At 54.9% G+C, this 57,671-nt stretch carries 53 protein-coding genes, 3 tRNA genes and 1 pseudogene (2 of these 57 cut by a window edge); 19 read left to right on the top strand and 38 right to left on the bottom strand.

The features are described from left to right. The 6 genes from pyrE to GFER_RS16535 form a co-directional block, all read right to left on the bottom strand. Positions 1-238 carry the 5' end (the start) of an orotate phosphoribosyltransferase gene (pyrE, locus tag GFER_RS16560; RefSeq protein WP_040101135.1) on the bottom strand. The gene continues 320 nt to the left of window position 1, outside the view, so only the first 238 of its 558 coding nucleotides appear in the window; its start codon is at positions 236-238; the stop codon falls past the left edge of the window. Between the two features lie 138 nt (positions 239-376). After that, positions 377-1,786 (bottom strand): amidophosphoribosyltransferase, encoded by a 1,410-nt coding sequence (gene purF / locus GFER_RS16555; RefSeq protein WP_040101134.1) that lies wholly within the window; start codon positions 1,784-1,786, stop codon positions 377-379. A 107-nt stretch (positions 1,787-1,893) separates the two neighbouring features. Continuing rightward, complete coding sequence (locus GFER_RS16550; protein ID WP_040101133.1) at positions 1,894-2,724, bottom strand: phosphoribosylformylglycinamidine synthase subunit PurQ; 831 nt, start codon at positions 2,722-2,724, stop codon at positions 1,894-1,896. 3 nt (positions 2,725-2,727) lie between these two features. Next, positions 2,728-5,718 carry a phosphoribosylformylglycinamidine synthase subunit PurS gene (locus tag GFER_RS16545; protein ID WP_040101132.1) on the bottom strand — a complete coding sequence of 997 codons (2,991 nt, stop codon included), beginning with the start codon at positions 5,716-5,718 and terminating at the stop codon, positions 2,728-2,730. A 72-nt stretch (positions 5,719-5,790) separates the two neighbouring features. Beyond that, on the bottom strand, positions 5,791-7,089 hold the full coding sequence (gene purB, locus GFER_RS16540; RefSeq protein WP_040101131.1) for an adenylosuccinate lyase: 1,299 nt from the start codon (positions 7,087-7,089) through the stop codon (positions 5,791-5,793). A 139-nt stretch (positions 7,090-7,228) separates the two neighbouring features. Then, a complete protein-coding gene (locus GFER_RS16535) occupies positions 7,229-8,002 on the bottom strand; it encodes an MBL fold metallo-hydrolase (RefSeq protein WP_040101130.1) in 774 nt (257 codons plus the stop codon). A gap of 291 nt (positions 8,003-8,293) precedes the next feature. Between GFER_RS16535 and gap the strand changes: the two genes are divergently transcribed. From gap to GFER_RS16490, 9 genes are all read left to right on the top strand, one after another. Next, positions 8,294-9,295 carry a type I glyceraldehyde-3-phosphate dehydrogenase gene (gap, locus tag GFER_RS16530; protein ID WP_040101129.1) on the top strand — a complete coding sequence of 334 codons (1,002 nt, stop codon included), beginning with the start codon at positions 8,294-8,296 and terminating at the stop codon, positions 9,293-9,295. Positions 9,296-9,382: 87 nt separating this feature from the next. Beyond that, a complete protein-coding gene (locus GFER_RS16525) occupies positions 9,383-10,573 on the top strand; it encodes a phosphoglycerate kinase (protein ID WP_040101128.1) in 1,191 nt (396 codons plus the stop codon). A gap of 209 nt (positions 10,574-10,782) precedes the next feature. Further along, complete coding sequence (gene tpiA, locus GFER_RS16520; protein ID WP_040101126.1) at positions 10,783-11,541, top strand: triose-phosphate isomerase; 759 nt, start codon at positions 10,783-10,785, stop codon at positions 11,539-11,541. 80 nt (positions 11,542-11,621) lie between these two features. Next, positions 11,622-11,990 (top strand): preprotein translocase subunit SecG, encoded by a 369-nt coding sequence (gene secG, locus GFER_RS16515; protein ID WP_040101125.1) that lies wholly within the window; start codon positions 11,622-11,624, stop codon positions 11,988-11,990. Between the two features lie 56 nt (positions 11,991-12,046). Then, a tRNA-Leu gene (locus GFER_RS16510) sits at positions 12,047-12,133 on the top strand. 272 nt (positions 12,134-12,405) lie between these two features. Then, a complete protein-coding gene (locus GFER_RS18950; RefSeq protein ID WP_153304561.1) occupies positions 12,406-12,897 on the top strand; it encodes a hypothetical protein in 492 nt (163 codons plus the stop codon). A gap of 254 nt (positions 12,898-13,151) precedes the next feature. After that, complete coding sequence (locus tag GFER_RS16500) at positions 13,152-13,613, top strand: DUF3015 family protein (protein WP_040101123.1); 462 nt, start codon at positions 13,152-13,154, stop codon at positions 13,611-13,613. Then, positions 13,613-15,559: an Lnb N-terminal periplasmic domain-containing protein gene (locus tag GFER_RS16495; protein WP_052446528.1), complete on the top strand. Its 1,947-nt coding sequence runs from the start codon at positions 13,613-13,615 to the stop codon at positions 15,557-15,559. Before GFER_RS16500 ends, GFER_RS16495 begins: the two co-directional genes overlap by 1 nt. Positions 15,560-15,594: 35 nt before the next feature. Beyond that, positions 15,595-15,984 carry a glutaredoxin family protein gene (locus GFER_RS16490; protein ID WP_040101122.1) on the top strand — a complete coding sequence of 130 codons (390 nt, stop codon included), beginning with the start codon at positions 15,595-15,597 and terminating at the stop codon, positions 15,982-15,984. On the opposite strand, the gene map is transcribed toward GFER_RS16490, so the two are convergent. The 4 genes from map to GFER_RS16465 all read right to left on the bottom strand — a co-directional run bounded on the left by map (position 15,966) and on the right by GFER_RS16465 (position 21,974). Further along, the gene (gene map / locus GFER_RS16485) at positions 15,966-16,763 is read right to left on the bottom strand and encodes a type I methionyl aminopeptidase (RefSeq protein WP_082048144.1); all 798 of its coding nucleotides are present in this window, start codon (positions 16,761-16,763) and stop codon (positions 15,966-15,968) included. The genes GFER_RS16490 and map overlap by 19 nt on opposite strands. Positions 16,764-16,897: 134 nt before the next feature. Then, positions 16,898-20,530 (bottom strand): EAL domain-containing protein, encoded by a 3,633-nt coding sequence (locus GFER_RS17995; protein ID WP_052446527.1) that lies wholly within the window; start codon positions 20,528-20,530, stop codon positions 16,898-16,900. After that, positions 20,530-21,537, bottom strand: a complete 1,008-nt coding sequence (locus GFER_RS16470; protein WP_161807426.1) for a sensor histidine kinase — start codon at positions 21,535-21,537, stop codon at positions 20,530-20,532. Before GFER_RS16470 ends, GFER_RS17995 begins: the two co-directional genes overlap by 1 nt. Positions 21,538-21,716: 179 nt before the next feature. Next, positions 21,717-21,974, bottom strand: coding sequence for a bacteriohemerythrin (locus GFER_RS16465; RefSeq protein WP_268746218.1), 258 nt, complete (start codon positions 21,972-21,974; stop codon positions 21,717-21,719). A 323-nt stretch (positions 21,975-22,297) separates the two neighbouring features. Between GFER_RS16465 and GFER_RS16460 the strand changes: the two genes are divergently transcribed. The 4 genes from GFER_RS16460 to GFER_RS18805 all read left to right on the top strand — a co-directional run bounded on the left by GFER_RS16460 (position 22,298) and on the right by GFER_RS18805 (position 24,144). Beyond that, on the top strand, positions 22,298-22,645 hold the full coding sequence (locus GFER_RS16460) for an ArsR/SmtB family transcription factor (RefSeq protein ID WP_040101116.1): 348 nt from the start codon (positions 22,298-22,300) through the stop codon (positions 22,643-22,645). Positions 22,646-22,650: 5 nt separating this feature from the next. Further along, complete coding sequence (gene mobA, locus GFER_RS16455) at positions 22,651-23,256, top strand: molybdenum cofactor guanylyltransferase (protein WP_040101114.1); 606 nt, start codon at positions 22,651-22,653, stop codon at positions 23,254-23,256. After that, entirely contained in the window at positions 23,253-23,762 is a 510-nt protein-coding gene (gene mobB / locus GFER_RS16450) for a molybdopterin-guanine dinucleotide biosynthesis protein B (protein ID WP_040101113.1), read from the top strand. Before mobA ends, mobB begins: the two co-directional genes overlap by 4 nt. 160 nt (positions 23,763-23,922) lie before the next feature. Continuing rightward, positions 23,923-24,144: a hypothetical protein gene (locus tag GFER_RS18805; RefSeq protein ID WP_139172200.1), complete on the top strand. Its 222-nt coding sequence runs from the start codon at positions 23,923-23,925 to the stop codon at positions 24,142-24,144. A gap of 178 nt (positions 24,145-24,322) precedes the next feature. Here GFER_RS18805 and GFER_RS16440 read toward each other — a convergent pair whose 3' ends face one another. After that, complete coding sequence (locus GFER_RS16440) at positions 24,323-25,741, bottom strand: heterodisulfide reductase-related iron-sulfur binding cluster (RefSeq protein WP_040101110.1); 1,419 nt, start codon at positions 25,739-25,741, stop codon at positions 24,323-24,325. 32 nt (positions 25,742-25,773) lie between these two features. Between GFER_RS16440 and GFER_RS18800 the strand changes: the two genes are divergently transcribed. The 3 genes from GFER_RS18800 to GFER_RS16430 all read left to right on the top strand — a co-directional run bounded on the left by GFER_RS18800 (position 25,774) and on the right by GFER_RS16430 (position 28,188). Beyond that, on the top strand, positions 25,774-26,073 hold the full coding sequence (locus GFER_RS18800; protein WP_139172199.1) for a hypothetical protein: 300 nt from the start codon (positions 25,774-25,776) through the stop codon (positions 26,071-26,073). Positions 26,074-26,215: 142 nt separating this feature from the next. Next, positions 26,216-27,271 (top strand): ACR3 family arsenite efflux transporter, encoded by a 1,056-nt coding sequence (arsB, locus tag GFER_RS16435; protein ID WP_040101109.1) that lies wholly within the window; start codon positions 26,216-26,218, stop codon positions 27,269-27,271. 41 nt (positions 27,272-27,312) lie between these two features. Beyond that, a complete protein-coding gene (locus tag GFER_RS16430; RefSeq protein WP_040101107.1) occupies positions 27,313-28,188 on the top strand; it encodes a universal stress protein in 876 nt (291 codons plus the stop codon). 58 nt (positions 28,189-28,246) lie between these two features. Here GFER_RS16430 and GFER_RS16425 read toward each other — a convergent pair whose 3' ends face one another. The 25 genes and pseudogenes from GFER_RS16425 to GFER_RS16305 form a co-directional block, all read right to left on the bottom strand. Further along, on the bottom strand, positions 28,247-29,146 hold the full coding sequence (locus GFER_RS16425) for a hypothetical protein (RefSeq protein ID WP_040101105.1): 900 nt from the start codon (positions 29,144-29,146) through the stop codon (positions 28,247-28,249). 162 nt (positions 29,147-29,308) lie between these two features. Further along, positions 29,309-30,010 (bottom strand): cytochrome c biogenesis CcdA family protein, encoded by a 702-nt coding sequence (locus GFER_RS16420; protein WP_040101103.1) that lies wholly within the window; start codon positions 30,008-30,010, stop codon positions 29,309-29,311. A gap of 10 nt (positions 30,011-30,020) precedes the next feature. After that, the gene (locus GFER_RS16415) at positions 30,021-30,440 is read right to left on the bottom strand and encodes a thioredoxin family protein (protein WP_074669614.1); all 420 of its coding nucleotides are present in this window, start codon (positions 30,438-30,440) and stop codon (positions 30,021-30,023) included. Between the two features lie 26 nt (positions 30,441-30,466). Then, entirely contained in the window at positions 30,467-30,700 is a 234-nt protein-coding gene (locus GFER_RS16410; protein ID WP_040101101.1) for a thioredoxin family protein, read from the bottom strand. Positions 30,701-30,831: 131 nt separating this feature from the next. Continuing rightward, positions 30,832-32,151 (bottom strand): permease, encoded by a 1,320-nt coding sequence (locus tag GFER_RS16405; protein ID WP_040101099.1) that lies wholly within the window; start codon positions 32,149-32,151, stop codon positions 30,832-30,834. Between the two features lie 69 nt (positions 32,152-32,220). Further along, positions 32,221-32,553, bottom strand: a complete 333-nt coding sequence (locus tag GFER_RS16400; protein WP_040101097.1) for an ArsR/SmtB family transcription factor — start codon at positions 32,551-32,553, stop codon at positions 32,221-32,223. 90 nt (positions 32,554-32,643) lie between these two features. Beyond that, positions 32,644-33,483, bottom strand: coding sequence for a C-GCAxxG-C-C family protein (locus GFER_RS16395; RefSeq protein ID WP_052446525.1), 840 nt, complete (start codon positions 33,481-33,483; stop codon positions 32,644-32,646). A 201-nt stretch (positions 33,484-33,684) separates the two neighbouring features. Next, positions 33,685-35,028, bottom strand: coding sequence for a sigma-54-dependent transcriptional regulator (locus GFER_RS16390; protein WP_040101095.1), 1,344 nt, complete (start codon positions 35,026-35,028; stop codon positions 33,685-33,687). A gap of 11 nt (positions 35,029-35,039) precedes the next feature. Beyond that, entirely contained in the window at positions 35,040-36,404 is a 1,365-nt protein-coding gene (locus GFER_RS16385; protein WP_052446524.1) for a two-component system sensor histidine kinase NtrB, read from the bottom strand. Beyond that, positions 36,391-36,657, bottom strand: coding sequence for a sulfurtransferase TusA family protein (locus GFER_RS16380; protein ID WP_052446523.1), 267 nt, complete (start codon positions 36,655-36,657; stop codon positions 36,391-36,393). Before GFER_RS16380 ends, GFER_RS16385 begins: the two co-directional genes overlap by 14 nt. A 6-nt stretch (positions 36,658-36,663) precedes the next feature. Then, positions 36,664-37,731 carry a YeeE/YedE family protein gene (locus GFER_RS16375; protein ID WP_052446522.1) on the bottom strand — a complete coding sequence of 356 codons (1,068 nt, stop codon included), beginning with the start codon at positions 37,729-37,731 and terminating at the stop codon, positions 36,664-36,666. Between the two features lie 320 nt (positions 37,732-38,051). Then, a pseudogene (locus tag GFER_RS18410) lies at positions 38,052-38,305 on the bottom strand (integrase core domain-containing protein); the annotation flags it as partial. Positions 38,306-38,517: 212 nt separating this feature from the next. After that, the gene (locus GFER_RS17990; protein ID WP_052446521.1) at positions 38,518-42,246 is read right to left on the bottom strand and encodes a CHASE domain-containing protein; all 3,729 of its coding nucleotides are present in this window, start codon (positions 42,244-42,246) and stop codon (positions 38,518-38,520) included. 126 nt (positions 42,247-42,372) lie between these two features. After that, the gene (locus GFER_RS17985) at positions 42,373-44,043 is read right to left on the bottom strand and encodes a PAS domain-containing sensor histidine kinase (RefSeq protein ID WP_052446520.1); all 1,671 of its coding nucleotides are present in this window, start codon (positions 44,041-44,043) and stop codon (positions 42,373-42,375) included. Positions 44,044-44,121: 78 nt separating this feature from the next. Continuing rightward, positions 44,122-44,565 carry a response regulator gene (locus GFER_RS16360; RefSeq protein WP_040101093.1) on the bottom strand — a complete coding sequence of 148 codons (444 nt, stop codon included), beginning with the start codon at positions 44,563-44,565 and terminating at the stop codon, positions 44,122-44,124. Continuing rightward, positions 44,562-46,826: a PAS domain S-box protein gene (locus tag GFER_RS17980; RefSeq protein WP_052446519.1), complete on the bottom strand. Its 2,265-nt coding sequence runs from the start codon at positions 46,824-46,826 to the stop codon at positions 44,562-44,564. The genes GFER_RS16360 and GFER_RS17980 overlap by 4 nt, the downstream gene beginning before the upstream one ends. Before the next feature lie 17 nt (positions 46,827-46,843). Beyond that, positions 46,844-48,454, bottom strand: a complete 1,611-nt coding sequence (locus tag GFER_RS16345) for a response regulator (protein ID WP_082048142.1) — start codon at positions 48,452-48,454, stop codon at positions 46,844-46,846. 219 nt (positions 48,455-48,673) lie between these two features. Further along, a tRNA-Val gene (locus GFER_RS16340) sits at positions 48,674-48,748 on the bottom strand. 80 nt (positions 48,749-48,828) lie between these two features. Further along, positions 48,829-49,770, bottom strand: a complete 942-nt coding sequence (gene meaB, locus GFER_RS16335) for a methylmalonyl Co-A mutase-associated GTPase MeaB (protein ID WP_040101089.1) — start codon at positions 49,768-49,770, stop codon at positions 48,829-48,831. Positions 49,771-49,781: 11 nt separating this feature from the next. Then, the gene (locus GFER_RS16330; protein ID WP_040101087.1) at positions 49,782-50,186 is read right to left on the bottom strand and encodes a cobalamin B12-binding domain-containing protein; all 405 of its coding nucleotides are present in this window, start codon (positions 50,184-50,186) and stop codon (positions 49,782-49,784) included. A 129-nt stretch (positions 50,187-50,315) separates the two neighbouring features. Further along, positions 50,316-50,861, bottom strand: coding sequence for a cob(I)yrinic acid a,c-diamide adenosyltransferase (gene cobO / locus GFER_RS16325; protein ID WP_040101086.1), 546 nt, complete (start codon positions 50,859-50,861; stop codon positions 50,316-50,318). A gap of 103 nt (positions 50,862-50,964) precedes the next feature. Further along, positions 50,965-51,342 (bottom strand): acyl-CoA thioesterase, encoded by a 378-nt coding sequence (locus GFER_RS16320; RefSeq protein WP_235264116.1) that lies wholly within the window; start codon positions 51,340-51,342, stop codon positions 50,965-50,967. A 559-nt stretch (positions 51,343-51,901) separates the two neighbouring features. Continuing rightward, the gene (locus GFER_RS16315; RefSeq protein WP_040101084.1) at positions 51,902-52,642 is read right to left on the bottom strand and encodes a 4Fe-4S binding protein; all 741 of its coding nucleotides are present in this window, start codon (positions 52,640-52,642) and stop codon (positions 51,902-51,904) included. Positions 52,643-52,892: 250 nt separating this feature from the next. Next, complete coding sequence (locus GFER_RS16310; protein ID WP_235264119.1) at positions 52,893-53,375, bottom strand: nitrous oxide-stimulated promoter family protein; 483 nt, start codon at positions 53,373-53,375, stop codon at positions 52,893-52,895. A gap of 79 nt (positions 53,376-53,454) precedes the next feature. Continuing rightward, entirely contained in the window at positions 53,455-54,135 is a 681-nt protein-coding gene (locus GFER_RS16305) for a Crp/Fnr family transcriptional regulator (RefSeq protein WP_040101082.1), read from the bottom strand. Between the two features lie 129 nt (positions 54,136-54,264). Between GFER_RS16305 and GFER_RS16300 the strand changes: the two genes are divergently transcribed. Further along, positions 54,265-54,849 (top strand): hypothetical protein, encoded by a 585-nt coding sequence (locus tag GFER_RS16300; protein WP_040101080.1) that lies wholly within the window; start codon positions 54,265-54,267, stop codon positions 54,847-54,849. A gap of 58 nt (positions 54,850-54,907) precedes the next feature. Here GFER_RS16300 and GFER_RS16295 read toward each other — a convergent pair. Next, positions 54,908-54,994: transfer RNA gene (locus GFER_RS16295), tRNA-Leu, on the bottom strand. 108 nt (positions 54,995-55,102) lie between these two features. Between GFER_RS16295 and GFER_RS16290 the strand changes: the two genes are divergently transcribed. Further along, the gene (locus GFER_RS16290) at positions 55,103-55,579 is read left to right on the top strand and encodes a tRNA (cytidine(34)-2'-O)-methyltransferase (RefSeq protein WP_040101079.1); all 477 of its coding nucleotides are present in this window, start codon (positions 55,103-55,105) and stop codon (positions 55,577-55,579) included. A gap of 148 nt (positions 55,580-55,727) precedes the next feature. On the opposite strand, the gene GFER_RS18795 is transcribed toward GFER_RS16290, so the two are convergent. After that, positions 55,728-57,203, bottom strand: coding sequence for a hypothetical protein (locus GFER_RS18795; RefSeq protein WP_139172198.1), 1,476 nt, complete (start codon positions 57,201-57,203; stop codon positions 55,728-55,730). 392 nt (positions 57,204-57,595) lie between these two features. Between GFER_RS18795 and GFER_RS19250 the strand changes: the two genes are divergently transcribed. Beyond that, positions 57,596-57,671, top strand: the start of a protein-coding gene (locus GFER_RS19250) for a hypothetical protein (protein ID WP_200889359.1). It continues 569 nt past the right edge of the window; only the first 76 of its 645 coding nucleotides appear in the window; the start codon lies at positions 57,596-57,598; its stop codon lies beyond the right edge, outside the window.

Raw genomic sequence — 57,671 nt, 5'->3', positions numbered from 1 at the left:
TTGCGATGGGGTCGGCACCGAGAGTCAGGCCGCCGACGCCGTGAATCGGCCCCTCGAACTGCTTGACTTCCTGCCAGAAGGCTTTGCCTACCAGGAGCCCGCCCCGCGCATGCAAGGTGGTCTGCTTGCCGTCGAAATAGAAATTGCTCTTGCGGCCCGAAGCCAGGGTGACTTCGCGTTCTTCATAAGACAACTCGCGAATGATCTGCACCAACTCGTTGCGCTCTTCCTGCGTCATGAGAATCCTCCTGAAAATAATTCTTTCACCGCTGAGGACGCAAAGCTCGCAGAGAGAATCCAGGAAAAGCTTGCCCTGCCAGGATCCCCTCCTGATCTTCCTCAGCGTTCTCAGTGCTCTCGGCGGTGAAAAGTCTCTCTAAAACAATCCCAACTGACTGTCAGCCTTCAAACGCGGAAATTTCACCGGGTAGAAGCCGCTGAAACAAGCATCGCAGAAATGCCCGCCCTTGGTGCCTCCAGGCTGGCCCACAGCGGCGCGCATGCCCTCACGGGACAGATAACCCAGGGTATCTGAGGTGATGTAGCGATTGATTTCTTCAACGGTGTGGGATGAGGAAATCAACTCTTTGCGCGTCGGCGTATCTATACCGTAATAACAGGGGAAGCTGGTCGGGGGGCTGGAGATACGCATGTGAATTTCTTTGGCTCCGGCAGCGCGAATCATCTTGATGATCTTGCGCGCGGTGGTACCGCGTACGATAGAGTCGTCAATGACCACCACCCGTTTGCCTTCGATGACTTCACGCACCGGATTGAGCTTGATTTTAACGCCGAAATGCCGGATCGACTGCTGAGGTTCGATAAAAGTTCGCCCCACGTAGTGATTGCGAATCAGGCCCAGCTGAAAAGGAATGCCGGACTCCTCGGCATACCCAATTGCAGAAGGCACGCCCGAGTCGGGAATCGGGATGACCACATCAGCGTCCACGGCATATTCCCGCGCCAGCATACGGCCAAACTCCTTGCGTACACCGTAAACCTGGCGACCGAACACAATACTGTCTGGGCGGGCAAAATAGATGTGCTCAAATATGCACGGTGTGGGATTGACTTTGCCGAAGATGTGATAGCTCTTCATGCCTTCTTTATCGACGACGATCATCTCCCCAGGCTCGATCTCGCGGATGAATTCAGCCTCGATAAGATCAAAGGCACAGGATTCGGAAGCGACCACGTAGGCGCCGTCAAGTCGTCCCAGCACCAGAGGCCTAAAGCCGTTGGGATCGCGCACTGCCACCAGGCGCGTCTCGGTGAGAAAAACCAGGCTATAGGCTCCGCGTACCACCTGCAGCACTTCGCTCACGCGGTCAGGCAGGGAGTCGGACTGCGCCTTGGCCAGAAGGTGAACAATAACCTCGGTGTCCGAGGTCGTGGAAAAAATCGAACCGGCAAGCTCCAGTTCGTTGCGGATTTCCTGAGCATTGACCAGGTTGCCGTTGTGCGCAACGGCGATGCTGCCGCGCAGGTAATCCACCATAATCGGCTGCACGTTTTTGACATCTTTGCCGCCGGCGGTGGAATAGCGCACATGGCCGATGGCAGAGGGTCCGGACAATCGGTTGAAGATCTCCTCATCCCTGAAAACATCGGCAACCAGGCCCATGCCACGATGGGCATGCAACCGCGTACCGTCCGAGGAGACAATTCCGCAACCTTCCTGGCCGCGGTGTTGCAAGGCATAGAGTCCAAGATAACTGAGGTTGGATGCTTCCGGATGGCCGAAGATGCCGAAGACACCGCATTCTTCATGCAACTTGTCAAACATAATTCGCCAAGCCTTTGCTTTTATGTAGGTTTTATGGGAACTTGACTGTTTTTGTCAAGTGAGATCAACTTTAACACAAACACCCTGGGAAAAGATACCCGCAGAGGTCATAAAACAGTCTCGCGAAGAAAGCGCACCGCATTCTGATAAAACCACAATCCCATTCCTTCCTCGGACAAGCCGGAGTCCCGGGTCCAACGAGGATGGTGAGTGCGGTGCACATAGGCTTCGGGGTGAGGCATCAGGCCGAACAGGCGCCCGCTTTCGTCGCAAACACCGGCAATACCCGCGACAGAGCCGTTGGGATTGGCCGGGTAATCAAGGGCGGTTGTCTGGAAGGACGGGTCCGAATATTTAAGTACGCACAGGTGGCGCTTTTCCATGGCCGCGAGGACCTCATCGGAGGCCGGAACGAATTTGCCTTCGCCGTGGCGCACGGGCAGATAAACGCCGTCCATACCGCGGGTAAAAACACAGGGGGAAGCAGAATCGACCTTGAGGTGCGTCCAGCGATCCTCAAAGCGGCCGCCGTCATTAAAAGTAAGCGTTGCGCTCTGAGACTGGTGATCGCCGCCGACGGCGGGCAGCAGACCCATCTTAACCATGAGCTGAAATCCGTTACAGACCCCCATGATCAGCTTGCCGTCGGCAATGAAGCGCCGCAGTTGATCACTCAGGTGCTCTTCGCTGCCCTGAATGCGGGCATGCAGCAGACGGTTTGCGCCGGCCTTGGCGCTGCCGAGATCGTCACCGTCAAGAAATCCGCCGGCCAGATTGAGAAAGTGGTAATCGTCGAGTCGCGCCCGTCCGGCGAGAAATTCGGCAATATGCACGATATCGGCAACATCGCACCCGGCCAACCGACAGGCTGCGGCCACCTCACGCTCGCAGTTGGTGCCGTTACCGGAGATAACCACTGCTCGAACAGTTTTTGCCATGATTTACATCTCCTTCAGAGGCGCCTGCCAAGCCGCCTTGAGTTCGTCAAGATCGCAGCGCATCAGGTTTTCCCCTTGCAGTCCGGTCAGACGCAGTTCGCGTTCGGCCAACACGGTGCCGAGAAGCGACACATCCAGACCCGCGAAGATTTCTTCAAATAAGGCTCGATTGTCCGGCGACATCGTCACCAGGAAGCGACTTGGTGTTTCACTGAACAGAACCTGATCGGCGCGCATGGCCGCCGTGGTTTTGACCTGACGCAAATCTGCATGAACACCAAACCCGCCGGCAAAGGCGGTTTCCGCCAGGGCCACACCAAAGCCGCCATCGGAGAGATCATGGCAGGAGGCAAGCACGCCTTGTTGCTGCGCGCGGTTGATGGCCTGGAACAACCTGAGAGCATAAGCGGCATCAACCGTCGGCACGTTGCGGCCAACCTGCCCGTGCATGGCGTAGTATTCGGAGCCTCCCAGTTCGTTGCGCGTTACACCAAGCAGGCAAACCAGATCGCCGGGGCGTTTGACATCCATGGTCACCGCACGGCGCACATCGTCCATGCGCCCCATGACCGAGAACAGCACGGTCGGCGGAATCGAGATCTTCCGGTCACCGATCATATAGTCGTTTTTCATGGAGTCTTTACCGGAAATCAGCGGCACGCCAAAAGCCACGCAATAGTCACGCAATGCCTTGTTGGCCCGCACCAGTTGCGCCGCCTTATAAGCCCCGTCGGGGGTTTTCTCGCTCTCCACCGGATCGCACCAGCAGAAGTTATCCAGGCCTGCGACATGGCCGATGTCGCCGCCAACGGCCACATAGTTGCGCAGGGCCTCGTCAATGGCACAGGCCATCATATGATAAGTGTCGATATCACTGTAGCGCGGGCAGATCCCGTGAGAGACGACGATGCCCTCGAAGCTCTCGGTCAACGGCCGGATCACAGCGGCATCCGAAGGTCCGTCATCGACTGCGCCGGTGAGAGGCTTGACCACGGTGCCCGCCTGCACCTCGTGGTCGTAGCGGCGAACCACGCTTTCCTTGGAACAGATGTTGAGCCGTCCGAGCATCGCCTTGAGTGTTTCACCCAAATCAGGCGGCTGCGCCGTATCCGGCTCCTTGAGCCCACGCGCGTCGGGGGAAAGCCATTGCGCGGGAAGCACCAATTGGGGCACGCCTTGATGTACAAATTCCATGGTTAGATAAGTGACGGTGCGCCCCTGATAGAGACAGTGAAAAAATCCCGAGGAGGTGAATTCGCCAAGATCGCTGGCCTCGACATCCATTTCAGCGGCCAGTCGGAGGAACTCATCGATCTTCTCCGGCGGCACAGCCAGGGTCATCCGCTCCTGGGCTTCGGAAATGAGAATTTCCCAGGGTTGGAGCCCGGCGTATTTCAGGGGGGCGCGATCCAGGTGCAATTCGAATCCGCCGGTATCCTCGGACATCTCACCGACGGAAGACGACAGACCGCCCGCCCCGTTATCGGTGATGGAGCTATAGAGACCGCGGTCGCGTGCCACCAGCAGAAAATCGAACATGCGGCGCTGAGTGATGGGATCGCCGATCTGCACCGCGGTGGCCGGCGAGCCCTCATGCAATTCCTCCGAAGAGAATGTCGCGCCGTGGATGCCATCCTTGCCGATGCGACCGCCGACCATGACGATGCGATCACCGACTTCGGCTTTCTTTTCATGGCAGGGTTTGCCGTGCAAGGTTGCCGGCATGATCGAACCGGTGCCGCAGTAAACCAAGGGCTTTCCGGCAAAGCGCTCGTCAAACACGATGGAGCCGTTGACGGTGGGGACGCCGCTTTTGTTGCCACCGTGCTCAACCCCTTCGACCACCCCTTCGAAAATGCGTCGCGGGTGCAGTAGGCGCGGCGGCAGGGGTTTGTCGTAAAAAGGTGAGGCAAAGCAGAACACGTCGGTATTGAACAGCAGGCGCGCCCCCATGCCGGTGCCGAAGGCATCGCGGTTGACGCCGACGATACCGGTCAGCGCGCCGCCGTAAGGGTCCAGGGCGCTGGGCGAGTTGTGGGTTTCGACCTTGAAGGCAATGCTCCAGTTCTCGTTGAAACGAATGACCCCGGCGTTGTCCTTGAACACCGACAGGCAGAAGTCGTCATCACCGAGATTTTCCCGAACCCGGCGGGTGGTTTCGGCGATGAAGTTGCGAAACAATGAATCAATGGTTTCGCGCCCGCCCTCACCGTCCTCGTATTCCATGCGTGCGGCAAAAATCTTATGCTTGCAGTGCTCGCTCCAGGTCTGCGCAAGCGCTTCGAGTTCGGCATCGGTGAGCTTGTCGCCAAGCCCCGCTTGCGCACGTTGGGCGACCACCGCCGGATCGGCGACATAAGCCTGGATGGCTTTCATTTCTTCGAGGTTCAGCGCCAGCATGCCTTCTTTGCTGATTTTGAGCAGCTCGTCGTCACTGACATTGAGGTCGATTTCGCGAATCTCGGGGGGCGCGGTGCTGATCACTTTGGGCACCGTGATCGGGACACCGCGTTGGGGATCGAATTCAGCACGCGACAAAATGGTCCAACGTTGAATCAGGGCATTGCCAAGAAAATCATGGGCGATGTGCTCAGCCGCCGCCTTATCGATGCGCCCCTTGAGAAGATATTGCACGGAGGTATAAACCCCCTCCCCCGCGGCGAATTTGCGTCCAGTGAGGTACTGAATCGCTTCGCGGGCGGTACGGCCCACATTGTCGGTCACGCCAGGGCGAAATCCCACCTCGATGAGCATGTCAAAGTCGTGGGCCAGGGGCCGATTGACGGCAACATCCTGAATAACCGCGTCGCAAAAGGGGCCTTGCGCGGCGGCCTCCACTTCGGCATCGCTCAATTGCGCATCGACGGTGTAAACATCGATGGTACGCACGCTTTCCAGCTCAATCTGCAAATGATGGCTGATTTCGCGCCGCACCCGCTCGCCACGCGCGTCTCGTACGCCGTCTTTCAACCCGACGATGATTCTCCAGGGCATGGAATCTCCTGTTTCACTCTGTTTGGTTTGCAGGGGCGGATTGCCTCCACCCAGAACGCATGCGATGCGCCCTTACGAATCGCCGAACACCCGCTTGAAAATGGTGTCGACGTGCTTGAGATGATAGCTGAGGTCGAAGGATTCCCGGATTTTTTCTTCGCCGAGCGCACTGACCACTTCCGGATCGGCAAGCAACTCCTCTTGAAAATCCTTGCCCTGCTCCCACACCTTCATGGCGTTGTGCTGCACCAGGCGGTAAGCATCCTCACGCGACACACCGGCCTGGGTGAGGTCGAGAAGGATTTTCTGCGAAAACACCAGCCCCTTCATCTGATGAAGGTTTTTCAGCATGTTCTGCGGATAGACCACCAGATTTTTAATCAGCCCGTTAAGGCGACGCAGGGCAAAATCCAAGGTTACCGTGGCATCGGGTGCGATATTGCGCTCAACGGAAGAATGGGAAATGTCGCGTTCATGCCACAAGGCGACGTTTTCCAAAGCCGGCATGCAATAACCACGCACCAGGCGGGCCAGGCCGGTGAGGTTTTCGCTGAGGATGGGGTTGCGCTTGTGCGGCATGGCCGAAGAACCCTTCTGACCCTTGCTGAAGAACTCTTCGGCTTCAAGCACCTCGGTGCGCTGCAAGTGGCGAACCTCGACGGAAATACGTTCAAGAGACGATGCGACTACCGCCAGGGTGCAGAAATATTCGGCGTGACGGTCGCGCGGAATGACCTGCGTAGAGACGGGTTCAGGCTTGAGTCCCATCTGGCGGCACACATATTCCTCCACCTTTGGATCGATATTGGCAAAAGTGCCTACCGCTCCGGAAATGGCACCGGTGGCGATGTTTTCGCGGGCCGCTTCAAGACGCGTGCGGTTGCGTTGCATCTCGGCATACCAAGTGGCCAGCTTGAGGCCAAAAGTGACCGGCTCGGCGTGAATGCCGTGGGAGCGGCCCATGCACACCGTGTCTTTGTGTTCATAAGCGCGCACGCGAATGGAGTCGAGCACCATGTCGAGATCGGCGAGGAGTTCATCCGCAGCTTGTACCAGTTGCACCGACAAACAGGTATCCAGCACATCAGAACTGGTCATGCCCTGATGGATGAAGCGCGCTTCGGGGCCGACATATTCGGCTACGGAGGTGAGAAAGGCAATGACGTCGTGCTTGACTTCCATTTCGATCTCGTCGATGCGGTCGATATCAAAGTCACCCTTTTCACGAATCACCTTGACCGCATCACGGGGAATGACCCCCAGCTCGGCCTGGGCCTCGCAGGCCAGGGTTTCGATTTCCAACCAGATGCGAAAGCGGTTTTCCGGCTCCCAGATACGGGCCATTTCCGGACGGGTATAACGTGGAATCATCGGCAAATTGCTCCTTATTCGGCAAACTAAGATCCAGAACAGAAAAAAGTACGCAGATAATGGCGAAAAAAGGCAGGATCAGGGCGGATTAGGATCTAAGATAATCTGCGTTCATCCTGAAAGTCTGCGTGCTGTAAAATCAGCTAAAATCCAAGCAAACGCTTGCTGCATCCTGGCGACCAACGATGAGTTGTGGCCCGCAGAGATTTTGACCATCAAGTACCTGCCGGATCTCATGCACGGCCAATTCGGCCCGATTGTTGGTCTCGCTCAAATGAGCAAGAAAAACCATCTCCAGGCCCTCCCACAACAGATCCTTGAGCAGTTCACCACAGGCGCTATTGGAAAGATGGCCATGATTCCCGCGGATCCTCTGTTTCAGGTGCCAGGGATAGGGACCGTCGCGCAGTAAAGCTTCATCATGATTCGCTTCAAGAATCAAAACCCGGCAACCGCGTAAACGCTCACGCACCAAGCGGGTGCCGATTCCCAGATCTGTCGCGATACCCACTTTCCCGTCCCTGGTTTCGACCACAAAGCCGACGGGCTGGACGGCGTCATGGGTCAGGGGAAAAGTTTCAACCCGCAGGTCGCGGCAGCAAAAGGCGGTACCTGCATCAAATTCTTCGAGGATGGGGATGGCGCCAAGGGCGGAGATGGCCTCATGTGTTTCGGGATTGACATGAACCGGCACGCCGTAGCGACGAGATAAAGGTCCGACGCCCCGCACGTGGTCGCCGTGTTCATGAGAGACAAAAATCGCATTCAGGGAAGCACTGTCCACTCCGACCAGCGCCAGACGACGCGTCAGTTCCCGGGCGGAGAGTCCGGCATCGATCAGAATCCGGCTGTCCCGGCTTTCAAGATAGATGGCATTTCCCTTGCTGCCGCTGGCGATCAGACAGACCCGCAAAGAGTTTCTCCCCTTAAATGCAACGTGCTGTGCAAACCCACTTGCACAGCACACGAAGCGGTGCCCTATATACCTGAAATTAACCGATTCGGCAAGAATAAAATCCTCTCACTCACGGCCAACTCCAGCCAACTTTTGCCCGTCTTTGCAAATTCGGGATTTGCCTTTTGCTCAAACTGTTGTAGATTTTCATGGTTAATTTTGTGGGCAGGTTGCCGGCATTTTCACGGCCAAGCCCATTTACTTCTCATGTCGCCAGCACTTTTCATCATTCTCAAGGAGGTCGCTTACATGGCAGTCAAGGTAGCAATCAACGGATTTGGCCGCATCGGACGCAATGTCTTTCGTGCAGCACAGGGCAGCCGGGAAATCGAAATCGTCGCGGTCAACGACCTGACTGATCCGGAAACTCTGGCTCATCTGCTCAAGTACGACTCCGTCCACGGCACGTTTGACGCCCAGGTCGAAGCAACCGAAAAGGGCCTGCGGGTCAACGGAAAAACCCTTAACGTCTACGCGGAAAAAGATCCAGCCAAGCTGCCCTGGAAGGAACTCGGCGTCAAGATCGTCATCGAAGCGACCGGCATTTTTGCCGACCACGCGGGCGCCCATAAACATATCGACGCCGGTGCCTCCAAGGTCATTATCACCGCCCCCGCCAAGGGTCCCGATGTGACGCTGTGCATGGGCATCAATGAAGACAGTTATGATCCGGCCAAACATCACATCATCTCCAATGCCTCTTGCACCACCAATTGTCTGGCCCCGGTGGCCAAAGTCATGGACGAGGCTTTCGGCATTGAAAAAGGCATGATGACCACCATTCACGCCTACACCAACGACCAGCGTATTCTCGACCTGCCGCATAAGGATCTGCGGCGCGCCCGGGCCGCCGCCATGTCCATGATCCCCACCACAACCGGCGCGGCCAAGGCCGTAAGCGAAGTACTCCCCCAGCTCAAGGGCAAGCTCGACGGCTTGGCCATCCGTGTTCCGGTGCCCAACGTTTCTCTTGTCGATCTGGTCTTTACCAGCAAAAAGAACACGAGTATCGAAGAAGTCAACGCCGCCCTCAAAAAAGCCGCCGAGGGACCGCTCAAGGGTATCCTGGTTTACTGCGAGGAACCCCTGGTATCGCGCGATTTCAATGGTAGCTCTGCGTCATCGAGCGTCGATGCTCTTTCCACCAACGTCATCGCCGGCAACCTGGTCAAGGTCATGTCCTGGTATGACAATGAGTGGGGCTATTCTTGTCGCGTTCTCGATCTGACCAAATTGATCGCGACAAAATAATCTTTCTATCGTTGCTCCCGTGTCGAAGGGGCGGGTCGAAAACCAGGACCCTCCCCTTCTTTCGTTATGTTATGGAGGTAGCTTGGCATGTCACGCAAAATGACTCTTGAAGATGTTGATTTCAGCGGCAAACGGGTGTTCTGCCGTGTCGATTTCAATGTGCCCCTCAACGACCGCCAGGAGATCGAGGACGATACGCGCATCACGGCGGCCCTGCCGACGCTGCGCTATATTGTCGATCATGGCGGCCGGCTGATTCTCGCCTCTCACCTCGGCCGCCCCAAGGGCAAGCCAGAAGACAAATACAGCCTGGCCCCTGTCGCCCCCTATCTTGCCAAACTCCTTGGTCGCCCGGTCGCCATGGCCAAGGACTGCGTCGGCCCCACAGTCATCGCCCTCACGAATGAAATGAACGACGGTGACGTGCTGCTCCTTGAAAACATGCGCTTTCATCCTGGCGAAGAAAAAAACGACTCCGCATTTTCTCGTGAACTTGCGCAACTGGCCGATATTTACGTCAACGATGCGTTTGGCACAGCTCATCGCGCTCACGCTTCCACCGAAGGCGTCGCACGCCTGCTGCAACCCGCCGTCGCCGGGTACCTCATGGGCAAGGAACTTGAGTACCTGAGCGGAGCCCTGGCCGACCCCAAACGGCCTTTTGTCGCCGTTATCGGCGGAGCCAAGGTCAGCGACAAAATTTCGGTCATCGAAAACCTGCTCAACAAGGTCGATACCCTGATCATCGGCGGCGGCATGGCCTACACTTTTCTCAGATCTCAGGGCGTCGATGTCGGCAAATCTCTTGTCGAAGAAGACCGCATTGAACTCGCCGGTCGTCTCGTGGAACAAGCCAAGCAAAAGGGCGTCAACCTGCTTCTGCCGCAGGATCACGTCATTGCCCGTGAATTCAAAGCCGACGCCGATCATAAAATCTGCGATAACACCGACTTTGAGCCGGACTGGATGGCTCTCGACATCGGCCCGCTGACCATCTCCGGGTACGAGAAAGCCTTGCGCGAAGCCGCGACCGTCGTCTGGAACGGTCCCATGGGAGTCTTCGAGTTCGACGCCTTTGCCAAAGGCACTTTTGCCGTGGCCCGCACCCTGGCTGAAGCCAAAGCCACCACGATCATCGGCGGCGGCGACTCGGTTTCGGCCGTCAAAAAAGCAGGTCTTGAAGATAAAATGAGCCATATCTCCACAGGCGGAGGCGCCTCGCTGGAGTTGCTGGAGGGCAAGGACCTGCCCGGCGTGGCGGCCTTAACGAATAAATGACGCAATCTCTGAACTTCTGTAGTATCTAATCCGCTGCGATGCCCGACAGTGCCGCAGGTTGCGGCGGTTGAGTGCTGCGGCAAATGTTTGAGCCCCAGGCAAGTTTTTGCTGCAGCCTGCGGTGCCTGCTGCACGGTTACTTTCTGTATTCCATTTTGGAGGTGGTCCGCGTGGACCACCCCGCCGTCTTTCCCTGAGGGAGAAAACTCATGCGCAAACCCTTGATCGCAGGAAACTGGAAACTTCATAAAACCATTCCTGAGGCGCTCGACCTGATCGAAGCACTGAAAAAGGATCTGGCAGACAAAACGGACATCGAGATCGTGGTGGCGCCGGTCTTCACCGCCTTGGTGCCGGTTGCCCAGGCTGTGAAGTCTTCCAACATCGCCCTGGCGGCACAGAACTGTTACTGTGAGAACAGCGGCGCGTTCACCGGCGAAGTTTCCCCTGCCCTGCTAAAAGATGCCGGCTGCTCCCATGTCATCGTCGGCCACTCGGAACGCCGTCAGCTTTTCGGCGAAAACGATGAATTGATCAACCGCAAGCTCAAAGCGGTTCTTGCTGAAGACCTGATTCCCATTTTCTGTATCGGCGAGACCCTGGAGGAGCGGGAAAAGGATGAAATGATGGACGTACTCAAGCGTCAGGTGACGGTCGGACTTAACGGCCTGAGTGAAACCGAGATGTTCAAGGTCGTCGTCGCCTACGAACCCGTCTGGGCCATCGGCACCGGCAAGGTTGCAAGCACGGACCAGGCGCAGGAAGCGCATGCGTTTGTGCGCGGTCTGCTCGCCGGCCTGTTCAGCACACCTGTCGCCGAACAGGTCCGCATCCTCTATGGTGGCAGCGTCAAACCCGACAATGTCGATGGCCTGATGGCACAAACAGACATCGACGGCACCCTGGTCGGTGGAGCCAGCCTTAAGGCCGCGGACTTCATTCGCATCGCCCGTTTTGAAAAAATGTGATTTTCTCCTTTTCTCCCCTTGCGTTCTGTGATAGTTTTGCCCGGTTCAACGCCAAACTTCGATGGGAGTAAGTTTTACCAATGACCACGTTTCTGATTTTTCTGCACATTCTCGTCAGCTTCGCCATAATTATCATCGTCCTGCTGCAACCCGGAAAGGGCGCCAGTATCGGTGCATCCTTCGGCGCAGGATCAAGCGGCACAGTTTTCGGCGCCGCCGGAGCAGGCAGTTTTCTCGGCAAGCTGACCGGTGCCGCGGCAGTGATTTTCATGCTGACCAGCCTGACTCTCTCTTACTTTTCCGGTCGCCCGGATGCCGGGAGCATTATGCCCGAGATCGTGACGCCGACGCAGCAAGTCATGCCGATTCCCGAGCAGCCTTTGCCTCCGGGCACGGTTCCGACCCAGGAAGCAGCTCCCATCGAAACGCCTCCAGCGGCTGATAATTAAACCTCTGATTTTTTATTGACAACAGGAAACTGAATCAGTATAAAGACAATCCGTTCGCCGAAGTGGTGGAACTGGTAGACACGCCATCTTGAGGGGGTGGTGACCAATTGGTCGTGCGAGTTCGAGTCTCGCCTTCGGCACCAACAGACAATCCAAAGCAGTCTAAAGATAACCAGGAAACCCGCTAGAAATAGCGGGTTTTTCTGTATCTGCTGCCCTATCCCGTCCATCTCAATCCGTTGACAGCCAGAGTTTTTTTGGGGGGTATTTTTTGGGTTATACACCATACCCTCATAACAGGATCCGCCAGCACCCCAGATCTCGTCGAAATACTCACGGGCTTCGCGATAAGCATCGGCCAGCTTAGTCTCCCTTGCGGTCACCGCCGATGGTCTGGTCGAGGCTCGTGCCAAAGGTGATAAATCTTCTCGTTGGTGCGGATCAGGCCGTCGAACGGCTCGTCGGTCAGGCGGCGGATGCCTTCAGTGATGTTGGCTTAGGTGAAAAGGTGGCTTTCTCCCTTAACTTCGATGCGGTTGTATTCCTCCAGCCAGGGTTTGAGGATACCGGTCAGAACAACCTGGTCGAGGCGCCCGTTGCGGAGAGCCAGATCTTCTTCGCGGCTGAGGTAGGACCAGCCGAATGTGCCCAGCAACTGGATGGCCCGGATTTACGAATCGAAGTCTTCAAGGTAGGAGAGTTTCATCGTCCCTTATTCCTCCAGACTTTCCAGCAAACGCAGGTAATCGCGCTGCCCTTCCCACACCATGCTCGACAGCAGGTTGATGAAAGGCTGATCATCCCCCTGGAGTTCATTCTAGAACCTCCCTCAGCACATCAATGCTGTACTTGTAACCCAGTGGCTTACCTGCTGACGGTCAGGGTTTTCTCTGACCCGCTTGGCTAATGTGAATTGGTCTTTTAATTCACATTCGACTCGGGGTGCCTCGCCAGGCGATTATCAAGATGTGGCTTGCCGAGAAGCTCGAAAGGACTCCGATCCTTAGCCAGTCGTCGACACATCCAATGTTGACAAATCAAAAATACCAAGTAGATTTCCACCATACGTTTTTTTTATGGCAGTTCTAGACAAACGATGTTCAAGCTGGGGAAACGCTATGGTGGCGTTTCCTCATGCAATAACCCCATAGGAGGTCATATATGAAAAAACTGATCGTATCGGTATGCGCAGCAGCAACCATGGTTGCCGTTTCGTCCTTTGCTTTCGCGGATCCTTACGGCACCGCAGGTTGCGGGCTCGGTTCCGTGCTCTTCAAAGATCAGCCGGGCGGCGTGCAGATTTTTGCCGCCACCACCAACGGAACTTTCGGTAACCAGACCTTTGGCATCACCACCGGCACCCTCAATTGCGGCGATCCCATCTGGGTCACCGGCAGCGCCGAAATGAAGCAGTTCGTCGCACACAACATGGATGCCCTGGCCATGGACATCGCCGCCGGCAGCGGCGAGACCCTGGACGCATTCGCCGAGCTCATGCAGGTACCTGCGGATCAGCGCGCCGAGTTCGCCGCCTCCCTTCAGCAAAATTTCGCTCAGGTTTTCACCTCCGAAAACGTCGTCATGGCTGAAGTGATCGACAATGCTGCTCTGCTGACCCATTAATGTCATTTTTTGCCCGTGGAAAAACTAAAAAAGTATGCGAAGCCTCAAGCTTCGCATACTTTTTTTGCGTCTCGATCTGCGCCATCCTGCTCTTCGCCGCACCTGTCCCGGCAGAGCAAACCGGCATTCAGCGCGCGGCCCTCATTGAGGATGCCGAAATTCGCGGTCTTGCCGAAGCGCGTCCCTGGCAAATTTTCCTGCGCTATCGGGCCCAGGGCCGGGGCTACAAAAGCCTGGTCGACGATCCCGACTACTTTCTCTCTCCCTCCGGAAAAAGAGATCCGCAGAAAGAATTGGCCGCATCGATAACAGCACTGTTCGAGCCCGCCGAAAAGGGCGATGATCACTTTGCCTGCCGTTTTCCGGCACGCACCGAATGGCTCGTGGAAGCTCTTGAAATCGATCGAGCGGCCCTGCCCCAGCCTGTCTGTCGCAAGCTTGATGAAGCCATTGCCACAGTCGATCCACGGACCGCCGTTCTGGTGTTTCCCGCAGCCCATAACAACGGACCAGCCTCGATGTTCGGGCACACCCTGTTGCGGATCGGCAGCTCCTACCAGAGCGAATTACTGTCCTACGCCATCAACTACGCTGCCTTTTCCACCGACACCAACGGCCTGATATATGCCTTTAAAGGGCTATTCGGGTTTTACGACGGCTATTTCACGGTCTTGCCCTACTACGAAAAACTTAACGATTATAGCGACCTGGAACATCGGGACGTGTGGGAATACCGTCTCAATCTGACGCCTGAAGAAGTCCGCAGATTGGTTCTGCATAGTTGGGAACTCCAGGGGATCGCCTCCGACTATTACTTTTTCGACGAAAACTGCTCCTTCATGCTGCTTTTCCTGCTGGAAGCTGCGCGTCCGGAAATAGAGCTGGCCCAGGAATACTGGGACCGTCTTTCCTTCTGGGTCATACCGGCCGATACCATTGCTACCGTACGCCGGGCAGGGCTTATCGAAGAAGTCAAATACCGCCCATCCCTGGCGTCTCGCATTCAACATCGGGCATCACTGCTCAGCCCGGAAGCCGCTCACCTCGCCTATTCCGTCGCCACGCAGAAAATACCAGCCGATAGCCTCACGGAAGGGCAAAATTTCGAAGAGCAACGCCAGATTCTCGACCTCTCCGCAGAATATATGCGCTATCGCTTCTCAAGAAAAGAGATCGACGAGAATCATTTCAAAAAACACTTCTTGCCGATTCTCATGGCGAGAAGCACCCTTGGGCCTGGCGAAACCAAAGCCGGCGAGATTCCCCAACCCCCTCAGCCAGAACAAGGCCACGATGCCGGCCGCTGGGGTACCGGAATCGGAGTGCGCGATGATCGCTTTTTTCTGGAATTGTCCTGGCGCCCCGCCTACCACGACCTTCTTGATCCCGACGAGGGATTTACCCAAGGCGCCCAGATCAATTTCTTTTCCCTGAACAGTCGTTACTTTCCCGAGACGCGCAATTTGCGCCTGGAAAGTTTTCACCTGGTCGACATTTTCTCCCTGGCGCCTCGGGATCTGTTTTTCAAACCGGTCTCATGGAAGGTCAAAGGCGGTCTTGATCGCAAACCTTTCAGCGACGGACGCGACCTGCTTTATCTTGGAGTCAACACCGGCGGCGGCATGGCCTGGCCGTTTTTTTCCGCAGGTATCTTTTACCTGATGGCTGAAGCCGATATCAATCTCAGCGACCGATTTCGTGACAAAACAGCCCTTGGCGCCGGCAGCAGCCTCGGCATCCTCACGCAACTATCCCCTGACTGGAAGGCTCATCTCCACGGCGGAGCGTTGTTCTACGGATTAGAGCAGCATGAACATTACCGTATTGCCCTTGATCAGAACTATCGCCTTTCACGGCGCAACGGCATTATGCTCAAAGGACTTTGGGAGCGATCCTTCAATCAGTCCCGCGCTGAAGCGACAATTGCCCTGACCCGGTATTTTTGAACCTCCGGATCGCAATCCGCCCCCCAGGACTTACCATGAAAAGTTTTTTAGCACTCTTCATCTGTCTGTTGCTTGTCGCGGGTTGCGCCAGACCGCCCGCAGCCGATTTAAGCGTCAAGGTACCGCAAATCGCCTCGGATGAAGTGGTCGTCTATGTGAGAACGGGGTGCCCGTATTGCGAACTCACCCTTGACGTCATTTTTGAGCAGGGGTATGTACCGGAAAGCAGGAATGTGACGGAAGATCGACAGGCCTATCAGGAATTACGGGCCATTTATCGTGAATATTTTTCTCAAGAAGAAATCATCGTACCGGTCATCGGTAAAAATCAACGTTTTGTGCGAGGGTTCAACCGGCAGTCCATTGTGGAGTTGCTGCGCGATGCAGCCGTGACCGATCCCGATGATTACCTGTTCTGCGATTGACCCATCCCCCACCCCTCACCATTGGGGCCGCAGGTCAAAACAACAGGGCCATCCTCCGTCAGCGCCACGGTATGCTCGAAATGGGCGCTGGGTTTGCCGTCGCGCGAGGCGATCGTCCAATGGTCGGGGCGCAGCACAACCTCCTTGCGCCCCAGGTTTATCATCGGTTCGATGGCCAGAACCAAACCGGTACGCAGTTTGAAGTCAGGCATCTGGCGGGTAAAGAAATTCGGCACCTGCGGCGGTTCCCACATCTCGCGGCCGATGGCATGGCCGACCAGTTCCTCCACCACCGAAAACCCTTCCCGTTCGGCAAACTTCTGTAATTTCAAGGCAATTTTGCTCCAGCGCACGCCGGGACGCAGCGCACCGATGGCCCGCGCCAGGCACTCTTCGGTCACGCGCAGCAAACGTGCTTTTTCTTCGTCGATCTCACCGACGGCATAGGTGACCGCGGCATCGGCGCACCAGCCATTGAGTTTGACGCCGATATCAAGGCTGACCAGGTCTCCCTCGTTTAAAACCCGACTGGAAGGAATGCCGTGAACGACCTCTTCGTTGAGAGAAATGCAGGTCGCGGCAGGAAAAGGCACCTTGCCCGGAACCCCTTTGAACAGAGGGATGCCGCCTCCGGCAACCAGTGTTTCTTCAACGGCCCGGTCGATATCGCGGGTGAGGGTGCCCGCTGTGATCATTTTGGCCGCGACCTGATGGGCCTGCCACAACAACAGGCCGGCGTGCCGCATTTGCGTGATTTCCTCGGGGGTTTTGATCTGCAAGAGAATCTCCTTGGGCAAAAAATATGCGCGAATCCTAGCAAACCCCTTGATTGCCGTCAAAACAAATTAAAAGCCGTTGCGGGGTATCACAGGCAACGGCTTTTAATTTCCATACGTTCACACAGGTTGAATCTTTACCGCTGAGTTGCCTCGGCAGCCACACGCCGGGGGCGAATGATCGCTTCGTAATAGCGGAAAGCATCGCGGATATGCTCTCGAAGTTGATCGTCATCCCAGGGTTTTCCGAGAAATTTGTACAACGCCCCTTCGTTGACCGACCGCACCACCGTATCCAGATCAGCGTAACCCGAAAGGATGATCCGCACTGTATCGGGGTGCAGAGATTTTACGCGACCGAGAAATTCGGTGCCGCTCATTCCCGGCATGCGTTGATCGGTGAGAATTACCTGAACGCTGTTCTTTGCCAGTATCTCCAACCCCTGCTGCGCACTGCCTGCAGAATGAATGCGGTACCCCTCTTCAGCCAGGGCACGTTGCAAGGCGCTCAGGGTGTTCGGTTCGTCATCGACGATAAGCAAGGCCGGTGCTTCAGAGAAACTGAATACGTTGAGTGCTGGAAGACTTATATTCTCGCGCAAGAAATCTGGAAAATCTGTCGCAGGCAGGGGGCGACTGAGCAGATAGCCTTGAATCTCGTCACAACCGTTTTTATGCAGGTACCCAAGCTGTTCTTCGTTTTCGACTCCTTCGGCGACGACCCTGAGGTGCATGCGGTGAGCAAGGCCGATGATCGCAGTAGCGATGGTCGCTGATTTTGGATCACTCACGATGCCGCTGACAAAGGACCGGTCGATCTTGACCTGGTCGAAGGGAAAGCGGCTCAGATAAGCGAGACTCGAATAACCGGTGCCGAAATCATCCAGAGAAAGGCGGACCCCGAGCGCTTTGAGCTTGTCCATGACGGACACCGCCGAAGTCGGATTGGACATCAGGATGCTCTCGGTCAATTCGAGAATTAACAATCGCGGTTTGAATCCTGTTTCCTGGATGGTCTCCTGAACAAGTTGCGGCAAATCGCTTTTGCTGAATTGGCGCGCGGAAATATTAACCGCGATGCTCAATGGTGGCAGTCCCTGGTTCTGCCAGACTCTTGCCTGCCGGCAGGCCTCTTTGAGAACCCAGGCACCGAGGGGCACGATCAGGCCTGTCTCTTCGGCCAGCGGAATGAATTCGGTCGGGGCGACCAGACCGCGGTGCGGATGCCGCCAGCGCAGCAGGGCTTCACAGCCGACAATGCGCCCGCTCGCCAAGTCGATTTTTGGCTGATAATACAGACTGAACTCTTCTCGCTCGAGAGCCAGGCGCAGCGCGCCTTCGAGCTCCAATGTCTCAATGACCTGGGCATTCATGTCCGACGTATAGAAAGTGATGTTGCTGCCGCCCTCTCTTTTAGCTCGATACATGGCAATATCGGCATTGCGGATGAGAGTCGCGGCATCAGTGCTGTCGCGGGGGTAGAGACTGACGCCGAAACTTGCGCTCAGGTGGATTTCGTGGCCGGCCAACTGATGTGGCAGAGCCAAACGGTTCAGAATTTTTCCCGCCACCCGTCCCACAACCTCGGAATCGGCAACCTCGGTCAGCAGGACGACAAATTCGTCGCCACCCAGTCTGGCCACGGTATCCGTTTCACGCACGGCTTCCTGCAGACGCTGCGCCACCGCACGTAACAACTCGTCGCCGACCCCATGCCCAAGGCTGTCGTTGATAACCTTGAACCGATCGATATCGAGGAGCAGAATCGCCACCAGGCGCTGTGAACGATGGGCAAAACGAATCGCTTGCGACAGGCGGTCATGCAGCAAAGCCCGGTTGGCCAGCCCGGTCAGTTCGTCGTGAGTGGCCAGATATTCCAATTGTTCCTGATAGCGCTTGCGGTCGCTGATATCCCGGGCAAAAGAACAGACGAATTCCTGATCGGACATGCGCAGATATACGGACTTGATCTCCTTGGGCACCCGCCGACCGTCTTTGGCGACATGGTCCGTTTCGAAGTAAGGCAGTCCGCGTATTTTAAGTTCTTCGAAGTGTGAACTGAAGACGGGGCCAAACGCCGGATCGATGCCCGGAATGCCAATGGACAGAAGTTCTTCAACGGTATAGCCAAGACTTGCGGCTGCCGTTTTATTCACATAGAACAAACTGCCGTCCGGCCGGATCAGATAAACTTCCTGACCGGCATTTTCAACGATGAATTTAAAGCGTTTCAGATCCTCCTCGGAACGCTTGCGCTCGGTAATGTCCTTGGCAAAGGAGTAGGAAAAGGATTTGCCTGCATAGTCGAGGTAATTGACCGTGACTTCAACGGGGAAAATCGACCCGTCCCGGCGGCGATGACGGGTCTCAATAGTTCCCGACCCTTTGTCCCGCACGCTCTTGCGATGCGCCCGCCATTCTTCGAGGCTGAAATCCGGGTTGATGGCGAAGACTTTCATACTGCACAGCTCTTCGCGACTATATCCCAAACTGCGTGCAGCCTCATGATTGGCTTCAAGGATCCGACCGTCTTCCTCGATGCGATAAATGGCAACGGCTGCATGGTCAATACAGAAGCGTGCCAAATGCAGACTCTTTTCAGCCAGCAAGCGCTCTGTAATATCGTTGACGATGGAATAGAGCAACGTTTGTCCTGAAAATTCCATGGGGCCGATGATGACCTCAACCTCCCGCAGGCGGCCGTCGGCCAAACGGTGCTGGAAACGAAAGAGGTTGCATTCCATGGCTTGGGCCTGACGCATATCCCGCTGTATTTCCTCAAAACTGCGGGCGTTAATCGCCGTAATAGACATTCCTCGGAGAACATCCAGGGCATAACCGTAATAGGCGCATGCGGCAGGATTGGCGTCGGTTATGCAGCCACTCTCGGGATCGATAAGCAGCATCACTACATGATTGTTATCAAACAAGCTGTGGTAGCGCGCTTCACTGCGGCGAAGTTCGGCTTGCTTCTGGGCCTTTTCTAGAATCGCCGGCAATTGAAAAAGGTAGCCTTCGCGCTTAATCAGATACTCATCCACACCCAGATGAAGGGCACGTATAGCCACCTCTTCGCTGCCATGACCGGTCACCAGAACAATCGGAATATCCAAATGCCGCTTCTGTCTGAGCACTTTGACCACTTCGAGGGCATCGAGACCGGGAAGGCGGTAATCGAGTAACACCACATCATAGGGTAAATCTAGATCCTGAACCGAATATGAGAGGCGCTCCAAAACCTGGGCGCCTTTGCCGACGGTATCCAGTCGGATATGGGGTGCGTTCCGAGAAAAAAACCTCAGTGTCAGATCGCGGTCAAAAGCACTGGGCTCGGCGTAAAGAACCCGCAAGGGTTTATCAAGATAAGCACGCCGACGTCGGAACCGGTTGAGGGCGGCCGTAAGTACGCCAGGCAGCTGGGCGAGATAGTCATCTTTTTTAGACAGATAATCATCGGCTCCGGCTTTGAGGGCGACGAACGGCGCCTTTTGTTCTCCCGAACCGGTAAGGATCACGACAGCCAAGGGCAGATCACGACGACGGACCTCGGTGAGCAATTCAAGGCCGCTGCCATCGGGAAGACTGAGGTCGGAAAGCAGAAGATCATAGGGAGGCGTTGAGTCTGCAAGCCTGCGCCTTGCAGCCTCCAAGGTGGGCACTGTTTCCATTTGGAAACGAGTCGCTGCCCGTGCCAGTGCGTTACGCGCCAAATCAGCGTCGGCAGGATTGTCCTCAAGGTAGAGAACCCGTAATGCAGTATCTGAAGGCATCAGTATTCATCCTTTAAAACCGCCGGCAGCTCAAGATAAAAGACCGCCCCGGCGCCGGAAGCGCCTTCCGCCCAGACGCGTCCGCCCATACGCTGCATGGCCCTTCGCACTAAAGCCAAGCCGATACCGGTGCCCGAATAGTCCTCGGTGAGATGCAGGCGCTGAAAAATATCAAAAATACGTTCGCGAAACTTCTCCTCAAAACCGATTCCGTTGTCGCGCACCCAGAGAATGGCCTTATCTCCTTCCAGTCGCCCACCGATTTCGATGCAGGGAGCCTGGATGCCGTGACTGAACTTCAAAGAATTCTCCAGCAGATTGCGCAGTACGATGTGCAGCCCTTCGTGATCGGCGCGCACCCGCAAAGCGGGAACTTCGATGCGCAGTTCACCACCACGTCGCTTAAGCTCCGCTTCACAGTCAGCCGACACCTCGCGCAAAAATAAATTCAAATCCACCGAAGTCCTCTGCAAGGTGCGTTGCTCCATGTGTGCGTAGGAGAGCAAATCCTCGATGAGTTGCTGCATCCGAGAGGCACCTTGGCGAATATTGCGCAAAAAACCACGTCCCTCAGCGTTCAGCCGCTCATGAAACTCCTCCTCCAAAAGGCGGCTGTAACCGTCGATTCCACGCAACGGAGCTTTTAGGTCATGGGATACCGAATAAGAGAAAGCCTTGAGTTCCCGATTGGCGGCTTGCAGTTGGGCGGTGCGCTCGGCGATTCGCAGCTCAAGCTCCTGATTGAGCTGCCGGATCTGTACCTGGGCGGCATGGGCTTGATACAAAGCACGGCGCACGAGAAAGTAGATCAGCAATCCACTGACCGAGACAAACAGCCAACCTTTGGCGGTCTGCAAGCGCGTCAACCGCGCCGGGTCATCAACCAGAAAAATCAGAAGGCGATCACTGAAATAGATCCAGAGAACCGAAAGGGTTAGATAAATAAGGGCAATGCGCAAAGCGACCCAGGTGGGCCGCGAAGATTCGTACTCTGCGCTGTCAGACAAAGCCATCTCCTTGCGGATGAAAACGCGGAATCCTGGGAACCGAACGAGCCGACGAATTTCGTTGGGATGAGAATACGAAAAACTATAAATGATTTTTCATCCCAGGCAAGTTCGCCTGGCTATTTTCGCACCAGGAAGTCAACGTATTTCATGTCTTCATCAAGGATGTGATGCAACCATCAGGCCTTGAGAAAATCAAAAAGTTCCTGGGCAACATCTTCATCGAGCGCTTCGGCTTGATGCGCCAACGCCGCCATGCGGGATTTCATGACCCAGTGAAGTTCCAGATGGGCCTCAAATTCGGGATAACCGGTCTCCTTGAGCAACCGTTCTTCAAAGGTCAGGTGAGCCTTGGTGTACTGATTCAACCGCCTGAGAAGCTCTTGAAGCCGCCCGGGTGGCTGAATCCCGTGCCGCACCCGGTATAGCTCGTTAATGACCTCGATGACAGTTCAGTGCTGCCGATCGATCAGAGCGTGTCCCACGCTGTAGGTGGGTTTCCACTGAATGAATACCATTGCGTCCATGGGTAGAATCACTTTGATAAAAAATAGAAATAGAGATTTCTTTCCGTTATTATCCCGCAGGGAAGCGGCCGATTGAGATCAAACCCCTGAAGATAAAATAGATTTTATTTTTTAAAATCTACCAATCTTTTAACAATCTTTAAACTTATAGTCAAGTACCAATGAGTTTATAACTGGCGGAATTTCCCGCGCAGACTGTTGACATTATCCGCCCATGCGGATATGTTTTGCGTATGAAACAGACAGCTCGTATTTTCAAAGCCCTGGCCGACGAGACACGTCTGCGTATTCTCGCCCTACTGACGCGGGGAGAGCTGTGCGTCTGCGACCTCATGTCTATTCTTGACCTGCCCCAATCAACCGTTTCACGCCACCTGGCCTATCTGCGCAACGCCGGGCTGGTCTCCGATCGTCGTCAGGGAGTTTGGATGTACTACACCCTGGTTCAGGCGACAGATGCGCTGCATGACGACCTGCAGAATATACTGGCCCAGCGTCTGGTCGAACTGCCCCAGGCGCGCCGAGACCTTGCCATGTTGGACAAATTTCTCAGCAGTAAAAACGCATCCGCCTGCAGCTGATCGATATGCAAAATTCGCATAACGCAGTCCAGGCACCCTCCGATGTCACCGGTGTCATTCTTGCCGGCGGGCGCAGTCGCCGCATGGGACGGGACAAGGCAACACTTAGGGTTGGCGGGCAAACCCTTTTTGCACGTACTCTGGAGATGCTGCGCGGCATCTTTCCGCGGGTGCTCATCGCCGGGGACCGCCCCGACCTGGCAATGCCCGAGACTCCCAGCGTCCCCGATATATATCCCGGCAGCGCTCTCGGGGGACTCCACGGCGCCCTGAGTGCCGCGCAATCGCCATGGATCTTTGTCGTCCCCTGCGATCTGGCCCATCCCGACCCGGATCTTGTTCGCTTTATCCTGAGTCACCGCAACGGGTGCGACCTGGTGGTTCCACGCACCCCGCAGGGGCTTGAGCCGGTCTTCGCTCTTTATCACAAAAACTGCCTGCCTCTCATGGAACAGATGCTGGTGCGCGGTGATTACCGCATTTTTGACTTCTATCGCCAAGTACACGCGCGCTACCTGGAAGCAGACAGCCTGCCTGCCGGCTGGCAGCGCGCGCTGTTGAATCTCAATACGCCGGACGATCTCCGGCGCCTGGACAAGGAGGCCCAATGAATCCCCCCGTTGTATCCATCGTTGCCAAAAGCGGCACCGGCAAAACCACCCTTCTGGAAAAACTGATCGTCGAGATGAAATCCCGCGGCTACCGGATCGGCGCCATCAAGCATGATGCCCACAGCTTCAGCATCGATCACGAAGGCAAGGATTCCTGGCGCCTCACTCAGGCCGGCGCCGATACTATGCTGATCACTTCGCCGGAAAAAATCGCTATGGTCAAAAGAAATCCGAATGACCAAGAGCCGCCCCTCGACGCATCGATTCAAACCTATTTCAACGACGTCGATATCATCCTCACCGAAGGATTCAAGCGCAGCGCCATGCCCAAGATCGAAGTCCATCGCCGCGAACGCAGTCCCAGACTGTTGTGTCGCGGCGAGGAGCACGACCCGACGCTGTTTGCCGTGGCATCCGACGAACCGCTGGAACTCGACGTGCCGGTATACGACATCAATGATGCGAACGGACTGTGCGACTTGATCGAGACGCGCTTTTTGTCATGAAACCCCTGCGGGTGCGCTCGAAGGCTGGATCTGCTGGATAAATTTGAACGCTTGCGCCAAGAGCTCAATCAGACCATCGATCAGAAGTTCGCTCAGATTTTCACGCCGCAGGACGACTGACCATTGCAGCTTTCCGCCCGACAAACCCTGGGGAAGACATTTGGAAAATCCGATTCCCGCCACCATCGAGGAGGTCATTACCTTGGGCTGTGAAATCCTGGTATGGCCGCGACCTCAGGGTCTGCCGACCACCCGTTTACAGATGCGCCTGCCGGAAATTGCAATTCGCAGCTACCCCCTGGCCCCCGGCAGCGAGGCTACCGTGTGTCTGCGCCCCCGCCGACGTGATCCCGCTAAATCCATCCCGCGAAGAAGAACCTGACGGTCTTGTCACCCACGAAGAAATCTCATGTTGAGCTATCAGTAAGCACTGGAAACCGGGCTGCGTACCTTGCTCCGCTACCAGCCGAAAATTTGCCTCTGCCCGAGGCAACAGGCCCAGGCCCTGCTCGCGGTTCCTATCGGCAGTCCGGACCTGGTGGCAGGTGAGGAGGTAGACATCATGCTTCTCTATCTTCCGCAGGGGAATTTTCGCGGGCCGGGAGCGCTGCCGCTGAATAAGCTCGCGCAATAATTTCCAGGGGATGAAAGACCGGATAGGGCAAAACATGACCGAACTGCAAACGGCAGCTCATGCAGTCGGTGATGATCGCCTGCGGGTTGCGTTTGCGGATCTTCTCCAGCAGAGGGCGGCCCAACTCCAGAGATGTTTCGTGGAATCCAGCTTTGTAGCCGAAATTTCCGCCCATGCCGCAACACTCGGACTCGCCCACTTCCTCGACCCTGAGCTTGGGAATCAGCGCCAGCAATTCCAGGTAGGGCCGCCCCATTCTCTGCTCACGCTGATGGCAGGGGGCGAAATAGACCAGGCGTTGAGCAAGGGGCTGAAAGTCGACGTTCAGGCGCCCTTCGCCATGCAGGCGCGCCAGATATTCGCCGGCATCGAAGGTGTGAGCGGCCACCGCCAGGCGCTTCATGGGGTCAAGGGAGGAAAAGTATCCGTCATCCTTGAGGATGTGCCTGTACATGGACTTTTTCAGAACCTTGTGCTTTTCATGATCGCGCACCGTTTCGGGCACCTTCAGTTCATCCGCGCCGGCATCGACCGACTGCTGATAAGCCTCGGAATAAACCGCGCGTTCCTTGAGCAGATCCTTGAAGAAAAAGCCGCAGGTCGGGCATGAGCAAACCACATCGTCTCCGCCATCAATCGCCTGCAGCAGGCTTTCCATGTTGGCGCCGGCACACGCCAGGGTTTTGTCGCGCTCGCCCTCAACCAGATGGGGCATCCCGCAGCACTTCTGCGACGGCACATGAACGCTCACGCCGCTGCGCTCCAGAACTTCGACCAGCGCGCGGCCGATCTCGGGAAAGAGATAGCCCGCCGTGCAACCGGCAAAATAAGCAATACTGGCTTGCCCTTCCCGGCGGCGGTTCAGATCCCTTTTCTCTGCCCACTGAAAGAAGTTTTCCTTGGCGAAAGCGGGCAGATCGCGCTCGGGGTGCAGGCGGATGGCCTTGCGCAGCAGGGCGCCGAAGGTTTTGCTGGACCGCAAGGCGTCGACCAGGCGGGGCAAAGTCCCACAGAGGCGCGCCATGCGCGGGACATCGGTAATCAGGCGCGTCGCCAGCGGCAAGCCCTCTTTTTCGATGTACCGGCTTTTGGCCTCAATGATATCCATGGGAATCCGGGGACAGGGACAGAGACCGCACAGGGTGCACAGATCGGTGAGATGGCGCACCTGCTCATCGTTGATGGGGATGCCCTCTTCCTTTTCCTGATCCCAGAGACGATACAATTCGGGGAAAAAGGCGCAGTCCTCGTCCATAAGGGTACGGCAGGTGTCGCAGTCGGCGCAGAGGTCAATAACGGCGTCGAGTATTTTCCGGGGCGTTTTGTCTTTTGCGGAGGGAGCCATCTTTTGGCCTTTCCTGGGAGGGAAACAGTGGCATGAAGAATCAGCTCACCTTTCCCTTATATCCGGATAGCCGATTATTCGCAACAGCAGAAGCCGAAAAGAGGTGTATTATTACACCTAACGATTCCATGGCAAGTTGTTCTGTCGCACGGGGGCTTCCGGAAGGCTATGTTTTCTCACGTTTGGCCGTACCGGAAATAATGTCTGGTACGGGAAGCAATCTCTTTACATATCTGTACATGCGGATACAATCACCTCCAGAAGCAAACAGCTCAGATTTTCAAGGCTTTGGAACGCCAACGATAAATGTCCCCTGTTTATCGGTGGCGTAAAGCGTTTGCACATGGGCTTTGAGGATCCCCCCAAGGCAACGGGCACAGAAGAAGAGATAATGGCAGTTTACCGCCGGGTACGGGATGAAATCCGGGCCCAACTCGGCGATTTTTCCGTAACGAATTAGCTGGGAGTTAAACAATGACGAAGCAAAAGTTGGAAGGCATCAGTTTTTTTGAGAAAAACCTGACGGTATGGGTTGTTCTCTGCATGATTGGCGGGGTGCTGATCGGAAAATTTCTGCCCGCAATTCCTGCGACTTTAAGTAAATTTGAGTATGCAAATGTCTCCATCCCCATTGCGGTGCTGATCTGGCTGATGATCTATCCGATGATGATGAAGGTTGATTTCACCAGCATTAGGAACTTAAAGAAAAATCCCGAGGGGCTCTATATCACTTGGATTGTCAACTGGCTGATTAAGCCCTTTACCATGTTCGGTATCGCGGCCTTCTTCTTTTATGTCGTGTTCAGCCCCTTTATCCCTCCGGACCTGGCTAAAGAATATCTGGCCGGCGCGGTCATTCTGGGGGCCGCTCCCTGCACCGCCATGGTCTTTGTCTGGAGCCATCTGACTCGCGGCAACCCGGCTTACACCGTGGTTCAGGTTGCCACCAACGACCTGATTATCCTGATTGCTTTCACCCCGATCGTCGCCCTGCTGCTGGGTATCGGCGGCATCAGCATTCCCTGGGCGACTCTATTTCTGTCGGTGTTTCTGTTCGTTGTCATCCCTTTGGCGGGGGGGATTTTCACCCGCACTTGGATGTTGAAGAATAAAGGGGAAGAGTATTTCAACAAGGAATTTCTACCCAAATTCAACAACATCACCATTGTTGGGTTGCTGCTGACGTTGGTACTGATTTTCTCATTTCAGGGAGATGTGATCCTTAGCAACCCCTTTCATATTGTCCTGATCGCCATTCCGCTGATCATTCAGACGATCTTCATCTTTTTCCTGGCCTATATCGGTTGTCTTAAATGCCGTATGAGCCATGATATTGCCGCGCCGGCAGGTATGATCGGCGCCTCTAACTTTTTTGAGCTGGCGGTCGCTGTTGCCATTACCCTGTTCGGCGCTGCCTCGCCGGTGGTGTTGGTGACGATCGTCGGGGTGCTGGTGGAAGTGCCGCTGATGCTGGCTTTGGTCAAATACGCCAATCGCACCCGCGGCTGGTTTCCGGCGGCAAAAGCTTAAAACCCCAAACTTTAGGAACGCCAGCAAAAAGGAGTTGTATCATGTTTAATCCCTTTATTGTTGCTACCGATCTTTCACCGGCATCTTCTGCCATGACCGATTGTTTAAAAGGGCTGAAAGATTTCGGCGCCGGAGACTGCCTGTTGCTGCAGTGCTTAAGTTTTTCCCACGCCGCCTCAACAGCCTATTCGTACAAGACGGAGTCGTTGGATGAGTTGATGGAGAAGCAGAAAAAAAACCTGGAAGAGCAAGGTTTCAACGTCGAAACGCGGATTGTCGTCGGCTCCGCGAAGCGGGAAATCAACCGGATAGCGGTAAAAGAAAATTACGATCTGATTGTTCTGGGGGCCCAGGGGCATTCTCTGGCCGAAGAGAAAATTATCGGAGGCGTTGCCTTTGGAGTGATCAACAAAACCGAAAAACCGGTGCTGGTGGTGCCGGTGGAAAAATCAGGCGAGGACTCGGCATGTCTCCCCTTTGAAAATTGCGGTTTCAGTGAACATGTTCTGTTTGCCACCGATTTTTCCGAAATGGCTGACAACGCCTTCAACTCGTTGAAACAGCTGGTGGCCGAAGGGGTAAAAAAGCTCACTCTGATTCATGTTCAGGACAAGGTCAAACTGGAACAACACCTCAAGGATCGACTGGAAGAATTTAACGAACATGACCGTGGCCGGCTTGCTGATTTAAGGAAGACTCTGCTGAAAAAGTCCCCGTCACTGCAAGTAAATACCGAAGTTTGTTACGGCATTACCCATGAGGAAATCTGCCGTTTGATCAAGGAGCATGACGCAAAAATGGCCGTCATGGGAACGCAGGGGCGGGGTTTTGTGCGCGAAATTTTTCTCGGCAGCGTCAGCCATAATGTTGTGCGTAACTCGCCGGTACCGGTGTTGCTGATACCGATGCGCAACTGAGTTGTTGCACCGAACACCAAGCCCAAGCGGGAAGCCTCAGTACCCGCGCACGGAAAAATCAGTCACAAGGCAGATCCTGCGCGCCGAAGAAACCACACCCTCCGACATCGACCGGCTCCCAGGGATTGGATGTGGGCAAGGCCCCATCAAAGGGTGCTTGGACAATTTCAAGTACCGTCGGGCTCAGGATGAAAGGAATGGATTGAGCACCATAACCGGCCAAAGCCATGGTATTTCTGGCCAGACGCCAACGCAAAACTAAGGGAACACTCACCTCGCCATCCGGTTCCTCAAGAAAAAGTCGTCTTAAATCTTGAGGTTCATCAAGTTTTTCCTGTAAAAATGCGGCAAAAAGCTTCAAGTCCCGACCATCCTTGGCGACCGGGAAAAAGGCCGCCCTATCGGCATAGGGGCTTTGCAAAAGTTTAGCAACCTCGGTACCGCATGCGGGACAGGTGGGGGAAAAAAAGACGTGAATCGGGGCATCCTGCGCACCGTAAATCGGCCAGGGCGAAAGAAACAGTTCCTTGCCGGCGGCAATCCCCACGGGAATCAGGAAGAAGACCCAGATCAGGAAAACCCCTTGCAACAGTCGCCGACCCTCGTGCGCATACCTCAACCAGAAAGCCACGGCTGTCCATCCGAGCAGAACGGCAACCACCAGACAGCTTAGACAGGGCCAGTAAAGAATTTGCCACCCGAGAAACAGCACATCCAGAAACAGGCCGATGAAAATCACCCAGAAAAGCAATTTGACGGCCAGTGGCATACGCCGCGCACACAGGGCCAGCACAAGTATGGTGCCAAACCCCATGGCGCCATAGGCATAAAAGGACACGCCGAACAGGGAATATCCGGCATAAAGAGCGCACCCCGACGTCAGGCAAAATAAATCAGCCCCGGCTGCATTAAGTAAACAAAAGACCAGCCCCAAGAGTGCGGGAGCGACAATCATCATGCCCAAAACCCCTTCAAAAGCATCCTCTACTATTTTTTCTTCGCTGCGTCCATCAACTCTCGCAGTCAAGTTTGCGCAAGGGACGGGTCCCCTGGCACACGCACAGGATGAAGCCTTTTTTGCCGGTCATAGCTCACCTTCTTTTCCGCGTTGTGCGCCCCCCTAGAGGGGCGCGGTGTAGATCAGCCAGACGCCGCCTGCGATCACCAGCAAACCACAGATCTTTTTCAGGATGACGGCGCCCTTGGAGCGTTCGTTCCAGTCGAGATAGTGCTGGATGACCTCGGTGAAGGTGCCCGCCAGCACGATCACCGCGCAATGGCCGATGCCATAGGCCAGAAGCAGGGCCGCGCCGTAGAGCATGTTGTCCGCGGAGAGGCTGAAGGCGACACCGAGCATGGGTGCCATGAAGGCAAATGTGCAGGGTCCCAGGGCGATGCCGAAGATCAACCCCAATAAAAAGGCGGCGATCATCCCCTTGCGCGCCATGCCCACCTGCCCGGGGCCGGACCAGGGCATGGGGATGACATCGAGCAGATGAAGACCAACAACAAAGAAAATCGCCGCCACGAACCAGTTGGTCCAGACGCCGAGATCACCCAACATCCGTCCGGCCATGGCCGTCGCCACGCCGATGAAGGCGATGGTGATGAGAATGCCCACGGCAAAAAGGTTGGAAATGACAAAAGCGCGCCAGGTGCTCATTTTCCCCTGCCCGTCGATGAAACCGACGATGAGGGGAATGCTGGCCAGATGGCAGGGTGAAAGCACCACGCTGATAACGCCCCAGGCAAGGGCCGCAGAGAGAGCAATCAACGGGGTGCCGGTTACGGCATTGGTCAGGGTGATAAACAACGATTCCATCTAAATTCCTTTATTGCCCAAATTCATAACCAAGCCGCTGCCAGGTCGCGAGAATGTCCTCGCGCCCGATAAAGCCGCTGCGCCGATAGAGTTCCACACCCTTTTCATCGTAGAAAATCTGGGTGGGAATCATCTGAATTCCAAAACGCCGAGCCTCATCGCGATTTTTCCAGACGTCGATGAAAGTGACATCCATACGCCCGGCAAAATCTTTTTCCAGATCGTCGAGAATCGGCTTCATCATCTGGCAGGGAATGCATTTATCGGCGCCCAGATCGACCAAGTGGGGGACTCCGGTTCCCGCGACAGGGGAACCCCCTTGAGCCGAAGCAGAGTCGGACTTTTCACAGGCGACCACCAGGGAGAGAAAGGCCACGACGGCGGACGTCAAGAAGAATTTTTGACAGCGATATCTCAGTAATTCGTACATCTTATCCATCACCTTTGCGAAAAGTTTCAAGCAATCAGCTTTTTTATTTGGTCGGGAGAAAGCAGTTTGCCCGCCGAGACCACCTTGTCGTCCACCACCAGGCCCGGTGTGGTCATTATCCCGAACTTCATAATGTCGTTGATGTTGGTGACCTTTTCCACCTCACAGGCCAAACCCAAGGCGGCCACCGCGGCCTTGGCGTTTTCCTCCAGTTTATGGCACTTGGCGCAACCGGTTCCGAGAATCTTGATGTTTTTCATGCTTTGGATCTCCTATGGTTGGTTGAGGACAAATCGCAGACAAGTTTTCACCACAGAGCACGCCGAGAGTACAGAGGTTTATTTCTCTGCGCTCTTTGCGCTCTCAGCGGTGCGCATTATTTTATAATCCCTTAAAAAAACGCTCCGAAAATCATCCCGGCGAGGGTCGACATAACCACCACCAGCGCGACGAACACGATCGTTTTCTGTGTGCCCATGATGCTGCGAATCACCAGCATGTTGGGCAGGCTCAGGGCCGGACCCGCCAGCAGCAGGGCCAGGGCCGGGCCCTTGCCCATGCCGGCGCCGATGAGTCCCTGCAAAATAGGCACTTCGGTCAGGGTGGCAAAATACATGAACGCTCCCACCACCGAAGCAAACAGATTCGCCCACAGGGAGTTGCCGCCCACCAGTCCGGCGATCCAGGCGGAAGGGATCAGGCCTTCCTGCTCCGGACGCCCAAGCAGCGCTCCCGCCACCAGCACCCCGATGAGCAGCAGGGGCATGATCTTTTTGGCGAAATCCCAGCTGGTGGAAAACCACTCGTTCAATTCGCCACTTTCATCCTTGCCGGTGGTGAGCAATACCGACAGACCGATGGCGCCGGCGACAAAAGCCAGGGTCGGATGCTGGGGCACGGCCAGAGCCAGAACGACCACCGGCGCGGCAGCCATCAGCATCCGAACCTTGCCGATATTGAACCAGGCGACCAGAATCAGCGCCAGAGCCACCGCAAACAACGAAGAAAAAACCCATTTTCCTTCGTAAATGGCATACCAAAGACCCTGTTCTTCGGCCGGACGACCCCAATTGGCAAAGACCAGAATACCGACCATGGATCCGAAATAAAGGGCGTTCTGCCACAGGGGGCGCGTCACCGGGGGCTCCGACATGAGCGCTGCCGCCTCGATCTTGGCCTGTTCTTCCTTGCGGTAAATCAGGTGCATGCACAGGCCGATGACAATGGCAAAGGCCACCGCCCCGACCGCGCGCGCTACGCCCATCTGCGGCCCAAGCACCGCGCCGGTCAACACGATGGCCAGAATGTTGATAGCCGGACCGGAATAAAGAAAGGCGCTGGCGGGACCCAGCCCGGCGCCCATGCGATAGATACCGGCGAACAGCGGTAATATGGTGCAGGAGCACACCGCCAGAATACTGCCCGAAACCGAGGCGACACCATAAGCCAGGGGTTTATGGGCCTGGGGTCCGAGATATTTCATCACCGCGGCCTGACTGACGAATACCCCGACCGCCCCGGCGATGAAAAAAGCCGGTATCAGGCACAGGATGACATGTTCCTGGGCATACCATTTGACCAGGTGCAGGGATTCCCACAGAGCATTTTCCACGCGCTGCGACTGGCGCAACCAATCGATGGGAAGATAATAGCAGGCGGTAAAAACGGCGACGATCGCCGCCAGGGGCTTCCATTCCTGTTTCCAGTCCACGAAAAATATCCTTTGACAGCACTTTCCTATTTGGTCAAATGACCAAATATTTGAGCAAAAAAATAGGGGTTAGTCCGCAACCACTTCAAGAAATTCGCTCTGCTCGCGCGCCCGGGATTCCAGAACCGACTCCACGCAGCCGAAAAAATTAAGAATGCAGGGCACACGCAGGCGATAAAAAACCTGGTTGCCGCGCCGGTCGTCCGACACAACGCCGGCCTGCTTGAGAACCGAGAGATGCTTGGAGACGGTGGAGATATCCACCCCGATCATCTCGGTCAGATCACAGACGCAGCGCTCCTCGTTGGCGAGTTCTTCGACAATGAACAACCGGGTTGGATGGGCGAGAGCCTTGAGAACGCGGGCGCGGGCTTCGAAATGGCTTTTGCGGTTTTGATACAAGCGCTGACCTTTCAATGGTTAAGAGGCTACTTGGCAATATAGCCAAATAGCCTCTTTTGTCAAGTACACACTTTGGGTTGCCGCTGCGCGTTACAACTTCACCGGAGGCTTTTCGTAAATATTGGGTTTCATCTCATCATGCCCGCTGTGGCAAGTCATGCAGTTCATCTTGCCGCGGGTGTTCTCCATGGCGCCACCCATATCATGACAGGCGCGGCAGGCAAGAACCTCTTCCGGGATGGGGAAATCGCCCTTGAAGCTGCCGGCCAACTGCGCATTAAGAGCCTCGACGGTCTTTTTCGTCAAATTGGCGGCGAGTTGGGCGCAGCGCTCCACGCGCTCCCTGGAAAAGGTCTGGGCTCCCGAGGCCTTGGTCCAGTGCGAGATGGACACGTGGCAAAGGGTCGAATCCGCCCGGGAGGGCTTGATGTCCATGGCCGCATTGGGGGGCCTGAGGTCGGGCAGCATGGAGTACTGATAATAATTGAGAACCTCATCAATGATCGGGGTCGGATTGGGTGAAACCAGGTAAATCGCCATGGCCGCCCCCTGCACCGAACCGCAAGTGGCACCCCAGCCGACAATGCCGCCGGCCCCGAAACGCGTCACTGAGGTGGGATAGGTCAGATAAGGCCCGCCCACTTTATCGCCAAGCATCTCAACGATAGTCGAAAACACCCCGTACATGCAGTCGCCGATGAGCTTGTTGCTGTACCCGAGCTCGAGGGCCTTGTCGGGATCAAGGGCCACATAGGGCAGCGGCTCATGCAAGACCTTGCCTTTGCTGTCCAGTTTGACGGGCGGACGCGCCTTGACGTCTTCCTTCTTTCCGTCCTGAGCACCGACCAGTTTAAAGGCTCCCGTACCGAGAACTCCGGCCGCCGCCATGCAGCCTGCCATACCCAGGACTTTTCTGCGATCCTTATCCATGCTCTAAGCCTCCCCTTGTTGCGTTGCGGTTGGACATATGGAAATTCTGTCGACGAATGCGACTGTTTTTTCCTATTTCGGGTTATTTATACAGCAAGGGGTATGCCAAGACAAAAGCGCAAAATCAGTGACTTTTCTCTCTAATCTTAATTTCATTGTGAAGGATTGTTTCAAAATGAAAGAAATGCGGGAAGGGCTTTTCTAATAAAATTCGTATTTCTTTATCTTGCGCCATAGGGACACCGGGCTGATGCCGAGAATTTCGGCGGTTCTGCCGCGATTGCCGCTAGTACGTTGCAGGGTTTTGAGGATGAGGCGCTTTTCCATCTCTTCCAGGGAAATCAAATCCTCATCTGCCGCCATGCGTTCATCCGCCGGCGGCGTAAGACGCGGCAGGTGCGCAGGCAAAAGCTCATCGCCTTCAGCGACGATGACGGCGCGCTCGACGACATTTTCCAGTTCGCGCACGTTGCCCGGCCAGGGGTGCGCACGCAGATTCTCGAGGGCCCGCGCGCTGATGGTTTGTACGCTCTTGCCGTATTTGGCGCCGTATTTCGCAAGGAAATGATGGGCCAGCAGGCCGATGTCCTCGCGCCGTTCGCGCAGGGGCGGTATCTCCACCGGCACCACGTTGAGACGGTAGAACAGATCACTGCGGAAACGGCCCGCCGCGACCTCCTGTTCCAAAGGGACGTTGCCCGCGGCGATGACCCGCACATCGGTTTTTTGCGGATCGCGACCCCCGACCTTCATATAGGTGCCTTCCTGCAGAACACGCAGCAATTTGACCTGAAATGCCGGGGAGATGGAATTAATCTCATCGAGAAAAAGCGTGCCTTTTTCCACCGCCTCGAAAAGGCCTTTTTTATCCCGGTCGGCGCCGGTGAAAGCGCCACGCACATGCCCGAAAAGTTCGGCCTCCAGCAGCGATTCGGGCAAGGCGCCGCAGTTGATGGGCAAAAAAGTTTGGGTGCGCCGGGGGCTCCACTGATGAATGAGCTTGGCCACCAGTTCCTTGCCGGTGCCCGTCTCTCCCTGAATCAGCACCGTGGTGTCAAAGGGGGCGATTTTGGCGATGAAGTTCTTTAGATCCACCATCCGGCGGCTGGTGCCGATCAATTCCTCGCCGTGCATTCCCTCGACCTGACGACGCAGTCGGCGATTTTCCTGGAGCAGGCGCACATGTTCCTGGGCGCGGCGCACGATGAGCAGCAGGGCATCGGGCTCAAAGGGTTTTTGGACATAGTCGTAGGCGCCTTTGCGAATGGCCGCCACCGCCGACTCAATGGTGCCGTAACCCGTGATGAGTATCACCGCGCATTCGGGATTGCCGCGTCGGGCGCGTTCAAGGATCTCCATGCCGTCGATATGGGGCATCATCAGATCGGTAATGACGATGTCGATCTTCTGCGCATCCAGAATCCGCGCCGCCTCGCGGCTGTCCTCGGTCGTTTCGGCAACAATCCCCTCGGCACCCAGGGTATCGCGCAGCAGCTGGCGCATGCGCAGATCATCTTCCACGATAAGAATCGAGGGAGCAGACATCAAGCGTCCTCCTAGCTGATTTTACGATTTTTTGGCACATTCGACGCACCATTTGCGTGCACCGGCAGCGACACGATAAAGGTTGTCCCCTGCCCCTCGACGCTGCTCACGTCAATGCTTCCACCCAGATCGCCGACAATTCCCGAGCAGATGGACAAGCCCAGACCCGTCCCCTCCCCCACGGGCTTGGTGGTGTAGAAGGGGTCGAAAATGCGCGAGCGAATCGGTTCGGGAATGCCCGGACCGCTATCCTCCACCTTCAGCACCACGCGCGCTCCCGCATGCCGGGTTCGGATGCTGATGCGGCCCTTGTTGCCGATGGCCTGCAAGGCATTCATCGTCAAGTTGAGCACGACCTGTTCAAGCTCACGCGGATCGGCGACAATGGCAGGTACGGCCTGCAAATCGGTGATCAATTCAATCTTGCGCTTGGCCGTTTCCGTGGCGAGCAAGGGCAAGGTCTGCGCGATGATTTCATTTAACCGGCACTCTTCAAGGCAACGCCGCGCGGGATTTGATTGACGGGCAAAGCGCAGCAAGCCCTGGATGATGGCGCTGCTCTTCTTGACTTGTTCGGCGATGATCTCGACCCAGGCCCGCTGGGTGGCGTTGAGGGTCTTGTCCTTGAGCAGCAGACGCGCATAACCCAGCACGCTGCCCAACGGGGTATTGAGCTCGTGGGCGACCCCGGCGGAAAGCTGGCCGATGGCGGCGAGTTTTTCCGTGCGATGATAAAGCTCCGTGCGCCTTCTCTCCTCGGTGCTGTCACGAAAAGTCACAACCCGGCCGAGCCGGCGTCCCTCGCTGTCGCGCAGGCGAGCGATGTTGACCGACAGCAGAAGATCTTCACCCGCGCGGCTGCGATGCACCAGCTCCAGATTCTGCGCGTCGCCCGCATTCTTGCGCAAGGCGTTCTCCATCTCGGGAAATCCGGCACCGATGGGTTGCCCCAGCATCTCGGTGGTCAACCATTGAGTAAGCTCATCAGCGGCGCGGTTGCAGGAGAGGATACGGTTTTGTTCATCCAGAACCAGCAAGCCCTCCGAGAGACTTTCAATCACCGTGGCCAGCTTCATCTTCTCGGTCAGATAATATTCACGCAGCTCCCGCTCGCCGGCCCTGGCCTCGCGCAGCTCGTCGATGGTGCGGTTGAGATGCCCCAGAATCTGCTGGAAGGACTGCGCCACGATGCCGATGGGATCCAGATCGAGGAGGGCACGATCATCCAGTTCTTCGGCCTGTAGGGCACGCGTTTCCATGATTTCCAGCAACTGATTGGTCTTGGCGCGAATGTAGCGCGCATAGGCCTGATTTTCGGCCTCCAGAACCGCGCAGCGCTCCTTTAGGGAGGCAAGTTCCTCATCAGGCGGGATCATCTTTTTTCCCGATGGAGATTTCATAATAGCTGCCGACTTTTTTCACCAGGGCTGCATAGCCCATTTTGCGGGCCGACTCGGGAACCGTGCGCGTACTGTCCCGGTGGTCGGTGCGCACCACCAGGCGCGTTTTTCCGCAGCGCAGTCGCTGTTCGTGATCATTGAGCGCCTTGAGCACCACCAGCAGGCACGCCGGACAAACCTGCCCGAGAATATTCAAGTCGATGGTTTCGATGATTTCTCTGGTGTCCATGAAAGTTTACCTCAAAAGAAGCCGGGGCAGTATGCGGGCGCCCAACCAGACACCCAGGATCAACCCCAGGGCAAAGAGCAGGGATTGCACGGAGAGCAGCGGCAAGCCGCCGAGCAGATGCTTGAAATTACATCCTTGAGCCATGCGCGCCCCCAAGGCGATCAACAGACCTCCTGCAAAGGCCGCGCCGCATTGACTCAAGGGTGGCGGAGGGGACACGTGGAACTCGCGCAATGCAACGGCGTTGACAAAGGCACCGAACACCACGCCCGCCATGAGAACAACCTCGCCGTAACGGCGACCCTCGGCGAGATGCATGGCCTCGCTCCGGCTGAAGTACTCCAGGGACGCAACATGCTCGGGCGTGATCATTCTGCCCAAAAAACCCGCCAATTCGGCATAGCCCGACGAAATGCCCAAGGGCACAGAGCTGAACAGATAAAGAGCCAGGCTGATGCAGGCAAGACATAGGGCCGCCAGCCAGGGTTGCAGATAACCGGCCACTTCGACCCTCAGGTGCCAATATCCCTTGCGTTGCCACTGAACAAAGAGCAGCGCCGCAAGAGCGATAAAAGTCCATGCGACCCAGCGCATTGCCCGCGGCCAAAGCTCAAACAGACTGGCCGGCATGGCGAGAGACAGACTGCGTTCGACCTCCTGCAGCCAGGGAAACAACTCGGCATAGAGCATGCTCCCCAAAATCATTCCAAAAAAGACCAGGACATAGCTCAGGTTTCCGGAGGCCATTTTATAAAGGGAACTCATGACGCAGCCGCCGGCCAAAACCATGCCGAAGCCGAAGATGAGCCCACCGCCGACGCCCATAAGGGACACGATGCCGTAGCCCCTGTAGGGATCCGCGGGACTGAGCCCGACTGCGCGTAGCAGCAGAAACAGAAATAAGGTCAGGACAACAGCAAGAAAAAGGTGCCGCAGACGCGCGGTGTCCTTGAAAAGAAAAACATCTCTGAGAATGGCGGCCATGCAGAAATCGCTACGGTAAAGCACCGTACCAAGAATCAGACCGAGACCGAAATAGATAACAAACCACAACCAGGGATTGCTTAGCGGCATGAAAGCACCTTGCGCCAAAAGGTATTAACGTCGCAATTTACCATCCTGGCGACAAATTGAGCAATTAAATGAATGGGGGATTCTACCCGGTAAGCTGCCTTGCCTTCATTCGCCTATGCGGATAAGCTTTCCCGGTATTTTCCCAATCTATCAACGTTTAGGGATTGTCCTCTTCCGCGGCAAGGAGTCGAAAAACCATGCTCCGGTGCTGCTGATCCCGTCTCTAGCCAAGGGATGAAAAAATCATGGGAAAGTTACGGATCCTGTTTCTCTGCACCGGCAATTTGTAGCGGAACCGGTTCTTTGGACACAAGTTAAACTCACGCCGCATGACGGATTTCATGGAGCGATTTGAACTGGTTTTTCTCGACGCGCCACTCGCTGTTATAGAGTTCGACAAAGGTCCCGACGACCTCGCGAACATCATGAACGGTTCGGAATACGTGGCCATAAATGGCTTGCTCTTTTAACGTGCGGTTGAAACGTTCGGCCACGCCGTTGGTCTGAGGCTCGGCAACGAAGGAAAGCTGGGAGTGATCCCCCAGAACTTGATCTGGTTCTGAAAGTGGTCCGAGTGCTCCTTGGACACGGGGACTTTACCCCAATTCAGTGTCCAAGAACCGCCTTCAACGACTCCAACCAGCCCAGACGGGGATGCCGGCCTCATTGCGCAACACCAGCACCGAATCATCCTTTTTGACCTCCGCAGCGATCAGGGCCGGTTTACCTTCAAATGTCACCCGAGAGCCCTTAACCTCAATCTGATCGCCCACTTTTCAGAAAAAATCAGGACAGCATGGCCTTCTTCAGCGCCTCGAACTCGGATTGCATGTTGGCAAGGCGCGCCCTGGCACCCTCCAGGTCGCCATTCATCAGCATTTGTTCCATCGGCAAAACCAACGCCCGCAACCTGTCACCGCCGACGAGTCCCGCCAACCCTTGAATGGTGTGAGCTTGCCGCTCAGCACCTTCCATGTCCGCGCCCTGCAGAGAGTTGCGCAGGTTCTCGATTTGCCCGGGAACATCTTCCAGAAATCCTTCAATGACCGATTGCACCAGGTCTTCATCCGCCATCATTCGCTCCATCATGCCCGCGCGATCAAAAACCACCGGCTCTTTCAGGACAGGGGCAGGTTGCTGAACGGAAGGCACACTTTTCTCGGGCAGCCATTTCTCCAGAATCTCGGCCAACAATTGCGGCGACACCGGCTTGGACAGAAAGTCATCCATACCCGCATTGAGACAGCGCTGTCGATCGCTCTGCATGGCGTGGGCGGTCAAGGCAATGATCGGCACCCGGTGATTAAGGGCCGCGGATTGCGGATTACGGATCTGCCTGGATGCTTCAAAACCATCCATGACCGGCATCTGCACATCCATGAGCACCAGATCGTAGGCCTTGGTCTCAAGGGCATTAAGGGCTTCCGCACCGTTGGCAACCGCATCGGCAGATAGTCCAAGTTTTTTGAGAATACCCAGGGCTACCTGCTGATTGGTGGCATTGTCCTCGACCAGGAGGATGCGCGCTGTGCGACCACCAAATCGGGTGGTCGCTCCATCAACCCTTTGAGACGGTGGAAATCCTTCCTCTGTATTGAAATCGGAAATTTTCTGAGTCAGCGCAGGTGACCCGCCCGTGTCAACCTGCAGATAACCAGCGGTTTGCGCGCCTGCGTCCCGCTTGCCAAAGCGCGCGGTAAATCTGAATTCCGACCCCTTGTTTTCTTTGCTGCGCACGCTCACCTCCCCGCCCATGAGTTCGACCAGTTGCTTAGAGATGGCAAGGCCCAGTCCCGTGCCGCCGTATTTGCGGGTGGTCGAATTGTCAATCTGTGTGAATTTGTTAAAAAGAAACCCGATTTTGTCCTGCGGAATGCCGATACCCGTATCGCGCACTGAAAAGCGCAACAGCGCATCCTCCTGCCCTTGCTCCACCAGCGACACCTGAACCGCCACTTCACCCTCCGTGGTAAATTTAAGGGCATTGCCGGTCAGGTTGACTAGAATCTGCCGCAGACGACCGGGATCGCCGCGCAGGAAAACGGGAACTCCCGGATCAATAGCACAGGAAAATTCCACCCCTTTTTCCTCCGCTTGCACGGCAAACGCCATCGAAAAACTGTTGAGCAGACTTGGCAATTTGAAGTCCAGCGTGTCCAGCTCGAGCTTTCCGGCTTCAATCTTTGAAAAATCGAGAATGCCGTCAATCAAGGAAAGCAGCGATTTGCTGCTCCCACGCACAATCTCGGCGTAATGCCGCTGTTCATCGGTCAGTGCCGTATCGAGCAGCAGCCCCGTCATGCCGATGACCCCGTTCATGGGCGTGCGAATCTCGTGGCTCATGTTGGCCAAAAACTCGCCTTTGGCAAGATTGGCTGATTCCGCCTCTCGGGCCATTTCCCCAGCGCGTTCACTGACGGCCTGCAACTCCAGGTTGGCGACCTGAAGTTCTGTCTCTGCCCGCCTGCACTTGGTCACATCAAGCACGGCGCCGATCAGCCCGACAACCGCACCCTGCGCGTCGGTCAGGGACGCTTTGTGAAACACCACCTCGTGAAGAGCGCCCTGAGCATCCTTGACCCGGGAATCATACACCTGAACCCCGGGTTTCTCGAACAGCACGAGATCCTGGGCGTGATAGATTTCAGCCAATTCCGAGGGACTGATGTCAAAAACGCTTTTGCCGATAAGTTCCTGCCTGGACTTTCCGAAAAATGTCTCAAACGCATTATTGAAGCCCAGATAGCGCCCCTCTTTGTCCTTGTAAAAAACCGGAATCGGTATGGTTTGCAGCAGCATCCTCAAAAACATTTCGCTGTCATGCAGCGATCGCGTTCGCTCCTCAACCAACCCTTCAAGTTCCTCGCGGCGCCGAAAGGTGACTCCGGTTACGGCAGCGAGAGCGACGGTCAGCACAAGCCCGCTCAGCGCGACCAGCAGCCCGGCTCGAGCAGGGTGCAACAGCATGAAATCCGGCCCCCCGTGGGCGGTTACGGCAAAAACCCTGCTGTAGGCAAATACGGGGCGCGTCACGGACAGCCCATTTCCCGACATGTCCTGGCGGTCCCCATAGACCGCGAGTAATTGGCTCGGAGCATCACTGTGCACCAGTGCGATTTTCATCAATATCGAATGATCCTTTGCCTGACTTTTCAGCAGATTGTCCAGGCGCAATGCTGCAAGAACAAAACCGCGCAAAGGGCCCTTATCTTCGCGAGTGAAAACCGGGCGCATGATGAGCATGCCCAATTGGTCATCGGTTTCATCGACCAGGGTGAGGGGCGCGGTAGCGGTCATCATGCCGGAATGCATCGCCTCTTCCAACGCCGCGCGACGCAGGGGCTCAGAGCCCAGGTCAAAACCCAGAATCGGGTCATTAGCTGTCAGGTGCACGACATGCATAAGCGGAAAATACCTGTCCCGACTGCCGGCAGACATGCGGTTACCCTGAGCGTCCCTTTCCCAGATGGAAAAATCCTGCAATCCATCGGCATCGAGCTGCTGTTTAAAATCGAGCCTCTCCGCCGCTGACACAGCCGGGATCAGAGCCCAGGCGTGAACCGCCTGATTTCGAGTAAGAAAGCCGGTGAAATGCTGAAACTCTGCGGAAGTAATGTGTTCGCGGCCCTCATAAAAACGCGCCAGGCTTTCCAGTTCAATGTCGCGCAAATCATGCAAAGTGTCTGCTATGGCCCCGGTCTGGATTGCCGCCAGTTGCACAAAGCTCTGCGCGCGGTTACGACTCTCCCAATCATGCGCCATCCAGGCGGAGAACATTGTGAGGATCAGCCCGATTAAAGCCACCAGGGCGGGCTCAAGGCGGTGCATCCAGCGTGATGGGTCATTTCTAAATCGCGAGCGTAAATTCAGCAGCACTGCGCCGAAAAGTAAAACTGCAGCCAGTGCCAGGGTCAATAGCACACTGGGGAGCGCTGCCCGGATCAACAAGCGCGACCAGAGGCGAGCGTCAATATCCAGGCCCAAAACTGCGACAACGCCACCCGTGGCGGGATCAATCAAGGGCACAGCACTACTGATAAAACGACCCCATTGATCGGTATAGGGGCCTTCCGTTGTTGGGATTGCCGTATCGAATACACGGCGAAATCCATCCGGAACCTCGTTGTAGATCAGGCCGGGCGCAACTTCATCGGCGGAACCAACCGGTTCGTTATCAACGAAAAAAAATACGCTCTCATCAGCATTTCGGCCCATGAGATAGATGAAGCGGTGGCGGGGATCGATGGAGACACTGGCGGAAAACTGTTTTTTTAGGCGCAGGTATGCAGGAGACTGGAGGTCGGCGGGGGTGCCGCTGAGGGCATTGACATGATCGATATTCACTGTTTGCGCAAGCCATTGCGCCTGACGCAGCAGATCCTGGCGCAGGTGGTCGAAAGCCGTTTGCACGGACCACCAGGCAAGCAGCACTCCCGCCACAAAAACCGGGAGGATTGCAATGGCAGAAACCAGGCTGTATTGTTTTTTCTGTCCTGTCAGCTGGCCATTGGTCACAGGATAAAAACTTTCGGAACTGCATTTTCAAGGCGTCATTTTGTGCGGACGGCTTATCGCGTCGTCCATCCGTTCACAAAACCATAAATTTATATTAATTACAAGAAGCAAATAAATCAAGTCAAATTATGCAGAACTCTTCTCCGAAACAGCTTTCGGCAAGGTGAAGGAGAAACAAGCCCCCTGCCCTTCACCTTCCGACTCCACCCAGATGCGCCCGCCATGCAGCTCAACAATGCGCTTGACCAGGGCCAGACCGAATCCCGTGCCATCGCCGCTTGTTTCGACGCGTTTGAACAGCTCGAAGATTTTGTCGTGATTTTCGGGAGCAATGCCCATGCCGTTGTCCCGCACGAAAAAAACCGGGGTGTCGCCTGACAACTCGGCGCCGACTTCAATGCGGGGTTGCTTCTGGTCACCCCTATATTTGACGGCATTCTCCACCAGATTCTGCCAGACCGCGACCAGCCTGGGGCGATCACCCACCAGGCGCAAATCCACATCCTCTACCTGAACACTCACCCCACGCTCGGCAATGGGCCCCGCCACCAGCGCCAAGGCTTCCTCAGTCAAATCCGTGAAGGACACCGCGACGGCTTCATTCATCATCCGCCCAACGCGGGAAAACTCACGCAGTTCGTCAAGCAACAGCGTCATACGCTGCACGGCGCTGTCAATATAACCAATATCCTTGGCTGTTCGGGTGGCATCGGCCGTTTTCATATCCTCCCGCAGAAATTCAAGAAAGGTCTGAATCGTCACCAAGGGGCTCTTCAGGTCATGGCTCACGGCATAGGTGAAGCGCTCCAACTCGGCGTTTTTGGCTCGAAGCAACTGATCATTGCGTTTAAGCAGAGCTTCTCGGTCGAGCAAAGCCTGTTGGGCATTTTTGCGTGTGCGCATGGCTTGGATAAGTAGAAAAATAACCGCCAGTAGCACAACAACCGCCACAGACATCGCCGTCACGAATTTCAGGGTTTGCCCTTTCAGCGTCCGCATCGTTTCGGAATAATTCGTAATATCGTGAATAACGCCGAACACCCTGTGTTCCTCCGCATCGTAGATTCCTTGAGAATGCAGATCCAGGATTCGGCCGTCACCGGGTCGCTGGAATCTGATTTCGACGGAATACTCTTCTCCCTGCTCAATAAGCCTGTGGCGCGAGCGTTCCATCAACTCGCGATATTCGGGCAGAATTTGACCAAGAATGCTCTTAACTTCGTGGGTTTCGCCTTCCAGTCCCAACAATTCCCTGGCGCCCCGCGAAAAGGTGTAGATGCCGGTATCGAGATCAAGAGTCCAGTGCCCTACCCCGGCAACCTTTTCCGCAAAGCGCAGTCTCACCTCGCTTTGCACCAGAGCCTCCTGAAGCGTTTCGCGCTGAGAAACGTCATGGATGATGGAGAAGAGCACCGTTCTTTGATTTACGGTGATGGGCCAGGAATAGACTTCGACGGGGCGGATCTCACCGTTGGCCAGACGGTGCCGGAAGATGAAATAGTTGCGGTTTTCCCGCGCCGCCAACGCCCTCTCCTGCCGGGTTTCGGCGTCAGAGAGGGTATTGATCTGCTGAATGGCCAGGCGCCGTAGCTGGTCGCGCGGATAGCCGTAGTAATCGACCGCCGCCTGATTGGCATCGACGATGCGTCCACTGTCGGGATCGATGAGCAGCATGACCGCACCGTGACGCTCAAACATTTCGTAACCGAAAGCCGGGGCATCAAGGCTGAACGCAGATCCCGGCACCAGCAAACCCAGCATAAAGACAAGAATAATGACATTTCTGAAAAGACTCAAATCATCTCCGTTGAGTCCTGAGTACCAGCATTGAATTGTCACACGTTCGGAGGGAAACGTCCTGATTCTCCAACGCCCTCAAGCATTGGGATTTTTGTTCCACACCAGCCAGTAATAGCCGATGGTACTCATCATCTCGACAAACTGATGAAAATCGACCGGTTTGACAAGATAGCTGTTGGCATGATGATCATAGGCCTTGGCCACATCCGTTTCGGCGGCCGAAGTAGTCAGAACCACAACCGGTATGCGCCCCAAACCAGGATCTTCCTTGATGATCTTCAACACTTCGAGGCCATTGATCCGCGGCATGCGCAGATCCAGCAGGATCAACCCCGGACGTGGCGCACACCCCGGATCGCTGAACCTGCCACGACGATACAGGTAATCCAGTGCTTCCTGGCCGTCGACCACATGCTCCAGGCGGTTGCTGATTCGGGAATTTTCCATGTTGCGGCGCACGATTTCCGCATGGGCCGGGTCATCCTCCGCCAACAAAATAACAATTGGTTCCCCGATCATAGCTGTTTCCCTTCCTTAAATTCAACGGCATCCGGCAGGGTGAAATTGAAACAGCTGCCCTTGCCCACGCCTTGCGATTCCACCCAGATTCTTCCCTTGTATAATCCTACGATCCTTTTCACCAAGGCCAGCCCCAAACCACTGCCTTCGGTCTGTTTGTCAAGTTTCTCAAAAAGACCGAAAATTTTATCGAAATACCGCTCATCGATGCCTATACCATTATCGCGTACAAAAAAAACCATCTCCTTTCCTTGCATTTCAGCACCGATTTCAATGCGCGGATGTTCTTGGTCACCCATATACTTGACGGCATTCTCCAACAGGTTCTGCCAGATCTCCACCAGGCGCGGCGGGTCGCCGAACAAGTCCGGCATATCATCACCCATTTGGATCTCGACGCCCCGCTCGGTGATCGGCCCCGCCACCAGAGTGAGTGTTTCACGCATGAGTTCCGAAAAGGAAACATTCACGGAAGGGTTGACAATGCGGCCGTGTCGCGACATTTCGAGCAAATCATCAAGCAGCTGTCCCATTTTTTGCGTTGCGGCACGCATATAATCGATGTCGAGACGAATACGTTCGTCATCTTGTCTTTTCAGATCCTGCTCCAGAAAACCGAGAAAAGATTTCACCGTAACCAAGGGACTCTTGAGATCATGGGACACGGTGTAGTTGAAACGTTCAAGTTCGGCGCTGCGCTCTTGTAACTCCAGGGTGCGCTGTTTCAGTTCCTCCCTGGCCTCGATGCGCTCGGTGATGACCTCTGTGTAGATGATAATGCCGCCGATGGACCCATCGCTTTCATACCAGGGGCGACATTGCCAGCGTGTATAATCAATACGACCGTCTTCGCGCTCAAACCGGTCCTCTTCTTCACCGAGCGATTCGCCCTGCAATACGCGCTGATGAATCCGGCGCCACTTTTCCGGGATGTCAGGGAAGATTTCGTAATGATGTTTGCCGATGATATCTTTTTTCTTGACCCGGTAGTCCGTTAGAAAGCGGTCACTAACGAACAAGAAGTTGAGGTTTTTATCGAAAACGACAATGGCGCTGGTATCATGCGCAACAATGTATTGCAACAGCTCGTGCCAATGCTGAAGACGTTTTTCATTGTCACGCAATATCTTTTCCGCGCGGAGGCGTTCGGTAACATCCTGCACAAGTACCATTTCCGCGCGGTGCCGATCAAACTCAAGGGTATGGGAAGTGATCTCGACATCCATTACTGTGCCGTCTTTTTTGATGTGAACCCAAACACCCGCTTCATCGAATCCGCTCTGAACATTTGCGACATTGTGCAACAACCCAGCAACATCCTCAAGGGGCCGAATGTCTTTAATGGTCATGGCAAGAAACTCTTCTCGGCTGTATCCATAGCGCCTGACAGCCGCATCGTTCACTGCAAGAAAGGCCAATGTATCCAAATCGTATATCCACATGGGCTGAGGATTGGATATAAAGAGTTGACGGTAGCGCTTTTCGCTATCAAGACGTCCCTCCAGATGATCACGTAAGCGCCTGCGATTGCCCTCAAGCAAAATCAGGCCGACCAGCCACAGGCCACCATAACCCAAAACATAAGCGCGAAGTGCGGCCGCCAGCGCCTGTCGATATGGCGCCCAGGGGATTGCCACACTGACCCCGCCCAAGATATCGCCAAGTTGATAGCCCTGCTGGTCGTGACATTTGAGACAACCACTTTCGACCATCAAGGGGCGCATGAGGCGCAGATAATCCTCCCCCTCAATCTGCGACCTGGTCGACCATTCAATGCTCCCTGTCAAAAATTCCTGCAAGGCCTCCACCTCCCATGCGTCGGGTGAATTTTCCCATCGCAGAGGTTTGAGACTGGTGATATGTCCGCGCGTGCCGAAAAGCTCATCGGCCATTTCATGCATCTGGCGCAGCATATAGGCAGGGTTGACCAGGGTCAGATCGCGTCCGGACGGGGTCGTGATGTCGCGTTCGAAAACATGAGTCAGATAAGGATTAGGCGGGGTATTGGCCGTGACCGGCACATAGACGCCGCCATGGCTTGTGGCCCAGCGGCGGAAGGTCAGATCTTTGCCGAAACTGTGGCGAGCCGCTGTACGCGCATTATCCAATGCGGCCCTGCTCGCATGATAATAATGCCAGCCGGCCATGGCGCCGATGGCCAGAGTCCAGAAAAGAGCGATGAGCAGAAAAGAAACACCAGGGTATTCGAATCTATGAGGCGGATCGACATCGGAATTCGACCCTGATTTATCCTGAGTCATCGGAGTGCCCCGAAAATTTAAAAAAACAGCGACAGAACACGCCTTAGCTCTTCAGCGCGCACAGGTTTGCTGATGTATTCATCCATACCGGCTTCAAGAAATTTTTCGCGATCGCCCTTCATGGCATGAGCAGTCAAGGCGACAATGGGGATGCGCGCCTTGTCCGGGTCCTTGAGACTACGAGCCTGTCGCGTTGTTTCCAGCCCGTCCATTTCCGGCATCTGAATGTCCATAAACACCAGATCAAAAGAATCCTGCTGCAGCATATGAAGACATTGCTTGCCGTCAGTAACCGAACGAACTTCATGTCCCTGCTTTATCAGCATGCGCTCCATGGTAAAGCGATTAATGCGTTCATCTTCAGCGAGCAGAATTTTCAACGGGCGGATAAGCATCGGCTTGGTCAATATCGGCCCAGGGCTTACCGGCACGGCGGGACTCGCCTCTTCGACCTCGACGGAAAAACTCAGTTGGGTGCCTCGACCAAGTTCACTTTCAACGCTCAGGGTGCCGTTCATCAACTGGACCAGCCGCTTGACGATTCCCAGACCCAGACCCGCGCCGCCATATTTGCGCGTACTGCTCCCATCGACCTGCACGAAAGGCTCGAAGATGGCATCGAGTCGGTCTTGTGGGATGCCGACGCCAGTATCCTCAACGGTGAACCACAACCCGAGCCTGCCGGGACGCTCGGGATCGGAGGCAGCCCGGCCGCCGAAAATACAGACATGCCCCTCCTCGGTAAACTTGACGGCGTTGCCCACAAGGTTGAAAAGCACCTGGCGCAGCCGACCTTCGTCACCAACAACTTCGGCAGGAAAATCAGGGCTTATTTCATTTTTAAGAGCAAGATTCTTCGCAGCGGCGTTGGGAAGAAAGATATCACAAACTTGTCGCACCAGACGGGCAGGATCAAAGCGACTCTGGTGCAGGTCAAGCTTACCTGCCTCGATGCGTGACAGATCGAGAATATCATTGAGGATATCGAGAAGCTTTTCGCCCGACTCAACGGCAAGATCGACGCATTGGGTCTGCTCAGACTGCAAGGGGGTGGTCTTGAGGTATTGCAGCATGCCGAACAACCCGTTGAGGGGGGTGCGGATTTCGTGACTCATGTTGGCCAGAAATTCGCTCTTGGCGCGAGACGCCTCTTCGGCAGCCTCCAGCGCACGGCGCAGGCGCTGTTCACTTTCCAGCAGCGCCTGTTCAGCGCTTTTTTTCTCCTGCAACAATCGCCATTCGCGCAAGCCGCGCATCACGATCTGCGGCATGACCGCAAAACTCTGCGGCGATTTAACCACATAATCCAGCGCCCCGGCTTTCATGGCCGCCACTGCCATTTCCTCGTTCCCATAGGCGGTCATGACCAAAATGGGGAAAGAACCATGCGCACCCGTCGCTTTGAGCACATCCATGGCGTTGCCGTCGGTGAGGTTAAAATCCATCAGCACGACATCGGGCTCTTCGAGCGCTAGGTTCTGATAATATTGCTTCAAGTTTGCGGCAATGATAATTCTCGCAGGCAAATCAGCTACGGCAAAGGCTCGGGAGATGGCCTCGGCGTGGGCACCCTCATCCTCAACCAGAAGAACGCATAATTCATCAAAATCCATCACTTCCCCTCCCATGCCAAAACGCTTCTCCCAGAAGATACAACCGCTGCATCACCTCTGTAAATGCGAAAAGTTTACCGAATATCTCAGTTTGTTTATACCACTTAGCCGTCAAAATGTTAACCATCTCAGAGGGAAACCTTTTCAGGTATGCCCCTTTCCAAAAAAATGCATCACAAAAACCTCACGACGCAAAAAGGGCTTAGCGAAAAATCGCTAAGCCCTTGATTTTATTGGTGGGCGCAGTAGGGATTGAACCTACGACCCCTGCCGTGTGAAGGCAGTGCTCTCCCGCTGAGCTATGCGCCCGAAGTGTTCGGATTTATACCAACAATTTCAGCCGAGTGTCAACGCTTTTTTTGTCCGAGGCATCACCCCTGGCGGCCCTGTCAACGCAGGTGTGAACGTAAGATTTCTTCAACCGCGGTGTAGGGATCGCGTTCGCGCCGCGCAACGGATTGTACGATGTCGCGCACTTGATCTTCCTCCTCGATGCGGCCAAAAACCTGGGCGAAAAGACGCTCTTTGAGGAGATCGGTGAAACGCTGTCGGCTCTTGTCTTCTTCATGGCGCTGAAGTCGCCCATCGGTATGCAAATAGGCGCGATGCTCTTCGATCTTATCGACGAGCGAACCCAGGCCGTCCTTTTTCTGCGCCACCGTCAGCACCACGGGCGGCAACCATTCATCGGCACTGCGCTCTTTCATGTCCACCATAATCGACAGGTCGCGGGCGGTGCGGTCAGCTTCGGGCCGATCAGCCTTATTGACAACAAAAATATCGCCGATTTCAAGGATTCCGGCCTTGATGGCCTGAATATCATCGCCGAGGCCCGGCACCATGACCACCAGCGTTGTGTGGGCAGTGCGCACGATTTCAACCTCGTCCTGCCCGACACCGACGGTTTCGACAATGACCACCTGCATTCCCATGGCATCGAGAATGTGCACGACGTCGTTGGCCGAATTCGACAGCCCGCCGAGATGACCGCGCGTGCCGAGGGAGCGAATAAAAACCTGCGGATCCGTGGCGTGACGATTCATGCGGATCCGGTCGCCGAGAATCGCACCGCCGGAGAATGGGCTGGTCGGATCAATGGCAACCACACCGACGCTCAAGCCCTTGCCTCGGTAAGCTTCAATAAGTTTATCGGTCAGAGTCGACTTGCCGGCACCGGGCGGCCCAGTGACACCGAGAATGAACGCTTTGCCGGTATGGGGATATAGTTTTTTGAGCTCATCCACCGCGCCCGGCATGTTGTCGTCGACATTGCGCATAAGGCGCGCCGCAGAGCGGATGTCTCCTTGAAGAATTTTTTCGGCTAAGGACACGACGAATCCACTCAAGCCTGAGGTTTGATATTGTCTTTAACCCACTGCACGATCATCTCGGTACTGGTACCCGGAGTGAAAATTTCGAGCACACCCGCCTCTTTCAGGCCGGGGATGTCATCCTCGGGGATGATGCCCCCGCCGAACACGGGGATGTCGCCGGCACCTTTTTCGCGCAGCAGATCGACGACCCGGGGAAACAAAGTGTTATGCGCACCGGAAAGGATCGAGAGAGTCACGGCGTCAACGTCTTCCTGAATGGCGGTATTGACGATCTGCTCGGGTGTCTGGCGCAGCCCGGTGTAGATGACCTCGAAGCCGGCATCACGAAAAGCGCGCGCCACGATTTTCGCCCCACGGTCATGGCCATCCAAGCCTGGTTTAGCCACCAGCAAGCGCAAAGTTCTCTCTGCCATTCTCATTTCTCCTTTATCGATGTTATATATCAACAGATTTCTAAAACCCCTCGCCATAAGGAGCGGAACAGGCTGTTATTCTTGATGGCGTCGCAAGCCATCCTCTGAGTTTTTGCGAGTGCATCAAGCTTAGCTCTCGATTCCAGTGCGCGAAGCTTGCCCCGCATTGAAGTAATGCTTGACCTCACGCATTTCCGTCACCAGATCGGCAATTGCGATGATGTCGGCATGGGCCCCGCGACCCGTCAACACCAGTTCAGTGTAGGCAGGTTTGTGTGCGATAAGATCTTTCAGCTCTTCCAGCGACACCAGGCCGTAATCAACCGCACAATTTATTTCATCCAGCACGATCAAATCGTAGTCACCGCTCAGCACCAACTGCCTGGCTTTATCAAAGCCCGCCCGGGCCATGGCGACATCGACCGGATCGGGATTCTCGCGGGAGACAAAGGTGTCGCGCCCGACCTGCTCGATGGTGAGATACGGAGCCAGCTTGCGGGCCGATTCAAGTTCGCCATACACCGTGCTGCCCTTCATAAACTGCAGCACATGGATATGCAGACCGTGCCCGGCCGCTCGCAGGCAGAGCCCCAGAGAGGCCGTAGTCTTTCCTTTGCCGTTGCCGGTGTAGACCTGCACCCGGCCCTGCGTCAATTTATGATTTTCGGTGGTCATGAAGGCACCTTCAGCGCTCACAAGGGATCAAATCGAGGGAAAAACAACTCACACCTCAATCCTGTCATTTTCTGTTATAAATCAAGAACATAAAAAAAGACCCCTAAACCAACTTATCAAGAAGTTCAGCCGGCAGAGAAACGGGCTTTCGGGTGCGGTCAATGACCACATGCACCGTGCGGGCCGTTGCCAGCAGCAGTCCGTCCTGGTTCAAGGCGCGGTAGGAAAATTCAAGGACTTTGCCGCGCTGTCTCTCCAAGGTGGTTTCAATAGTGACCTCATCCTCGTAAAAGGCCGGGGCCTTGTAATCGAGTTCAGCACGCGCCACCACAACATAATAACCGGCTTTTTCAAAGTCGGTATAGCGTGCCCCGTTCTGGCGCAGGAAATCAGAGCGACCTTCTTCGAACCACACCAGGTAACGCGCATGATGCACAACCCCCTGGGCGTCCGTTTCCGCGTAGCGCACACGAAGAGTCATGCGACAGGGATTCATAATTGGTCTTTCGCAGCAAGAAAAACGGTTTTAAGTCAGACTAAATTTTTTTAGCAGGTCGGAAATATACCAAGGGGGGTAAAAAGAGTCAACCAGAAGGAATGGCGGGGTAAAACATTTTTTTACTACTTGAAAAGCCAATAGCGGCAAAGGCCGTGAAAATCTCATGGGACACGGATCAAATCTGATAGGGGCGGATTAAAACCAGGCTCAAATCGACAGGATGAACAGGATCTGGCAAAATCCTCAACCCTTATTTACCGCCGAGAACGCCGAGGGCGCTGAGAAAACCTTTGAGACTTTATATGCTTTTCTCTAAGCCATTCTCTGCGTTCTTGGCGTTCTCTGCGGTAAATCGAACTTGATCTCAAGGTCTGACCTTCGGCATTTGTCCTTTTTTGAAAACCTTCACAACCTCAGCCCTTATTTACCGCTGAGAACGCTGAGGGCGCTGAGAAAACCTTTGAGACTTTTTATGCTTTTCCCTAAGCCATTCTCTGCGTTCTTGGCGTTCTCTGCGGTGAATCGAACTTGGCTGCCTTTATCAACCCTTCAAATCGCCCTGGATGCCGACCTTGATGGTTTCAATCGGCACATTCTTGCCGCTATCGGCAACCGCCTGACGGGCAAGCATAATCAAGCCCGTGCAACAAGGAACCTCCATGTGCACCACGGTAAGGCTGCGAATGTCGTTGTGGCGCAGAATCGCGGTGAGCTTTTCCAGATACGCCTTGCCGTCATCGAGCTTCGGGCAGCCGATGGCCAGGGCCTTGCCCTTGAGGATGTCTCGGTGAAACTCCGGAAAGGCAAAAGGGGCGCAGTCGGCGGCCAGAACCAGTTCGGCATCCTTGAAAAAGGGCGCGGTCGGCGGCACCAGATTTATCTGGATGGGCCATTGCCGCAACTCTGAAGGACGCTCACCCGCTTCTTCACCATTTGCTTGGGGTTCGCTCTTGCGCGAAAACTCCATCATTCGCGCCGAAGGGCAACCACCCTGGGCCTGAGGTTGCGGCTGAGGGGCATGAGCCGTCAGGGGAGGTTTGCCGCTTTTTTTCAAGTGCTCATCCACCGCTTCCTCGTCAAATTCATCGGCATCGCGACGCACAATTTTAATAGCGTCACGGGGACAATCGCCCAGGCAGGCGCCCAGGCCATCGCACAGGTTGTCGGCGATCAACCGCGCCTTGCCGTCGACAATCTGAATCGCTCCTTCGGCACAGGCCGGCACGCACAGACCACAACCATCACATTTTTCTTCGTCGATTGTTACAATTTCTCGAATCATGGCGTTCTCCTTGAAATTTTATATTCGTGGGTTTCTTAATTGTGTTTTTTGTCCAGATCATGCCGGATTCAAGCAACAATCACCTTGACCGGGGTCAATATTTGTCATTGCTTTCAAAAACCGCAACCTGTCTGGCTTCTTGCCTGCGCCGCGCCGCGCGCAGCGGGCAAAAGGCGGTCAAAAAAATCACCGTCCACAACAGCAGCAATATTCCGGCGAGCACCGTCCAGATCATCAAGAACCTCCACAGTTAGAAAAAGTAATGCCAGAGCAGATCAAGGCGTCCGCGCTTCAACAGATATTTTCCAGAAAAGCGCATAATTTCGCGCACCTTTTCACGATGCCCAGGGCGGTAACAATGGATATGGCAATGCTTGCAGATCGGCTTCGGATCAAGCGGGCAGCGCAGGCGCCGTTCAATGGCATAGCCCAGGAATTCCCGACAATTCGCGCACAACGGAAATGGGGAAAGATCAATTTTCCCGCCCCATTCTTCCCTCGCCGCCAAAAACTGTTTAGGCCCGGCGTGGTGGACACAACAATAAACCGAAGAAAATTGCGCAAGGATGCGCAGGTCCTTGATTTCTTTGGGATGGAGTCCGGATGTGAATGGTGGCGTGTTCATGTGCTGAGAATAAGCAAAATAGGCAGGTAAATCTTTGACGCATGTCAAAACAAGCCGGAAAGGTATCATGGGACACGGATCAAATCTGAAAAAACCGGATTTCCACACGAAATCCAAGGTCTTGATTTTAATCCGCGTATATCAGATTTGATCCGTGTGCCGAGAGTTTAGGTGTTTAAACAGAAACTCAAAGCGATTCACGCGTACTTTCGGCCAGGTCTTCCAGGCGGTCGCGATCGAGGATGTCGATATCCTTGCCGCGCACATGGATCAATTCATCATCGGAAAGTTTGCGCAGGGTGCGCGAGAGGGTTTCACTGACCGTACCCAAGCGTGAGGCGAGCTGGCTTTTGGAGATAGGCAACTGGACGGTATCGGCCTCATCGCCGGCCAATTCAACCAGATAGCGGGCCAGGCGGGCCGGAACATCTTTGAAAGTAAGATCTTCGATCTGGGTGGCGAACTGCCGCAGAAAACGCGACAGGCCGGCAATCATGTTGATGGGAATCTGCGTATGTTCCTTCAGCAGATTGAGGAAATCTTTCTTGGGGAAAAACAGTACCGTTGCGCGACTGAGCGATTCGGCAAAAGCGGGATATAAACCGTCAGCAAAAATAGCCGCCTCGGCAAAACTCTCCCCCCCATGCACGATGTGCAGAATGCGCTCCTTGCCATCCGGCGAGAGCTTGTAGATCTTGACTTTGCCGTCGGTCACCACGTAAAAGCCAACAGCCGGTTCACCCTGTGAGAAAAGTACCTCGCCCTTATGCAGATCACGACGCCGGCACACCTCTTCCAAGCGTTCGAGATCCTGATCCGTCACTCCGGCAAACAGGGGGCATTTTTTTATGGCAGCGCGATTTTCCATGGCGCAAAGCTTAGCAGAAGAGTCGCGGGTGAGCAATTATTTTAAGAACTTGCAATCAACAACCGTTTTGGTAACATATCAACCTGCGGCGATCTCAAAACCACAATTCCTCTCTCCCTCAGAGATACTATGCCCAATTCCATCGGCGACAATATTATCTCCATTCTTCCTGGTGACTATCGGGCGTCCGCCGATACGGCCACTCTTTCGACGTTGCTCGGCTCCTGTGTCGCAGCCTGCCTTTATGATCCTGTCAAACGCGTTATCGGCATGAATCACTTTCTGCTGTGCGGCACGCGCAGCTTACCCAACAGCCCCCTGCTGCTCAGCGAATCGGGTCGTTACGGAATCCATGCCATGGAGCTGCTCATCAACGCCATGCTCAAACTCGGAGCTCAGCGACCCAATCTGCGCGCCAAAGTGTTCGGCGGCGCGACCATCATCGCGCCCAAAACCGCCGGCCCCGGTGTCGGCGAACTCAATTGCCGCTTTATCCGCAGCTTTCTCGACAACGAAAAAATCAGCCTCATGGCCGCAGACCTCGGCGGCATCCACGGGCGGGTGATCTATTTCATACCGGATGATTTTTCCGTTCTCGTGCGGCGTATCCCCAAATCCACCGAAGCGGACATCGCCCGCCGTGAGCGGCGGCTGCTGGCGCAGAAACAGAGAGAAAAGCGCAGGGATAAAAGCAAAGACGAGCTGTGGGATTGACGAGACACAAAAAGGGCCTGAAATCTACAAGAGATCTCAGGCCCTTTTAAATTTAAGCTGGTGCCGAAGGGGAGACTCGAACTCCCACGGGCCTACGCCCACTAGACCCTGAACCTAGCGTGTCTACCAATTCCACCACTTCGGCAAAGCGAGGGGATTTATATCAAATGCCCGTAGCGAATGCAACAGAAAAAACCGGCTCAGCTCCTTTTTCAATTTCCCCTTCATATCCCTCATGATATAGTCCGGCGCCATGACCGAGACACCCTTTCATATTGTACTGATCGAGCCCGAAATCCCGCCCAACACCGGCAACATCGCACGCCTGTGCGGCGCTACGGGCACCCTGTTGCATCTTGTGGGCAAGCTTGGCTTCTCCCTGGATGATCGCTACCTCAAGCGCGCAGGCCTTGATTACTGGCCGGCCATCGACGTGCGGCGCTGGGAAAGCTATGCCGATTTGCAGCAGGCGTTTCCCCAGGGGCGCTTCTGGCTCACAACTAAAAAAGCTGCCCGTTCCTACCATGAGGTTTCCTTTCAACCCGGCGACTTTCTGGTGTTCGGCAAGGAAACCCAAGGCCTGCCCGATGAATTGCTCGCCGCCCATCCCGAGCAGTGCATCCGCATCCCGATTTTCTCGCCGCTGGTGCGCAGCCTCAATCTGTCGACGGCGACGGGGATCGTGCTTTATGAAGCCCTGCGCCAGGCGGGGCGACTCGACGAACATTAGCGCCTTATGCATCTCAATCAATTTAGTCAATTCGTCAAGACCGTCCCCTAAGTTTCGCTAAGACCGTCCCCTAAGTTTCGCTTTAATAAAAGGGCCGCCCTGCCGAAGCTGAGCGGCCCATCTTGGCTCGTTTAAAGCGGTCGAATTTTTATTGCATGTCAAACCCTGTCGGCGGATGAATTTGCAGGTTACCGCCGGTCAGATACCCATAAACATCATAAATAACATCGGTCTTGTTGAGGTTCGTAACCTTACCGGTCACAGGATCATATTCGGGATAGACGCCCTCATAGATGGTGATCCGATAAAAATCAGGACACCCGCAATTGGCCACTTCACCCGGCGATCCTTCCGGTGGACAGAGAGCATCGTTAATATCAGGCTGTTTTCCGGCGCGACCCGGCTCGCCGAGGTCTTCAATATGGACCTCAAAGTAATGATAGGTCTCGTTTGGTATCACATGCGCCAAGGAGGGCGGCGCACTGCGGATATTTCGGAAGGTACCCACGCCGTTGAAGTCGATCTGTTTGAACTCGGCGGGACGCGCCGGCAGACAGTTGCCGGGGTCACTGCACTCGATCAGGGTGATTTCCGTACCCGGAGGCGCGCTTGCGGTTCCCGCATGGAAGGTAAAGCTGCCGTCAGGGCCTTTTTGCTGATGATGCGTCCATTGCCCTTTGGGCTGGGGCTGCATGGCCGTATTGGCACCGGCCTGGCCACCGAACTGATAGGTGTTGTACCAGTTGGGATTGCCCGTTGTTTTCACTTCGGCAAAGGTCTCATCCCATTCGCCGTCAGGAGCCTCACCCGAGGTGCTGTGCCCGCCGCCGGTGACACGGCAGGGGCCCACATCTTGTTGTGCAACTAAAAATTTACTGCTACCATCGACTTTAAGAACCAAATCGGTTGCTTGCACAATATATTCATCAAGATTGCCTTCACCTGGCGTTGAAACAAAAAACGCGGTTGTATCTGATTCTATTGGAGGATAATGCTGGGTTCCCTCAAACCTCCAACCTACGATATTTGCAGATGGGTCAATAAATTCAGAGTTGACATAAGTTATATCTCCATAAATCACAGATGCACCCAAGCCTATATTTGTACTCGAATTGAAGCTAAAAACAGATTCTTGACCAGCAATTATTACACCGCTAGCAATAACAACACCATCATCAAAACCATAACCTTGAGAAATATTTGCATTATTTTTTTCATCATAATAAATGTAAAATTGTCCGCCAGGCAATGTTTCAAATATAGCTACTGTTGATGAACCGAGCTCCTCCAAACCAACAACAATTTCTTCAATTTCTGCTACTAATGTAAATTCAAAATCAATACTCAATCCGCTAAGGATTAATGGTTGCCCAGTTTGATCATTTAAATGAGTAAGAAAACTTTGATAGCGAAAAGTTATTACATCCCCAATCTCAAGAGGTCCAGCCACAGGACCTACATTTTCAGCGACGCCACTACCCGAGGAAGCCCAGTCGAAATTCAATACGTTTTCAACCGATTCCCCACCACCATTTAGGGTGCCGACCCAGAAATCATCCGCCCAGGCAGCACTGCCAAATAAGAAAAGCCCAAGAGTACAGATTGACAAAAATTTGTTTATCATACCTTTTCCTCCCTTCGAAAAGCATAAAGAGACCAGACACTTAAGGAACGGCGATTAAAGAAATTCCGTTAATCATTGACAACACCCGACAAAACCTTAAGGAATCGCCTAAACCCAACTACTTAGACCTTTTACTGCTGATTTCGGAAATGTCAATAATTTATTTTGTTAATTACAATCTATCCCATTCCTTTCAAAAACAGTCTCCTTTGCCATTCTGCTGTCAAACTCAAAATTTCTGTCGAAAATCTTTACATCGAACATTTTGAACATATTTTTTTATACCATTTCAACAACTTACAACATGGTTTGGTTTTTATTTAACAATTAGATTAACTTTTTTAATATTATTCCTAAATATTTCCTATCAATTCCCATGAAAAGAGGTGACCATGAAAAAGCTTGCTTTTGCAACTCTCATTTGTCTTTTCCTTATCGGGCATAGCTGGGCGCTGACTTATTCCTTCA

Origin of the sequence: Geoalkalibacter ferrihydriticus DSM 17813 (genome assembly GCF_000820505.1) — a bacterium.
Taxonomy (GTDB): domain Bacteria; phylum Desulfobacterota; class Desulfuromonadia; order Desulfuromonadales; family Geoalkalibacteraceae; genus Geoalkalibacter; species Geoalkalibacter ferrihydriticus.
This window is presented reverse-complemented; position numbering and strand designations above follow the sequence as displayed.

What these genes read in the sequence shown, in the direction of transcription:
- cobO (WP_040101086.1), bottom strand. Translation starts at nt 50,861, where the DNA reads ATGACCACCGAAAATCATAAATTGACGCAGGGCCGGGTGCAGGTCTAC.
- GFER_RS17995 (WP_052446527.1), bottom strand. Translation starts at nt 20,530, where the DNA reads ATGCCTTCAGATACTGCATTACGGGTTCTCTACCTTGAGGACAATCCT.
- GFER_RS17980 (WP_052446519.1), bottom strand. Translation starts at nt 46,826, where the DNA reads ATGACTCAGGATAAATCAGGGTCGAATTCCGATGTCGATCCGCCTCAT.
- gap (WP_040101129.1), top strand. Translation starts at nt 8,294, where the DNA reads ATGGCAGTCAAGGTAGCAATCAACGGATTTGGCCGCATCGGACGCAAT.
- GFER_RS16385 (WP_052446524.1), bottom strand. Translation starts at nt 36,404, where the DNA reads ATGATCCCGCCTGATGAGGAACTTGCCTCCCTAAAGGAGCGCTGCGCG.
- GFER_RS16395 (WP_052446525.1), bottom strand. Translation starts at nt 33,483, where the DNA reads ATGGATAAGGATCGCAGAAAAGTCCTGGGTATGGCAGGCTGCATGGCG.
- GFER_RS16345 (WP_082048142.1), bottom strand. Translation starts at nt 48,454, where the DNA reads ATGGGAGGGGAAGTGATGGATTTTGATGAATTATGCGTTCTTCTGGTT.
- GFER_RS16330 (WP_040101087.1), bottom strand. Translation starts at nt 50,186, where the DNA reads ATGGCAGAGAGAACTTTGCGCTTGCTGGTGGCTAAACCAGGCTTGGAT.
- GFER_RS16315 (WP_040101084.1), bottom strand. Translation starts at nt 52,642, where the DNA reads ATGATTCGAGAAATTGTAACAATCGACGAAGAAAAATGTGATGGTTGT.
- mobA (WP_040101114.1), top strand. Translation starts at nt 22,651, where the DNA reads ATGCAAAATTCGCATAACGCAGTCCAGGCACCCTCCGATGTCACCGGT.
- GFER_RS16360 (WP_040101093.1), bottom strand. Translation starts at nt 44,565, where the DNA reads ATGATCGGGGAACCAATTGTTATTTTGTTGGCGGAGGATGACCCGGCC.
- GFER_RS18800 (WP_139172199.1), top strand. Translation starts at nt 25,774, where the DNA reads ATGAAGAATCAGCTCACCTTTCCCTTATATCCGGATAGCCGATTATTC.
- GFER_RS16300 (WP_040101080.1), top strand. Translation starts at nt 54,265, where the DNA reads ATGCCCAATTCCATCGGCGACAATATTATCTCCATTCTTCCTGGTGAC.
- mobB (WP_040101113.1), top strand. Translation starts at nt 23,253, where the DNA reads ATGAATCCCCCCGTTGTATCCATCGTTGCCAAAAGCGGCACCGGCAAA.
- GFER_RS16415 (WP_074669614.1), bottom strand. Translation starts at nt 30,440, where the DNA reads ATGTACGAATTACTGAGATATCGCTGTCAAAAATTCTTCTTGACGTCC.
- GFER_RS16420 (WP_040101103.1), bottom strand. Translation starts at nt 30,010, where the DNA reads ATGGAATCGTTGTTTATCACCCTGACCAATGCCGTAACCGGCACCCCG.
- GFER_RS16390 (WP_040101095.1), bottom strand. Translation starts at nt 35,028, where the DNA reads ATGTCTGCTCCCTCGATTCTTATCGTGGAAGATGATCTGCGCATGCGC.
- GFER_RS16290 (WP_040101079.1), top strand. Translation starts at nt 55,103, where the DNA reads ATGACCGAGACACCCTTTCATATTGTACTGATCGAGCCCGAAATCCCG.
- GFER_RS16320 (WP_235264116.1), bottom strand. Translation starts at nt 51,342, where the DNA reads ATGACTCTTCGTGTGCGCTACGCGGAAACGGACGCCCAGGGGGTTGTG.
- GFER_RS16440 (WP_040101110.1), bottom strand. Translation starts at nt 25,741, where the DNA reads ATGGCTCCCTCCGCAAAAGACAAAACGCCCCGGAAAATACTCGACGCC.
- GFER_RS16550 (WP_040101133.1), bottom strand. Translation starts at nt 2,724, where the DNA reads ATGGCAAAAACTGTTCGAGCAGTGGTTATCTCCGGTAACGGCACCAAC.
- GFER_RS16460 (WP_040101116.1), top strand. Translation starts at nt 22,298, where the DNA reads ATGAAACAGACAGCTCGTATTTTCAAAGCCCTGGCCGACGAGACACGT.
- GFER_RS16545 (WP_040101132.1), bottom strand. Translation starts at nt 5,718, where the DNA reads ATGCCCTGGAGAATCATCGTCGGGTTGAAAGACGGCGTACGAGACGCG.
- GFER_RS16430 (WP_040101107.1), top strand. Translation starts at nt 27,313, where the DNA reads ATGTTTAATCCCTTTATTGTTGCTACCGATCTTTCACCGGCATCTTCT.
- tpiA (WP_040101126.1), top strand. Translation starts at nt 10,783, where the DNA reads ATGCGCAAACCCTTGATCGCAGGAAACTGGAAACTTCATAAAACCATT.
- GFER_RS16380 (WP_052446523.1), bottom strand. Translation starts at nt 36,657, where the DNA reads ATGGACACCAGAGAAATCATCGAAACCATCGACTTGAATATTCTCGGG.
- GFER_RS16305 (WP_040101082.1), bottom strand. Translation starts at nt 54,135, where the DNA reads ATGGAAAATCGCGCTGCCATAAAAAAATGCCCCCTGTTTGCCGGAGTG.
- GFER_RS18795 (WP_139172198.1), bottom strand. Translation starts at nt 57,203, where the DNA reads ATGATAAACAAATTTTTGTCAATCTGTACTCTTGGGCTTTTCTTATTT.
- GFER_RS16500 (WP_040101123.1), top strand. Translation starts at nt 13,152, where the DNA reads ATGAAAAAACTGATCGTATCGGTATGCGCAGCAGCAACCATGGTTGCC.
- GFER_RS16525 (WP_040101128.1), top strand. Translation starts at nt 9,383, where the DNA reads ATGTCACGCAAAATGACTCTTGAAGATGTTGATTTCAGCGGCAAACGG.
- GFER_RS16495 (WP_052446528.1), top strand. Translation starts at nt 13,613, where the DNA reads ATGTCATTTTTTGCCCGTGGAAAAACTAAAAAAGTATGCGAAGCCTCA.
- GFER_RS16425 (WP_040101105.1), bottom strand. Translation starts at nt 29,146, where the DNA reads ATGATGATTGTCGCTCCCGCACTCTTGGGGCTGGTCTTTTGTTTACTT.
- GFER_RS16375 (WP_052446522.1), bottom strand. Translation starts at nt 37,731, where the DNA reads ATGCCGCTAAGCAATCCCTGGTTGTGGTTTGTTATCTATTTCGGTCTC.
- GFER_RS16490 (WP_040101122.1), top strand. Translation starts at nt 15,595, where the DNA reads ATGAAAAGTTTTTTAGCACTCTTCATCTGTCTGTTGCTTGTCGCGGGT.
- GFER_RS16410 (WP_040101101.1), bottom strand. Translation starts at nt 30,700, where the DNA reads ATGAAAAACATCAAGATTCTCGGAACCGGTTGCGCCAAGTGCCATAAA.
- purB (WP_040101131.1), bottom strand. Translation starts at nt 7,089, where the DNA reads ATGATTCCACGTTATACCCGTCCGGAAATGGCCCGTATCTGGGAGCCG.
- purF (WP_040101134.1), bottom strand. Translation starts at nt 1,786, where the DNA reads ATGTTTGACAAGTTGCATGAAGAATGCGGTGTCTTCGGCATCTTCGGC.
- secG (WP_040101125.1), top strand. Translation starts at nt 11,622, where the DNA reads ATGACCACGTTTCTGATTTTTCTGCACATTCTCGTCAGCTTCGCCATA.
- arsB (WP_040101109.1), top strand. Translation starts at nt 26,216, where the DNA reads ATGACGAAGCAAAAGTTGGAAGGCATCAGTTTTTTTGAGAAAAACCTG.